The sequence below is a fragment of the Pseudomonas sp. NPDC089530 genome (genome assembly GCF_050280705.1).
GTDB lineage: Bacteria > Pseudomonadota > Gammaproteobacteria > Pseudomonadales > Pseudomonadaceae > Aquipseudomonas.
Genome location: NZ_JBNNVU010000008.1, coordinates 1 through 56,853, shown reverse-complemented (window position 1 = coordinate 56,853; position 56,853 = coordinate 1). Strand labels below are relative to the sequence as shown.

The 56,853-nt window shown below is 66.1% G+C and carries 47 protein-coding genes and 1 pseudogene (1 of these 48 only partly in view); 29 read left to right on the top strand and 19 right to left on the bottom strand.

Annotation, left to right across the window (positions count from 1 at the left end):
• Together ACQKQA_RS05145 and ACQKQA_RS05140 are read right to left on the bottom strand one after the other, a co-directional pair.
• Positions 1-108, bottom strand: partial view of an FUSC family protein gene (locus tag ACQKQA_RS05145; RefSeq protein WP_427554192.1) — the 5' portion only. It extends 933 nt beyond the left edge of the window; the window shows 108 of its 1,041 coding nt (coding positions 1-108); its start codon is at positions 106-108; its stop codon lies off the left edge, out of view.
• A 51-nt stretch (positions 109-159) separates the two neighbouring features.
• Positions 160-1,785, bottom strand: coding sequence for an NADP-dependent glyceraldehyde-3-phosphate dehydrogenase (locus ACQKQA_RS05140; RefSeq protein ID WP_427554190.1), 1,626 nt, complete (start codon positions 1,783-1,785; stop codon positions 160-162).
• 462 nt (positions 1,786-2,247) lie between these two features.
• Between ACQKQA_RS05140 and ACQKQA_RS05135 the strand changes: the two genes are divergently transcribed.
• The 3 genes from ACQKQA_RS05135 (at position 2,248) to ACQKQA_RS05125 (ending at position 5,352) form a co-directional block, all read left to right on the top strand.
• Positions 2,248-2,646 carry a c-type cytochrome gene (locus ACQKQA_RS05135; RefSeq protein ID WP_427554188.1) on the top strand — a complete coding sequence of 133 codons (399 nt, stop codon included), beginning with the start codon at positions 2,248-2,250 and terminating at the stop codon, positions 2,644-2,646.
• Positions 2,647-2,732: 86 nt separating this feature from the next.
• Complete coding sequence (locus ACQKQA_RS05130; protein WP_427554322.1) at positions 2,733-4,061, top strand: D-arabinono-1,4-lactone oxidase; 1,329 nt, start codon at positions 2,733-2,735, stop codon at positions 4,059-4,061.
• 82 nt (positions 4,062-4,143) lie between these two features.
• A complete protein-coding gene (locus ACQKQA_RS05125) occupies positions 4,144-5,352 on the top strand; it encodes a DSD1 family PLP-dependent enzyme (protein ID WP_427554320.1) in 1,209 nt (402 codons plus the stop codon).
• 120 nt (positions 5,353-5,472) lie between these two features.
• Here ACQKQA_RS05125 and ACQKQA_RS05120 read toward each other — a convergent pair whose 3' ends face one another.
• Positions 5,473-6,417, bottom strand: coding sequence for a SphA family protein (locus tag ACQKQA_RS05120; RefSeq protein WP_427554186.1), 945 nt, complete (start codon positions 6,415-6,417; stop codon positions 5,473-5,475).
• A 269-nt stretch (positions 6,418-6,686) separates the two neighbouring features.
• On the opposite strand from ACQKQA_RS05120, the gene ACQKQA_RS05115 reads away from it, so the two are divergent.
• The 3 genes from ACQKQA_RS05115 (at position 6,687) to ACQKQA_RS05105 (ending at position 9,717) form a co-directional block, all read left to right on the top strand.
• Positions 6,687-7,724, top strand: coding sequence for an AraC family transcriptional regulator (locus ACQKQA_RS05115; protein WP_427554184.1), 1,038 nt, complete (start codon positions 6,687-6,689; stop codon positions 7,722-7,724).
• A gap of 111 nt (positions 7,725-7,835) precedes the next feature.
• On the top strand, positions 7,836-8,720 hold the full coding sequence (locus tag ACQKQA_RS05110; protein WP_427554182.1) for a Dyp-type peroxidase: 885 nt from the start codon (positions 7,836-7,838) through the stop codon (positions 8,718-8,720).
• Positions 8,721-8,748: 28 nt separating this feature from the next.
• Positions 8,749-9,717 (top strand): Gfo/Idh/MocA family protein, encoded by a 969-nt coding sequence (locus ACQKQA_RS05105; protein WP_427554180.1) that lies wholly within the window; start codon positions 8,749-8,751, stop codon positions 9,715-9,717.
• Positions 9,718-9,854: 137 nt separating this feature from the next.
• On the opposite strand, the gene ACQKQA_RS05100 is transcribed toward ACQKQA_RS05105, so the two are convergent.
• Together ACQKQA_RS05100 and ACQKQA_RS05095 are read right to left on the bottom strand one after the other, a co-directional pair.
• Positions 9,855-10,592: a TorF family putative porin gene (locus ACQKQA_RS05100; RefSeq protein ID WP_427554178.1), complete on the bottom strand. Its 738-nt coding sequence runs from the start codon at positions 10,590-10,592 to the stop codon at positions 9,855-9,857.
• A 105-nt stretch (positions 10,593-10,697) separates the two neighbouring features.
• Complete coding sequence (locus tag ACQKQA_RS05095; protein ID WP_427554176.1) at positions 10,698-12,440, bottom strand: amidohydrolase; 1,743 nt, start codon at positions 12,438-12,440, stop codon at positions 10,698-10,700.
• Positions 12,441-12,544: 104 nt separating this feature from the next.
• Between ACQKQA_RS05095 and ACQKQA_RS05090 the strand changes: the two genes are divergently transcribed.
• The 10 genes from ACQKQA_RS05090 to ACQKQA_RS05045 all read left to right on the top strand — a co-directional run bounded on the left by ACQKQA_RS05090 (position 12,545) and on the right by ACQKQA_RS05045 (position 24,532).
• Positions 12,545-13,462, top strand: a complete 918-nt coding sequence (locus ACQKQA_RS05090; protein ID WP_427554174.1) for a LysR substrate-binding domain-containing protein — start codon at positions 12,545-12,547, stop codon at positions 13,460-13,462.
• 38 nt (positions 13,463-13,500) lie between these two features.
• Positions 13,501-14,118, top strand: a complete 618-nt coding sequence (lexA, locus tag ACQKQA_RS05085) for a transcriptional repressor LexA (RefSeq protein ID WP_427554172.1) — start codon at positions 13,501-13,503, stop codon at positions 14,116-14,118.
• On the top strand, positions 14,118-14,735 hold the full coding sequence (imuA, locus tag ACQKQA_RS05080; RefSeq protein WP_427554170.1) for a translesion DNA synthesis-associated protein ImuA: 618 nt from the start codon (positions 14,118-14,120) through the stop codon (positions 14,733-14,735). Before lexA ends, imuA begins: the two co-directional genes overlap by 1 nt.
• 7 nt (positions 14,736-14,742) lie before the next feature.
• A complete protein-coding gene (locus ACQKQA_RS05075; RefSeq protein WP_427554168.1) occupies positions 14,743-16,161 on the top strand; it encodes a Y-family DNA polymerase in 1,419 nt (472 codons plus the stop codon).
• Complete coding sequence (locus ACQKQA_RS05070) at positions 16,158-19,250, top strand: error-prone DNA polymerase (protein ID WP_427554166.1); 3,093 nt, start codon at positions 16,158-16,160, stop codon at positions 19,248-19,250. The genes ACQKQA_RS05075 and ACQKQA_RS05070 overlap by 4 nt, the downstream gene beginning before the upstream one ends.
• Positions 19,251-19,516: 266 nt before the next feature.
• On the top strand, positions 19,517-20,173 hold the full coding sequence (locus ACQKQA_RS05065) for a CsgG/HfaB family protein (RefSeq protein ID WP_427554318.1): 657 nt from the start codon (positions 19,517-19,519) through the stop codon (positions 20,171-20,173).
• A gap of 30 nt (positions 20,174-20,203) precedes the next feature.
• Entirely contained in the window at positions 20,204-20,575 is a 372-nt protein-coding gene (locus tag ACQKQA_RS05060; RefSeq protein ID WP_427554165.1) for a DUF4810 domain-containing protein, read from the top strand.
• Positions 20,572-21,231 (top strand): DUF799 domain-containing protein, encoded by a 660-nt coding sequence (locus ACQKQA_RS05055; protein WP_427554163.1) that lies wholly within the window; start codon positions 20,572-20,574, stop codon positions 21,229-21,231. Before ACQKQA_RS05060 ends, ACQKQA_RS05055 begins: the two co-directional genes overlap by 4 nt.
• A gap of 239 nt (positions 21,232-21,470) precedes the next feature.
• Positions 21,471-24,131 carry an excinuclease ABC subunit A gene (locus ACQKQA_RS05050; protein ID WP_427554161.1) on the top strand — a complete coding sequence of 887 codons (2,661 nt, stop codon included), beginning with the start codon at positions 21,471-21,473 and terminating at the stop codon, positions 24,129-24,131.
• Between the two features lie 167 nt (positions 24,132-24,298).
• The gene (locus ACQKQA_RS05045; protein WP_427554159.1) at positions 24,299-24,532 is read left to right on the top strand and encodes a DUF465 domain-containing protein; all 234 of its coding nucleotides are present in this window, start codon (positions 24,299-24,301) and stop codon (positions 24,530-24,532) included.
• Positions 24,533-24,701: 169 nt separating this feature from the next.
• Here the strand turns inward: ACQKQA_RS05045 and ACQKQA_RS05040 are convergent, their stop codons facing one another.
• From ACQKQA_RS05040 to ACQKQA_RS05030, 3 genes are all read right to left on the bottom strand, one after another.
• Positions 24,702-24,839, bottom strand: coding sequence for a PA0050 family protein (locus tag ACQKQA_RS05040; protein WP_427554157.1), 138 nt, complete (start codon positions 24,837-24,839; stop codon positions 24,702-24,704).
• 153 nt (positions 24,840-24,992) lie between these two features.
• Positions 24,993-26,102: an SMP-30/gluconolactonase/LRE family protein gene (locus tag ACQKQA_RS05035; protein WP_427554155.1), complete on the bottom strand. Its 1,110-nt coding sequence runs from the start codon at positions 26,100-26,102 to the stop codon at positions 24,993-24,995.
• Between the two features lie 36 nt (positions 26,103-26,138).
• The gene (locus tag ACQKQA_RS05030) at positions 26,139-27,296 is read right to left on the bottom strand and encodes an SRPBCC family protein (RefSeq protein ID WP_427554153.1); all 1,158 of its coding nucleotides are present in this window, start codon (positions 27,294-27,296) and stop codon (positions 26,139-26,141) included.
• A gap of 89 nt (positions 27,297-27,385) precedes the next feature.
• On the opposite strand from ACQKQA_RS05030, the gene ACQKQA_RS05025 reads away from it, so the two are divergent.
• The 3 genes from ACQKQA_RS05025 (at position 27,386) to ACQKQA_RS05015 (ending at position 29,602) form a co-directional block, all read left to right on the top strand.
• Positions 27,386-28,336 carry a LysR family transcriptional regulator gene (locus ACQKQA_RS05025; RefSeq protein WP_427554151.1) on the top strand — a complete coding sequence of 317 codons (951 nt, stop codon included), beginning with the start codon at positions 27,386-27,388 and terminating at the stop codon, positions 28,334-28,336.
• A gap of 121 nt (positions 28,337-28,457) precedes the next feature.
• Complete coding sequence (locus ACQKQA_RS05020; protein ID WP_427554149.1) at positions 28,458-29,084, top strand: thiol:disulfide interchange protein DsbA/DsbL; 627 nt, start codon at positions 28,458-28,460, stop codon at positions 29,082-29,084.
• 110 nt (positions 29,085-29,194) lie between these two features.
• Positions 29,195-29,602: a DUF488 domain-containing protein gene (locus tag ACQKQA_RS05015; protein WP_427554147.1), complete on the top strand. Its 408-nt coding sequence runs from the start codon at positions 29,195-29,197 to the stop codon at positions 29,600-29,602.
• A 7-nt stretch (positions 29,603-29,609) separates the two neighbouring features.
• On the opposite strand, the gene ACQKQA_RS05010 is transcribed toward ACQKQA_RS05015, so the two are convergent.
• The 3 genes from ACQKQA_RS05010 to ACQKQA_RS05000 all read right to left on the bottom strand — a co-directional run bounded on the left by ACQKQA_RS05010 (position 29,610) and on the right by ACQKQA_RS05000 (position 32,330).
• Positions 29,610-30,071, bottom strand: a complete 462-nt coding sequence (locus ACQKQA_RS05010; RefSeq protein ID WP_427554145.1) for a hypothetical protein — start codon at positions 30,069-30,071, stop codon at positions 29,610-29,612.
• A gap of 116 nt (positions 30,072-30,187) precedes the next feature.
• The gene (locus ACQKQA_RS05005) at positions 30,188-30,457 is read right to left on the bottom strand and encodes a hypothetical protein (protein WP_427554143.1); all 270 of its coding nucleotides are present in this window, start codon (positions 30,455-30,457) and stop codon (positions 30,188-30,190) included.
• A 154-nt stretch (positions 30,458-30,611) separates the two neighbouring features.
• Entirely contained in the window at positions 30,612-32,330 is a 1,719-nt protein-coding gene (locus ACQKQA_RS05000; RefSeq protein WP_427554141.1) for a hydrogenase maturation protein, read from the bottom strand.
• Between the two features lie 301 nt (positions 32,331-32,631).
• On the opposite strand from ACQKQA_RS05000, the gene ACQKQA_RS04995 reads away from it, so the two are divergent.
• From ACQKQA_RS04995 to ACQKQA_RS04960, 8 genes are all read left to right on the top strand, one after another.
• Positions 32,632-33,144, top strand: a complete 513-nt coding sequence (locus ACQKQA_RS04995; RefSeq protein ID WP_427554139.1) for a sigma-70 family RNA polymerase sigma factor — start codon at positions 32,632-32,634, stop codon at positions 33,142-33,144.
• Positions 33,141-34,094 carry a FecR domain-containing protein gene (locus tag ACQKQA_RS04990; protein WP_427554137.1) on the top strand — a complete coding sequence of 318 codons (954 nt, stop codon included), beginning with the start codon at positions 33,141-33,143 and terminating at the stop codon, positions 34,092-34,094. The genes ACQKQA_RS04995 and ACQKQA_RS04990 overlap by 4 nt, the downstream gene beginning before the upstream one ends.
• 105 nt (positions 34,095-34,199) lie before the next feature.
• A complete protein-coding gene (locus ACQKQA_RS04985) occupies positions 34,200-37,127 on the top strand; it encodes a TonB-dependent receptor domain-containing protein (RefSeq protein WP_427554135.1) in 2,928 nt (975 codons plus the stop codon).
• A 139-nt stretch (positions 37,128-37,266) separates the two neighbouring features.
• Positions 37,267-40,161 (top strand): TonB-dependent receptor, encoded by a 2,895-nt coding sequence (locus ACQKQA_RS04980; protein ID WP_427554133.1) that lies wholly within the window; start codon positions 37,267-37,269, stop codon positions 40,159-40,161.
• Positions 40,162-40,396: 235 nt separating this feature from the next.
• Positions 40,397-42,250, top strand: coding sequence for an extracellular solute-binding protein (locus ACQKQA_RS04975; RefSeq protein WP_427554131.1), 1,854 nt, complete (start codon positions 40,397-40,399; stop codon positions 42,248-42,250).
• Complete coding sequence (locus tag ACQKQA_RS04970) at positions 42,237-43,301, top strand: microcin C ABC transporter permease YejB (protein WP_427554129.1); 1,065 nt, start codon at positions 42,237-42,239, stop codon at positions 43,299-43,301. Before ACQKQA_RS04975 ends, ACQKQA_RS04970 begins: the two co-directional genes overlap by 14 nt.
• A complete protein-coding gene (locus tag ACQKQA_RS04965; protein ID WP_427554127.1) occupies positions 43,301-44,323 on the top strand; it encodes an ABC transporter permease in 1,023 nt (340 codons plus the stop codon). Before ACQKQA_RS04970 ends, ACQKQA_RS04965 begins: the two co-directional genes overlap by 1 nt.
• A gap of 1 nt (position 44,324) precedes the next feature.
• Complete coding sequence (locus ACQKQA_RS04960) at positions 44,325-45,935, top strand: ABC transporter ATP-binding protein (RefSeq protein ID WP_427554125.1); 1,611 nt, start codon at positions 44,325-44,327, stop codon at positions 45,933-45,935.
• A gap of 83 nt (positions 45,936-46,018) precedes the next feature.
• Here ACQKQA_RS04960 and ACQKQA_RS04955 read toward each other — a convergent pair whose 3' ends face one another.
• From ACQKQA_RS04955 to ACQKQA_RS04940, 4 genes and pseudogenes are all read right to left on the bottom strand, one after another.
• Complete coding sequence (locus ACQKQA_RS04955; RefSeq protein ID WP_007921837.1) at positions 46,019-46,333, bottom strand: SCP2 sterol-binding domain-containing protein; 315 nt, start codon at positions 46,331-46,333, stop codon at positions 46,019-46,021.
• A 51-nt stretch (positions 46,334-46,384) separates the two neighbouring features.
• A complete protein-coding gene (locus ACQKQA_RS04950) occupies positions 46,385-47,095 on the bottom strand; it encodes a histidine phosphatase family protein (RefSeq protein WP_427554122.1) in 711 nt (236 codons plus the stop codon).
• A 303-nt stretch (positions 47,096-47,398) separates the two neighbouring features.
• A complete protein-coding gene (locus ACQKQA_RS04945) occupies positions 47,399-47,818 on the bottom strand; it encodes a hypothetical protein (RefSeq protein WP_427554120.1) in 420 nt (139 codons plus the stop codon).
• Positions 47,799-48,931, bottom strand: a pseudogene (locus ACQKQA_RS04940) (polymorphic toxin type 44 domain-containing protein). Before ACQKQA_RS04940 ends, ACQKQA_RS04945 begins: the two are co-directional and overlap by 20 nt.
• Before the next feature lie 352 nt (positions 48,932-49,283).
• On the opposite strand from ACQKQA_RS04940, the gene sohB reads away from it, so the two are divergent.
• The gene (gene sohB, locus ACQKQA_RS04935) at positions 49,284-50,306 is read left to right on the top strand and encodes a protease SohB (protein WP_427554118.1); all 1,023 of its coding nucleotides are present in this window, start codon (positions 49,284-49,286) and stop codon (positions 50,304-50,306) included.
• Between the two features lie 89 nt (positions 50,307-50,395).
• Here sohB and ACQKQA_RS04930 read toward each other — a convergent pair whose 3' ends face one another.
• Positions 50,396-50,890 carry a DUF934 domain-containing protein gene (locus tag ACQKQA_RS04930; RefSeq protein ID WP_427554116.1) on the bottom strand — a complete coding sequence of 165 codons (495 nt, stop codon included), beginning with the start codon at positions 50,888-50,890 and terminating at the stop codon, positions 50,396-50,398.
• A complete protein-coding gene (locus ACQKQA_RS04925) occupies positions 50,874-52,532 on the bottom strand; it encodes a nitrite/sulfite reductase (protein WP_427554114.1) in 1,659 nt (552 codons plus the stop codon). The genes ACQKQA_RS04930 and ACQKQA_RS04925 overlap by 17 nt, the downstream gene beginning before the upstream one ends.
• A 498-nt stretch (positions 52,533-53,030) precedes the next feature.
• Between ACQKQA_RS04925 and ACQKQA_RS04920 the strand changes: the two genes are divergently transcribed.
• Positions 53,031-54,128 carry an ABC transporter substrate-binding protein gene (locus ACQKQA_RS04920; protein ID WP_427554113.1) on the top strand — a complete coding sequence of 366 codons (1,098 nt, stop codon included), beginning with the start codon at positions 53,031-53,033 and terminating at the stop codon, positions 54,126-54,128.
• Between the two features lie 9 nt (positions 54,129-54,137).
• Here the strand turns inward: ACQKQA_RS04920 and ACQKQA_RS04915 are convergent, their stop codons facing one another.
• Entirely contained in the window at positions 54,138-54,356 is a 219-nt protein-coding gene (locus ACQKQA_RS04915) for a DUF2970 domain-containing protein (RefSeq protein WP_427554111.1), read from the bottom strand.
• Positions 54,357-54,526: 170 nt separating this feature from the next.
• On the bottom strand, positions 54,527-56,853 hold a 2,327-nt coding region (locus tag ACQKQA_RS04910), incomplete at its 5' end, for a vitamin B12 dependent-methionine synthase activation domain-containing protein (protein ID WP_427554109.1).

The window sequence follows — 56,853 nt, the reverse complement described above, 5'->3', positions numbered from 1 at the left end:
CAGGGCGATGGTGGCGAGCAACCCCAGGGCCACCCGCACCGCATGGATCAGCCGGGCGTAGCGGTAGCGCCGATACGGATCCAGTACCGGAAGCAGGAAACGGCGCAACAGCGGTGGCAGGCGCCAGGTGTTCAGCAGGCCCAGAGGATTTCTCCCGGTCTAGAAAATGTAATCGGTGGTCAGGAAGCTCGACTCCCGGTTCCGGATGATGTCGCTGATCAACCCCTTGTTGCTCTCCTGGAACTTGGTGGCCACCAGGGTGCGGATCGAGAAGGTGCGCAACGCATCATGCACCGACAGCGTGCCTTCGGCGGAGTTTTTGCGACCGTTGAACGGGTAGGTGTCCGGGCCGCGCTGGCACTGGGCGTTGAGGTTGATCCGCCCGACCTGGTTGGCGAAGCTGTCCACCAGGCGTCCGACCTCGGCCGGCTGGGTGCCGAAGATGCTCAGTTGCTGGCCGAAGTCCGATTCCAGGACGTAGTCGATCACCGTTTCCAGGTCGCGGTAGGGCACGATCGGCACCACCGGCCCGAACTGTTCTTCCTGGTACACGCGCATCTGGCTGTTCACCGGGTACAGCACCGCCGGATAGAAGAACGACGCCCGGGTTTCGCCACCGCCGGGGTTGACCACCTTGGCGCCCTTGGCGACGGCGTCGGCCACCAGGGCGTGCAGGTAATCGACCTTGCCCGACTCCGGCAGCGGCGTCAGCGCCACCCCCGGCTCCCACGGCATCCCGGGCTTGAGGCCGAGCAGCTTGGCGTTGAATTTCTCGATGAAGCGCTCGACCACGGTTTCGTGGACGAAGAGGATTTTCAGCGCGGTGCAGCGTTGCCCGTTGAACGACAGCGAACCGGTGATGGCCTCGTTGACCGCGTTATCCAGGTCTACGTCCGGCAGGACGATGCCGGGGTTCTTCGCGTCCAGGCCCAGGGCGGCGCGCAGGCGGTGCGGCTTGGGGTGGAGTTTCTTCAGGTCGCTGGCGGCCTTGTTGGTGCCGATGAAGGCGAAGATATCGATCTTGCCGCTGGCCATCAGCGCGCTGACGGTTTCCCGGCCGCTGCCGTAGATCACGTTGATCACCCCGGCCGGGAAGCTGTCGCGGAAGGCTTCCAGCAGCGGGCGGATCAGCAGCACGCCGAATTTGGCCGGCTTGAACACCACGGTGTTGCCCATGATCAGCGCCGGGATCAGGGTGGTGAAGGTCTCGTTCAGCGGGTAGTTGTACGGCCCCATGCACAGCGCCACGCCCAGCGGCACGCGACGGATCTGGCCGAGGGTGTCCTGTTCCAGTTCGAAGCGGCTGGAACGGCGGTCCAGTTCCTTGAGGGCGTTGATGGTGTCGACGATGTAGTCGCAGGTGCGGTCGAACTCTTTTTCCGAGTCCTTGAGGTTCTTGCCGATTTCCCACATCAGTAGCTTGACCACCGCCGAGCGCTGTTCGCGCATGCGCCCGAGGAAGGCTTCGACGTGCTGGATGCGTTCGGCCACGCGCATGGTCGGCCAGGCGCCCTGGCCACGGTCATAGGCACGCACCGCGGCGTCCAGAGCGGTCAGCGCGGTGTCGGCGTCGAGCAACGGGGTGCTGCCGAGAATCACCTGTTCGTCGCCAGTGGCGGTGGCCAGGTACACCGGGCTGCGCACCAGGGCCAGGGGCCCGTTCCAGGTCCGCAGCTGGCCGTCGACCAGGTACTCGCGTTGCTCGACCTGGCCGTCCAGGCGGTAGTGCTCGGGGATGTCGGCGGCGACGGGGAACAGCGTGTTCAACAAAGGGGCTGTGGTCATGACTCTATTCCGTAATGGCGATGGGCAAGGCACCGACGGGTTGGAGGGCGCGTCGGCGCTGACGGGCGAGACCGGTCTCCAGGGGCTTGCTGCAAGGGGTAGACGCCCTGGTGTCTCGGGTCTTTAGCAAAGAGCTGGGCCAAAATGGCGGAAAGTCGTGTAGCAGAGCGGCGATGGTGTGGTTCTTTGGGCCAAGAGTAGCCGCTTTTTCCCCTGGAAAAACAGCCTTTGTTGCAACTGATATTGAGCCGCTGGCGGATCGGTTCCGGCGGCATTCACCGGCTTCTGTAGGAGCGCAGCTTGCGCGCGATAGCCGCGCAGCGGCGGTTCCGCCAACGCCTCGTATTCACGGGCCTGGCCGCAGATGCCCCCCTCGCTGACCCGCAATGCCCTCAGGTCCTGGCGGCGCCTGCCTTAGTGTGGGGGCTGTGCCGATCCCGGCCATCACCCGAGAGGAACACCATGCCGGCAACGACTGCCTCGCGGCGGCCTTTATCCATTCCCCTGTATCGCCTGGCACGCGCGGCGCTATGGCTGACGCTCGGCGGGCTGCTGGCTGCCTGCGGCGACCAGCCCGCGCCGCTGCCGGCCACTGCCGTGCAACAGCTGCCCGGCGACCCGGCGCTGGCGCGGATCTACGACAGCAGTTGCAAGCTATGCCATGCCAACCCGGCCTCCGGCGCGCCGCTGACCGGCGATGTCCCGGCCTGGCAACCACGGATCGCCCAGGGCGCCGACACGCTGCTGGACCACAGCATCAACGGCTACAACGGCATGCCGCCGATGGGCCTGTGCATGCAGTGTTCCGAGGAGCAGTTCCTCGCCCTGATCCGCTTCATGTCCGCACAAGACCTCCAATAATCCAGCACAGGGACATTTGCATGACCATGCACCTCACTCGACGTCAGTTGCTGCAACGGGCCGCGGTGGCCGGGACCTTCAGCGCCCTGGCCAGCAACCCGCTGCTGGCCGAGCTGGCGCGGGCACCGCGGCTGATTCCCTGGCGCAACTGGTCCGGCGCGCAAAGCTGCCTGCCCCTGGCGCGTCTGGCGCCCAAGGACCTGGACGAACTGGTGCAGGTGATTCGCCAGGCCCCGGGCAAGATCCGTCCAGTGGGCTCGGGGCATTCCTTCAGCGCCCTGGTGCCCACCGACGGCACGCTGCTGTCGCTGAGCTATTTCAGCGGCCTGCTCAGCCACGATGCCCAGAGCCTGCAAGCCGAGTTCGCCGCCGGCACGCCGATGTCGCGCATGGGCGCGCCGCTCAAGGCGGTCGGCCAGGCCCTGTTCAACATGGCCGATATCGACTACCAGACCCTGGCCGGGGCCATCTCCACCTCGACCCACGGCACCGGGGTCGGCTTCAAGTCCTATTCGGCCCAGGTCTGCGGCCTGCAACTGGTGACCGCCAGCGGCGAGGTGCTGGACTGCGATCGCCAGCGCCATGCCGACATCTTCAATGCCGCGCGGGTGTCCCTCGGCGCGCTGGGGGTGGCGACCCGGGTGCGGATGCAGAATCGTCCGGCCTATCGCCTGCGGGAAAAACAGTGGATCGCCAAGACCGAGGAACTGCTCGAAGACGTGGCGAAAAACACCCGGGAGAACCAGCACTGGGAAATGCTGGTGGTCACCCATTCCGACTACGCGCTGTCGATTGCCCTCAATGAAACCCAGGACCCGGCGACCCCGCCCGTGGACCCGGCCGAGGAGGGCGGCAACGAGTTCGTCAGCCTGATCGAGAACCTCGACAAATACGTCAGCGACTTCCCCGAGACCCGCCGCGCGCTGCTCAACAGCCTGCGGCACTTCGCCAGTTTCGATGATAGGGTCGGCGACTCCTACGAGATCTACGCCAACGTGCGCAGCGTGCGCTTCAACGAAATGGAGTACTCGGTGCCGGCCGAGCACGGCCCGGCGTGTTTGCGGGAAATCCTCAAGCTGATCCGCGACAAGGACCTGCGCACCTGGTTTCCCATCGAGTACCGCTACGTCCAGGCCGACGACATTCCCCTGAGCATGTTCGAGGGCCGCGACAGCTGTTCGATCTCGGTGCACCAGCACTACGCCATGGACCACCACAACTTCTTCGCCGCCATCGAGCCGATTTTCTGGAAGTACGCCGGCCGCCCGCACTGGGGCAAGGTGCACAGCCTCAATGCCCGGCAGTTGCAGGCGCTGTACCCGCGCTGGCGGGAATTCACCCGGGTGCGCGAGGCCCTGGACCCCACCGGCAAGTTTCTCAACGCACACCTGTCGTCCGTCCTGGGCGTGGCCTGAAAGGAGAAAAACCATGAATCGACGCAGCTTCCTGCTCGGCACCGCGGGCGTCGGCGCCTTGCTGGCGGGTGTGGGCGCCTGGCTGCGGCCCGCCGACCGGGGCGGGCCCTACAACGATTATTTCCGCGCGCTGAACCAGGAACTCAAGGCCCATGGCCCGATGCGCCCGGTGATGTTGATCGACCTCGACCGCCTCGATCACAACATCGATGTGGCGATGCAGTCGGTCAGGCGCGGCGGCAAGCAACTGCGGCTGGTGGAGAAGTCCCTGCCGTCGCCGGGGCTGCTGGCGTACATCGGCCAGCGCGCCGGCACCCAGCGCCTGATGTCGTTCCACCAGCCGTTCCTCAATCACGATGCCCAGCGCTTTCCCGAGGCCGACATCCTGCTGGGCAAGCCGCTGCCGGTGCGCTCCGCCGAGCTGTTCTACCAGGGCCACAAGGGCCCGTTCGACCCGGCCCGGCAGTTGCAGTGGCTGATCGACAGCCCCGAACGCCTGCAGCAATACCTGGCCCTGGCCCGCGGCCTGGGCACCCGGCTGCGGATCAATATTGAACTGGACGTCGGCCTGCATCGCGGCGGGGTGAAGGACAGCCTCGAACTGGGGCCGCTGCTGACCCTGATCGCCGCCCATCCCCAGCACCTGGAGTTCGCCGGGTTCATGGGCTACGACCCCTTCGTCGGCATGGGCGTGCCGGGCATCCTCGGCTCGCCCCAGGAGCTGTTCGCCCAGGTCATGCAGCGTTACCAGAGTGCGGTGGACTTCACCCGGCAGCAGCATGCGGCGCTCTGGCAGCCGGGCCTGACCCTCAACACCGCCGGCAGCCCCAGCTACCGCATGCACGAGCAGGAACAACTGAGCAGCGAAGTGTCGGTGGGCACGGCGCTGCTCAAGCCGACCCATTACGACCTGCCGTCCCTCAGCGAGCATGTGCCGGCGGCCTATATCGCCACGCCGGTGCTGAAAAACACCGGCCCGGTGCGCATCCCGGCGCTGGATGAAAAGTCCAAGTTGTTCTCTTGGTGGGACCCGAACCAGCGCGAGACGTTTTTCATCTACGGCGGCAACTGGCAGGCCGAATTCGAGTCGCCCCCGGGGCTGCAAGGCAACGGGCTGTTCGGCCGCAGTTCCAACCAGGAGATGGTCAACGGCTCGCCCGCCGTGGGCCTGGGGCCGGACGACCAGGTGTTCCTGCGGCCGATGCAGAGCGAAGCCGTGCTGCTGCAGTTCGGCGATCTGCTGGCGGTGCGCGGCGGGCGGATCGTCGAGAGCTGGCCGGTGTACAGCTAGGGATTCGCGGCGTTCTCAAGGTGTATCGCGGGCAAGCCTCGCTCCTACAGAAGAACGTAATCTGGTAGGAGCGAGGCTTGCCCGCGATGAACGATAACGCAATGCGTCAACCATGCCGCGTCACAGGGTGAACGGAATACTCAGCTTGGCCCACAGCATCTCGCCCTCGGGGCGGTTCTCCACGTCGAACTCCTTGGCCCAGCGGATCTCCGCGCTGGCGTACTTGAGGAAGGTCAGGTACAGCGCCGGGCCGATGGCGAATACCTGGCCGCGCACGCCGTCGTCCACGTCCTCGCCGAGAAACTGCACGGTGCGACCGTACTGTTTGTCATCGGTGGTCTGCTTCAGGTAATAGCCGTTGACCCCCAGGCTGAGGTTGTCGGTCACCTTGTAGCTGGCGGAATAGTCGAAGTGGAAAATCTGCCCGGACCTGTAGTCGGTGGCGTGGTTTTCCTCGTTGAAGCTGTAGGTGGTCTTCAGCGACAGCTCGGTCCGCGGGGTCGGCATCCAGGTTACCGACACCAGCGGCTTGTAGGTGTAGAAATTGTTGCTGGTGTTGGCCAGGCGCGCGGCGTCGTACTTGCCGGTGGGAATGGTGATCTCCACGGCGGCGCCCAGGGTCAGGTTCTTGCCCAGGTCCCACAGGATGATCGGCGCGACGGTGGTGTCGCCCATGCTTTCGCGCTGGTCCTCAAGGCCGAAGACCCCCACCTGCTGGCGCAGGTAGGGCTGCGCCACGTAGCCGCCCAGGCGGCCGCCGAACACCCGCAGCGGGCTCAGGTAGTCCAGGCGCGGGATGATCGCATCCGAGACGATCCGCACGTCCGGCACCTTGCCCCCGAGGGAGCTGATGTCCAGCTTCCGCGCCTCGTAATGGTTGTAATACAGGTTGAAGGCGAACATGTGGTCCGGCAGGCCGTTGACATCCAGCGGCAGCATGAAAAAACCGTCGGTGCCGGGGCCGATATTGTCGACCCCGGATTCGGTGGCCAGGGCGGGCAGGGCGGCGAGGCAGGCCAGGCTGGCGGCGAGGCCCCGGGGGAGAAGCGTGCGGGTCGAATTCATATTCGGGCTCATTATTATTGTCAGTGGGCGCACAGGCGGCCGGTTTGCGGCCGCCCCATAGGAATAAGCCTTCGACGCCTGGCCAGGCAGGGTATTGGCGGCCACCGAGGGGGACTTTCGCGGCCAGCCTGCAATGACTTGTTACATCCTTCCGTGGGCGAGCCCGGAAAACGCTATGCTGAGCGAGCGCTCGCCTCGCCCCGGCAAGGAGGGCGGGGCGCATAACCAGAATAAGAATTGCAGCCGAACCGGCTCGGGACCCGATGCCCATGCAGATGAAAACCGTCGATCCGCAGTACCAGCTGGCCCTGGTTTCCCCCTTTTTGTTGCAGACCCTGGCCGAAGTCGCTGGCAGCCATGGCGTCGACCCGCAGAGCCTGTGCCGCGGCCTGGGCTTTACCCTCGATGACCTGCAGGACCCCGCGCAACGCATCTCCTACCGCCAGGCCGTGGCGATGATCCAGCGCGCGCTCAAGGCCTTGCCCGGGCAGGGCCTGGGGTTGTGGGTCGGGCACCAGAACGTGCTCGGCACCCTGGGCCTGCTGGGGCATGTGCTGTCGTTGTGCAAGACCCTGCGCGACGCCTTCGACATCGGCATCCGCCACCAGCACACCTCGGGCGGCATCGTCACCTGCACGGTCCGCCAGCAGGGCGACGAATTTTTCGTCGAGGCCGAGTGCCGGCTGCCCTGGAGCGACGTGCAGATCTTTGCCGTCGAAGAGTTCTTCGCCAGCCTGCCGGTCTATGGCCGGGCCCTGGTCGGCGCAGACTTCAAGCCGCTGCGGGTCGAAGTCATGCATGCCGCGCCGGCCTACCGGGACGAGTACCTGCGCCTGCTGGGGCCCGAGGTGCATTTCGGCTGCCTGCACAACCGCATGGTCATCGCCGGCGAATGGCTCGATACGCGTTTGCCCAACCACCACGCCGTGGCCCTGCGTCAGGCGCTCCAGCTGCTGGAGCTGGAAAGCGCCCAGGTGCACCGCAAGCTGGACCTGATCGAGGCGGTCGAGCGGGCCATCTCCCGCGACCTGGCCCAGGGCAGCCACATCGACCAGGTCGCCGGCGACCTGAACATGAGCGGCCGCACCCTGCGCCGGCGCCTGAGCGAGCACGACCTGACCTTCGAGACGCTGCTGGAACAGGTACGCCGGGCCCGCACCCTGAACCTGCTGGCCAACCCGCAGCTGTCCATCGAGCGCATCACCGAGGCGGTCGGCTACAGCGATGTGCGCAGTTTCCGCCGGGCGTTCAAGCGCTGGACCGGCCTGAGCCCCAGCGCCTACCGGGAGGAGGGCGGCCAGCCCTAGCCGCGAGCGTTGCGACGGCGTGACGATCCATCGCGTCGGCCCGGCGTCATCGAAACCGCCACAAACCCCGGCGTGCCGGGTAAACTCCGGGCTTTCTTCAGAGGAGTCGTCATGAGTTACTACCAGCCGGGCATTCTTGCCACCCCTGTTCCGACCCAGGCCCGCCACCTGTTTTTCGCCCTCGAATCCGTCGAGGCACTGCCGGCGGCGATCGATCGCTTGCAGGCGCTGGTGGACGGGAAAACGGCGGTAGCAGGTTTTGGCGCGTCGCTGGTCAAGGCCCTGGGCGCTCGGGTGCAGGGGCTCAAGGCTTTTCCGGCACTGACCGGCGTCGGCGTCGACAACCCTTCGACCCAGCACGCGCTGTGGGTCTGGCTGCATGGTGCAGACCGCGGCGAGCTGCTGCACCGCAGCGATGCCCTGGAGGCCGCGCTGGCCCCGGCGCTGCGCCTGGTGCAGATGAACGAAGCCTTCCGCCACAAGACCGGCCACGACCTGACCGGTTACGAGGACGGCACCGAAAACCCTCACGATGACGAGGCGGTCGCCGCGGCCCTGGCCGAGGGCGCCGATGGCCTGCGCGGCGGCAGCTTCGCCGCGATCCAGCAGTGGCAGCACGACTTCAAGGGCTTCGCCGCGATGCATCAGGAGGAGCGCGACAACATCATCGGCCGCCGCCTGAGCGACAACGAAGAGCTGGACGACGCGCCGGAGTCGGCCCACGTCAAGCGCACCGCCCAGGAAAGCTTCACCCCCGAGGCCTTCATGGTGCGCCGCTCGATGCCGTGGATCGAAGGCGACAAGGGCGGCCTGATGTTCCTCGCCTTCGGCCACAGCCTGCAGGCCTTCGAAGTCCAGCTGCGGCGCATGAGCGGCCTGGAAGACGGCATCGTCGATGGCCTGTACCGCATGAGCCGGCCGATCACCGGCGGCTACTACTGGTGCCCGCCGCTGCTGGACGGTCGCCTCGACCTGCGCGCGCTGCAAGCGGTCTGACCGGCCAATGGGCCCAGGAGGAGAGAGCATGCAGCCAGTGCGTTGGGGCATGATCGGTTGCGGCAGCGTCACCGAACGCAAGAGCGGCCCGGCCTTCTGCAAGGCGCCGGGCTCGGCCCTGGTGGCGGTGATGGGCCGGCGCCTGGAAGCGGTGCGGGACTATGCGGCGCGCCACGGTATCGCACGTTTCTACACCGATGCCCAGGCGCTGATCGACGACCCCGAGGTGGACGCGGTGTACATCGCCACGCCGCCCGACAGCCATCACCACTACAGCCTGCTGGTGGCCGCCGCCGGCAAGCATTGCTGCGTGGAAAAGCCCATGGCCTTGAATGTCGCGCAAAGCCTGGAGATGCAGCAGGCATTCCAGCAGGCCGGATTGCATTTGTTCGTGTCTTATTACCGGCGTTCCCTGCCGCGTTTCCAGCAGGTGCGGCAGTGGCTGCGGGACAGACGCATCGGTGAGGTCCGGCACCTGAGCTGGACCCTGACCAAGGCGCCGGCCGAGGTCGACCGCAGCGGCGGCGCCAACTGGCGCACCGACCCTCAGGTGGCCGGCGGCGGTTACTTCGTCGACCTGGCCAGCCACGGTCTCGATCTGTTCCAGTACCTGCTGGGGGATATCACCGAGGTGGTCGGGCTCACCGCCCGACAGGCCGGGCTGTACCGCGCCGAAGACGCGGTGAGCGCCAGTTGGCGCTTCGCCAGCGGAGCCCTGGGGACGGGCGCCTGGAACTTCGTCGCGGACCGGCGGGTGGACCGGGTGGAGATCATCGGCAGCCAGGGCCGTATCGGGTTCTCGGTTTTCGACGAGCATCCGGTGCAATTGGAGGCCGATGAACAGTTGAGCCTCATCATCGGCAACCCTGAGCATATCCAGTGGCACCACGTGCTTGGCATGAACGCCCATATCCGTGGCGAAGCGCAGCACCCGGCGCTGGCCGCCGAGGCACTGAAGACCGACCGGATCATGGACCTGATTCTCAAGCGCGGTTAGGCCCAAACCTTCGCAGCGTCTGTAGGAGCAGCCGGTCGACGCTCGATTGCGTGCGATGAACGATAACGCGGTATGCCAGGCATTCCGCTCGCTCCTACAGGTTCTGTGGCGTCAGCCAGGTGGTAGCAAGGAACGCCTCAGAAGGCCTTGCGTGCGCTGACCACCCAGGTCGCGCCGCACAGGTCGTCGAACCCGTAATTGCTGGTGCACTGGCTTTTCGACAGGTCGGTATCGATATAGCTCAGGCCCAGCAGCACCCCGGCCACTTCCCGGGTCAGCCGGGCTTCCCATTCGTGGTAGCGGTCTTCGCCCTGGCCCGAGGCGGAGACCAGGCGCGGGTCCTTGAAGTCCATTTCGCCGTAGCGCAGCCTCAGCCCCAGGCCCAGAGGCAGTTCGGTCTCGTAGCCGAGGTAGCGGTACAGGGTGCTCTGTTCGCTGTCGACGCCCGGCGCATCGTTGGCGTAGTAAGCCCCCACCTGCACGCCATAGGCCGTGAGAATCCCGTAGACCTCGCTCTGGTTGAACTGGCTTTCCTTGGGGTAGCTGTACTTGAGGTAGCCCAGGTCGAGGCTCACCGCCTCGCTGGCGTGCCACAGCCAGCCGGCGTAGTAATCGACTTCCTGGCGGGTTTTCAGGCCGCCGCCGAAATCGACGTTGGAGCTCCAGGCCCCCAGGTACAGGCCGCTGCTGTGCACCAGGGTCATGGCGGCCTGCACGGCCGGATCGTTCCGGGTCTGGGAAATGCCGCGGGTGCGGTAGTCGCTGACCAGGGCCAGTTCCATGTCCAGGGAAACGTCGTCGTTCAAGGGCAGGGCCCGGCTGCTCAGGGGCAGCAGGCTCAAGGATCCGAGGGCGAGCAGGGTGAAGGCTTTCATGAAGGGCATCCCATTCTTGTTTTGATTGTTCTGGGCGGATGACAGGCAAGGCTGCGCCGTACCCCATGCTCGGCAAGCCATGGGGCGGCGGGGCGGTGGTGCGGGTCAGAGTGGGCGGTTGTAGACCTCGCGGCCGGCGAACCAGGTCTGCAGGACCTGGGTGTCATGCAGGGCTTTTTCGTCGACGCTGAACACGTCGCGGTCGACCACGATGAAGTCTGCCTGCTTGCCGGCGCTCAGCGAGCCGATCTGGCGTTCCAGGCCGAGGGCGCGGGCGGCGTTGAGGGTGTAGGCGTAGAACATGGTTTCGCGGTTCAGGCGCTCATCGGCGTTGAGCACCCCCAGCGGCCCCTGGCGGGTGATGGCCTGGGCGATGGCGTTGAACGGATTGGGCGAGGACACCGGCCAGTCGCTGGCGCCGGCGAGGGTCGCGCCCTGTTTGAGCAGCGAGTGCGCCGGGTACTGGTAGCGGAACGCCAGGGCGCTGACATAGGGTTTGATCATGTCGGTGGTGTAGTCGTCGGCGCTGGCCCACAGCAGCTGCATGGAAGCGATGACGCCCAGGGGCTGGAAGCGGGCGAACTCTTTCGGGTTGACCATCTGCAGGTGGGTGATGGAGTGGGCGATGCCGCTTTGGCGATCCTTGCGCGCCTGGGCGATGCCGTTGAGGGATTCGCGCACCGCGCGGTCGCCGATGGCGTGGATGTGCACCAGCCAGCCGCGCTGGTCGATGGCGCTGACCAGTTCGCCGAAATGCTGCGGGTCGATCAGCAGTTCACCCTGTTTGTGCGAATTGCGGTAGGGGTCGAGCATCGCCGCGCTCTGGGCCGGGTATTCGATCACCCCGTCGGCGAAGATCTTGACCCCGGGCAGGGTCAGGTTGGGGATGCCCTGGAACTGCTGGCGTACCTGTTCCAGGACGTCGAGGTCGGCGGGGACGCTTTTCGGGTTGGCCACCAGCAGGGCGGCGACGTGGGCGCTCATGCCGCCGCTCTCGGCCAGGGCCTTGTAGGCCGGCAGCACGCCGACGGTCTTGGCCGTGGGCTTGAGGGCGAAGACCGCCTCGCCGGGGGCGGCGTTGGCGGCCGGGTCCATCCAGGCGGTGATGCCCAGGCTGTTGTTGTAGCGCACCGCCGATTGCGCGGCGTTGAGCATGGCGGCGGGGCTGGGCACTGGCATTTTCGCGGCGACCCGGTCCCAGCCGGCGTCCACCAGGAAACCATTGGGGTTGCCGTTGGCGAGGGTGCCGATGGTGCCGCGCTCGGCTTCCGGCAGGCGCTTGAGTAGGGCGGCATCGATGCCGGCACGCTCGAGCATGACGTTGTTGGCCCAGGCGGTATGGTGATCGCTGCCGGTGAACACCACGGGCACGCTGGCCCATTCGCCGGCGTTGAAGCGCTGGCCCAGGGCTTCGGCCTGGGCCCAGTAGGCCGAACTCATGCCGGCCACACTCAGCACATCGCCATGTCTGGCCTTGCCGTCGTCGCGCCAGGCGCGGAGTTTTTTCTCCAGCGTAGCGAGGTCGACCACCTCGTCCTGCATATTGGCCGAGGTCATTTCCAGGCCGCCGAAGATCGCGTGGGAATGGCTGTCGATCAGGCCGGGCATCAGGGTCTTGCCGCCCAGGTCGATGACCTGGGTGCCGGTTTCGATCAGCGCCCTGATCTGCGCGTCGCTGCCCACCTGCAGCACCTTGCCGTCGGCCACCGCCAGGGCCTGGGCCTTGGGCTGGGTGCGATCGGCGGTGAACACCTTGCCGTTGAGCAGCACCAGGTCGGTGGCGGCCATGGCTTCCATCGAGGCAAAACTCATGGCAAGGACCAGCAGATTCGGGATGAATCTTTTCATTGAGTATTTCCTTGTTATTGGCGTTTGATAGCCAGATTAGTAGCTCGTCATCAGCAGCAGAACGCCTCGCCAGCGAAAAACGTTTTTGCCTGGATGGAAAAAGCATGGACAAGTTGAGTGCATTGAAAATGTTCGTCGCCACCGCGCAACTGGGCAGTTTCAGCCGGGCCGCCGAGCAGTTGGGCAAGACCCCCTCGGCCCTGACCAAGGCGGTCAACCACCTGGAATCCGAGCTCGGGGCGCGGCTGTTCGAGCGCAGTACCCGGCGGATCCTGCTGACGGAAGTGGGGCGTCTGTACCTGGACACCGCGCGCCAGGTGTTGCAGCGGCTGGAGGAGGCCGGCGAGGAAATCGAGCAGCTGCAGCATGGCTTGCGCGGCAGCCTGAAAATCACCGCGCCGCTGGCTTACGGACAGGCCTTTCTCGATCAGGTGTGCGGCGGTTTTCTCGAGCAGTACCCGCAGATCAACCTGCAGGTGGATTTGTGCGACGCGTTCGTCAACCTGCTGGAAAGCGGCTATGACCTGGCCCTGCGCGAAGGCCATGACGACCTGCCGGGGCTGATCGCCCGGGTGGTGGGGCGCAACCGGCTGGCGTTGTGCGCCAGCCCGGCCTACCTGGCGCGCAAGGGCGTGCCGGTCACCCCGCAGACCCTCGACCGGCACGAGTGGCTGTTCTATCGCCACCCCTTGCTCAGCCGCGAGTTCTGGTGGGTCGAACGGGACGGCCAGCGCCTGAGCCTGCCGCAACCCCATGCGCCGCGGTTGCGCAGTGACAATTACGACCTGTTGCTGGCCAATGCCCTGGCTGGCCGCGGGCTGTTGCACACGCCGCTGTGGAGCGCCGCGCCCTACCTGGCCGACGGGCGCCTGGTGCGGCTGATGGCGGACTACGAGATCGATCCGGACAGCTTCGGCCCGCACATCCTCGCGGTCTATCCCAGCCACCGGCGGGCGACGGCCAAGGTGCAGGCCTTCATCGATTACATCGCCGGTTTCCTGGCGAGCCGGGACCTCGGCTGACTGGCGGTTCTTGTCAGTAAAACCGCAAAAGAGTACAAATGTACTCCATGAGCCCTTTATCTCCCCGTCGTACCGCCATCCTGACCTTTATCCGCGAACGCATCGCCGAGCACGGTCAACCCCCGAGCCTCGCCGAAATCAGCGAGGCCTTCGGCTTCGCCTCGCGCAGCGTGGCGCGCAAGCATGTGGTGGCCCTGACCGAAGCCGGCTTCATCGAGGTCAACCCGAACCAGGCGCGGGGCATCCGCCTGCTCAACCAGCCGCCGCGCCCCGAACTGCTGGAGATCCCGGTGCTCGGCCGGGTGGCGGCGGGGGCGCCGATCGGCGTCGATGCCGAGGTGCACCAGCGTTTGCTGCTCGACCCGGGGCTGTTTTCCCGGACCCCCGATTACCTGTTGCGGGTCCGGGGCGACTCGATGATCGAGGACGGCATTCTCGACGGCGACCTGGTGGCGGTGCGCCGCGACAGCGAGGTGCGCAATGGCCAGATCGTGGTGGCGCGGCTGGACGGCGAAGTCACCATCAAGCGTTTCGAGCGCCGGGCCGATGGCGTGCGCCTGCTGCCGCGCAACCCGGCCTATGCGCCGATCCTGGTCGGCGAAGACCGCGACCTGGCCATCGAAGGGGTGTTCTGTGGCCTGGTGAGGCAAGGCTGATGGGCGCTGTCGTCGCACTGGAGACGCTGTTCAATGCCGGCCGCGTCTGGAAGGGCCGGCCGACGGCGCCCGCCGCCAGCCCGCAACCCACGGGGCACGCCATGCTGGACGCGGCCTTGCCCAGCGGCGGCTGGCCGGAAGCGGCGCTGACGGAAATCCTTGTGGCCGCCCAGGGTGTCGGCGAACTGCAACTGCTGTGGCCGACCCTGGCACGGCTGTCGGCCGCCGGCGAACGCATCGTGCTGGTGGCGCCGCCCCATGTGCCGTACCCCCAGGCCTGGCAGGACGCCGGGGTCGACCTGCGCCAGTTGTCGGTGATCCAGGCCGGCGAACGGGATGCCCTGTGGGCGGCCGAGCAATGCCTGCGTTCGGGCAGCTGCGGGGCGGTGCTGTGCTGGCCGCAACAGGCCGACGACCGCGCCTTGCGGCGTTTGCAGGTGGCGGCCGAAACCGGCCAGACCCTGGCCTTTGTCTATCGCTCCCTCAAGGAAGCCATCAACCCCTCGCCGGCGGCCCTGCGGATTGCCGTGGAGGCCCGGCCGGCGCAGCTGCGGGTGCTCAAGTGCCGTGGCGGCCTGGTCCAGGCGGCGCCGATCGCCTTCGCGCCGGGGCACTGAGGTTGCCATGCGCTGGGTCTGTATCCTGTTCCCGCAACTGGCGCTGGACGCGGCGCTGCGCCAGCGCCCCGAGCCCGAGGCCGCGCTGGCGCTGCTCAGCGGTACGCCGCAACGCCGGGTGATCCAGGCGGTGAATGCCGCGGCCCGCGAGCTGGGGCTGCGCCCCGGGCAATCGTTGACCGCCGCCCAGGCCCTGAGCAAGGCCTTCGCCAGCGCCGAGTACGACGTCGATGAAATCGCCTGTTGGCAGCAGTTCCTCGCGGCCTGGGCCTATCGCTTCAGTTCCCAGGTCAGCCTGTTTTACCCACGAGCCCTGGTGTTCGAGATCGAGTCGAGCCTGGGCCTGTTCGGCCCCTGGCCGCAGCTGGAGGCGCGCCTGCGCCGGGAGCTGGACGAGTTGGGCTTTCGCCATCGCATTGTCGCCGCGCCGAATCCGGCGGCGGCCCGGGTCTTGGCCAATGCCCACGACGGGCTGGCGGTCGCAGGCCAGGAGCAATTGCGCCAGGCCCTGGAGCGGATGCCCGTCGAGCGCCTGGGCCTGGCGCCAGGCACGGCCACGGCCTTGTCGCGCATGGGCTTGCGCACCTTCGGCCAGCTCCGGGAACTGCCCCGGGACACCCTGGCCCGGCGTTTCGACGCGGACCTGCTCCGGCACCTGGATACCTTGCTGGGCGAGCGCTCCCTGGCGCTGGCGTTCTACCAGCCGCCGGACCGTTTCGACGTGCGCATCGAGTTGAATTTCGATGTGCTGTCGCACCAGGCCCTGTTGTTTCCCCTGCGCCGCCTGAGCGGCGACCTGGCGGCCTTCCTCTGTGGCCGGGACAGTGGCGTGCAGCGTTTCGACCTGCACCTGGAGCATGTCGAGGCCCCCGACACCCTGATCAAGGTCGGCCTGCTCAGCGCCGAACGCGAGCCGGCGATGCTGTTCGAGCTGGCCCGCGGGCGCCTGGAGCAGGTCCAGGTGCCGGCGCCGGTCCGTGGCGTGCGCCTGGTGGCCGAGGATCTGCCGCGCTTCGTGCCGCAGCACCGCGAACTGTTCGACGACCGCCCGCAGCAATCCCTGCCCTGGGAGCAGTTGCGCGAACGCCTGCGCGCCCGCCTGGGGGACGAGGCGGTGCAGGGCCTGAGCTCGCACGCCGACCACCGCCCTGAGTGCAGTTGGCAGCCGCTGGGCGACAGCCAGGCCGGTGGCCCGTTGCTACCCGGCCCCCGGCGTCCGGGCTGGCTGTTGCGCGAACCGCAGGCGCTGCAGGAAGGGGCGGCGCGCATTCTGATGGGGCCGGAGCGCATCGAGTCCGGCTGGTGGGACGGCGGCGACGTGCGGCGCGACTACTACCTGATCGAAACCCGCGGCGGCCAGCAGGGCTGGGCCTATCGGCCGGTGGGCGAGGCGGGGCCCTTGCTGCTGCAGGGTTGGTTCGCATGAGCGGTTACGCCGAGCTGCACTGCCTGTCGAACTTCAGTTTCCAGCGCGGCGCCTCCAGCGCCCGCGAGCTGTTCGAACGGGCGGCGGCCCAGGGCTACCAGGCCCTGGCGATCACCGACGAGTGCAGCCTGGCCGGTATCGTCCGCGCCTGGCAGGCCGCGCAGGACAGCAAGCTGCCGCTGATCGTCGGCAGTGAGATGCGCCTCGACGACGGCCCGCAACTGGTGCTGCTGGTGGAGAGCCTGGAGGGTTACCAGGGCCTGTGCCGGCTGATCACCCGGGCCCGGCGCCGGGCGCAGAAGGGCAGTTACCAGCTGCTGCGCGAAGATTTCGCGCAGCCCTTGCCGGGGTTGCTGGCCCTGTGGCTGGCGGACAGGGCCGGGTCTCAGGAAGCCGGAGCGCAGCAGGAAACCGGGCGCTGGCTGCAACAGGTGTTCGCCGACCGGCTGTGGCTGGCCGTGGAGCTGCACTGCGGCCAGGACGACGACCGGCGCCTGGCCGGCTCGCTGGCGCTGGCGCGGGAGCTGGGGATTGCCGCCGTGGCCAGTGGCGATGTGCATATGCATGTCCGGGGGCGCCGGGCCTTGCAGGACACCATGACCGCGATCCGCCATCACCTGCGGGTGGCCGAGGCCGGCCAGCGCCTGTACCCCAATGGCGAACGCCATCTGCGCAGCCTCGAGGCCTTGCAGGGGCTGTACCCGCCGGCCTTGCTGGAGGAGTCGCTGAAGATCGCCCGGCGCTGCCGCTTCGACCTCGGGCAACTGAACTACCAGTACCCCCGTGAGCTGGTGCCGCACGGCCAGACGCCGACCCGCTGGCTGCGCGAGCTGACCGAGCGCGGCATGCGCACGCGCTGGCCCGAGGGGGCCACGCCCAAGGTGCGCCAGCAGATCGACGACGAGCTGGCGCTGATCGCCGAGCTGGGGTACGAGAGCTACTTCCTGACGGTGCACGACATCGTCAGTTTTGCCCGCGGCCAGCACATCCTCTGTCAGGGCCGGGGCTCGGCGGCCAACTCGGCGGTGTGCTTCGCCCTGGGCATCACCGAGATCGACCCGGACCGTTCGACCCTGCTGTTCGAGCGTTTTCTCTCCCGCGAGCGCAACGAGCCGCCGGATATCGACGTGGATTTCGAACACGAGCGTCGCGAGGAAGTCCTGCAGTATGTGTTTCGGCGCTACGGCCGTCAGCGGGCCGCACTGACCGCGGTGGTCAGCACCTACCACGGCGCCGGGGCGGTGCGCGACGTGGCCAAGGCCCTGGGCCTGCCACCGGACCAGGTCAATGCCCTGGCCGACTGCTGTGGCCACTGGAGCGATGCACCGCCCGCTGTGGAGCGCCTGCTGGAGGCCGGCTTCGACCCGGACAGCCAGGTTTTGCGCCGGGTCCTGGGCCTGACCGGGCAACTGATCGGCTTTCCCCGGCACCTGTCCCAGCACCCCGGCGGCTTCGTGATTTCCGAACAGCCGCTGGACAGCCTGGTGCCGGTGGAGAACGCGGCCATGGCCGAGCGCACCATCATCCAGTGGGACAAGGACGACCTGGACAAGGTCGGGCTGCTCAAGGTGGATGTACTGGCCCTGGGCATGCTCAGCGCGATCCGCCGCTGCTTCGACCTGGTGCGGGGCTATCGCGGGACGCAGTGGACCCTGGCGACCATTCCGCCCGATGACCGGGAAACCTACGAGATGATCGGCCGCGCCGACACCATCGGGGTGTTCCAGATCGAGTCGCGGGCACAGATGTCGATGTTGCCCAGGCTCAAGCCGCAGAACTTCTACGATCTGGTGATCGAGGTGGCCATCGTCCGCCCGGGGCCGATCCAGGGCGGCATGGTGCATCCGTATCTGCGCCGGCGGAACAAAAAAGAGGAGGTGACCTATCCCTCCCCAAAACTGGAAGCGGTTCTGAAGCGAACCCTGGGCGTGCCGCTGTTTCAGGAACAGGTGATGCAGATCGCCATTGTCGCCGCCGACTACACCCCCGGCGAAGCCGACCAGTTGCGCCGTTCCATGGCCGCCTGGAAGCGCCATGGCGGCCTGGAGCCCCATCGCCTGCGGCTGCGCGACGGCATGCGCGCCAATGGCTACAGCGACGAGTTCGCCGCGCAGATTTTCGAGCAGATCAAGGGTTTCGGCAGCTACGGTTTCCCCGAGTCCCACGCCTCCAGTTTCGCCTTGCTGACCTATGCCAGCTGCTGGCTCAAGTGCCACGAACCGGCGGCCTTCGCCTGCGCCCTGATCAACAGCTGGCCCATGGGCTTCTACAGCCCCGACCAGATCCTCCAGGACGCGCGCCGCCATCACCTGGCGATCCGCCCGGTGGACGTGCGCGCCAGTACCTGGGATTGCAGCCTGGAACCGATGGCCGGCGTGCAACCGGCGCTGCGCCTGGGGCTGCGGATGATCAAGGGCTTTCGCGAGGACGACGCGCGGCGGATCGAGGCGGCGCGCGGGTGCGCCCCCTTTGTCGATATCGCCGACCTGGTGCAGCGCGCCCGCCTCGATAGCCGCGCCCAGGAATTGCTGGCCGATGCCGGGGCCTTGCGCGGGCTGGCCGGGGACCGGCACCGGGCGCGCTGGGAAGTGGCGGGGGTGCAGCAACAGCTCGGCCTGTTCGCCGGCCTGCCGCGCCAGGAGGAAACGCCGGTGGCCTTGCCGCGGCCGACGGTGGGCGAAGACCTGCAGGCCGATTACCTGAGCGTCGGCACCACCCTGGGGCCCCATCCGCTGGCCCTGCTGCGGGGCGAGCTCAAGGCCCGGCGCTGCCGCAGTTCCCGCGAGTTGCTGGAGGTCGGGCACGGGCGGGCGGTCAGCATCGCCGGGCTGGTCACCGGGCGCCAGCGGCCGGGCACGGCCAGCGGCGTGACCTTCGTCACCCTGGAAGACGAGTTCGGCAACGTCAACGTGGTGGTCTGGCGCGACCTGGCCGAGCGCCAGCGCCGGGTCCTGGTGGGGGCGCAGTTGCTCAGGGTCGACGGCACCCTGGAAACCGAGGGTGAAGTGCGCCACCTGATCGCCGGACGGCTGAGCGATCTCAGCGAGTTGCTGAGCGGTATCACCGTGCGCAGCCGGGACTTTCGTTGACGGCGCAAGCGCTTGCCCAGCGGGCAGGAGCGCAATAGAGCCCCCGCAGTCAATCGACTGGCGCCAACTATTTTTATTTCTTTTCGCCATGATGGCGTTTTGGCATACTCGCCGCCGCCGACGCCCCCTGCGTCAGGTTTCAGCCTGCCCCGACTGCTCTTCCCGAACCCGCAAAGCCGTGTTCGGCAAAAGCTGTGGCGGGGCGAAGGCACTTTTCATGAAGACTCAAAAAGGAACCCAGAGTGAGACTGATCTCGAAGTCGCTGATGTCGGGCGTAGCCTTGGCCGTACTGGCGGGCCTGAGCGGTTGTGCCACCGAAAGCTCCCGGGCGTTGCCGGTGGAGAAGGTCCAGAGCGCCAGCCAGGTGTGGACCGGGGCCCGGGTCCCGATGGCAGTGGGCAAGTTCGACAACCGCTCCAGCTACATGCGCGGGATTTTCTCCGACGGCGTCGACCGCCTCGGCGGCCAGGCCAAGACCATCCTGATTACCCACCTGCAGCAGACCAACCGCTTCAACGTGCTGGACCGCGACAACATGGGCGAGATCCAGCAGGAAGCGCAGATCAAGGGTCAGGCACAGAAGCTCAAGGGCGCGGACTTCGTGGTGACCGGCGATGTCACCGAGTTCGGCCGCAAGGAAACCGGCGACCACCAGCTGTTCGGCATTCTCGGCCGCGGCAAGACCCAGGTGGCCTACGCCAAAGTAGCGTTGAACATCGTCAACATCAGCACTTCCGAGGTGGTGTATTCGACCCAGGGAGCAGGCGAGTACGCCTTGTCCAACCGTGAGGTGATCGGCTTCGGCGGCACCGCTTCCTACGACTCGACCCTCAACGGCAAGGTCCTGGACCTGGCCATGCGCGAGGCAGTCAACCGCATGGTCGAGGCGATCGACGCCGGCGCCTGGAAACCCAGCCACTGATCAACCCCGCCGACAGGGAGAAGGGCAAGCATGTTCAACACCAAGATGACCCGGCCGCTGATGGCCGCCGCTGTGCTGGGCAGCGTATTGCTGGCCGGTTGCAGCGGGCCGAAGACGCTGTACCAGTGGGAAACCTACCAGGCCCAGACCTACGAGTACTTCAAGGGCGAGCAGGCCAGTGAGGCCCAGGTCGAAGCACTGGAGCGCGACCTGCAGAAGATCAAGGCCACCGGCAAGGCGGTACCGCCGGGCTACCACGCACACCTGGGCATGCTCTATGCGGGCCTGGGCAAGGATGACCAGATGGTGCAGCAGTTCAATACCGAGAAGGCGCTGTTCCCCGAGTCGGCGTCGTACATGGACTTTCTGCTGAAAAACGCCAAAAAGGGAGCCACCCAATGAGCTTCAATACCCTGCGCAACCTGTTGGGCCTGTTGGTCGTCAGCCTGCTGGTGGGCTGCGCCACGCCCAAGACCGTGGATTACGCGGCCTACAAGCAGGCCCGGCCGAAGTCGATCCTGGTGCTGCCGCCGCTCAACGAGTCGCCGGACGTCAAGGCCACCTACAGCATGCTGTCCCAGGTGACCTTTCCCCTGGCCGAGGCCGGTTACTACGTGATGCCGATCGCGGTGGTGGATGAAACCTTCCGCCACAACGGCCTGACCCACCCGGCGGACATCCATGGCCTGTCGCCGGCCAAGCTCAACGAGATCTTCGGCGCCGACGCCGGCCTGTACATCACCGTCAAGGAATACGGCACCAGCTACATGCTGATCAGCAGCGCCACCGTGGTCACCGCCAGTGCCACCCTGGTCGACCTGAAGACCGGCACCACGCTGTGGACCGGCAGCGCCCGGGCCTCCAGCGAAGAGGGCAACAGCGGCAACAACGGCGGCCTGGTGGGCATGCTGATCACCGCCGCGGTGAAGCAGATCGTCAACACCTCCACCGACGCCGGCCACCCGATCGCCGGCATCACCAGCCAGCGCCTGCTGTCCGCCGGGCAACACGCGGGCCTGCTGTACGGTCCGCGCTCGCCGAAATACGGCACCGACTGAGGTCTTCGGGGCGGGCAATCCGCCCCATGCCAGGCGGCGCTTGCGAGCGTCCGCCTGGGCCTGGCACAAAAGCGCCATGCTGCTGGCTGTGCCCGACACCCGCTGTTGCTCAAAACCCCAAGCCCATGCACCCTGCAGGTCGGCCGGACGGCTGCCCGGCGCCAGGGTTGGCGCTCGCGTGCCCATCCGCCACCGACTTGGCACCGCTGTCCCGATCCCCCCCGATACAAGGCTGCCCCATGACTTCAGCGCGCAACACGCCTTTGCCCCAGGTTTCGTCTTCCCTGCCAGCGAACAGTTCGGGTTTCGTCAGGGTGCGCGGCGCCCGCGAACACAACCTGCGCAACGTCGACGTGGATATTCCCCGGGATGCCCTGGTGGTGTTCACCGGGGTTTCCGGCTCCGGCAAATCGTCCCTGGCGTTCTCGACCCTGTATGCCGAGGCTCAGCGCCGCTATTTCGAGTCGGTGGCGCCCTATGCCCGGCGCCTGATCGACCAGGTCGGGGTGCCGGACGTCGACGCCATCGACGGCCTGCCGCCGGCGGTGGCCCTGCAACAGCAGCGCGGCACGCCGAGCACCCGCTCTTCGGTAGGCAGCGTCACCACCTTGTCCAGCCTGATCCGCATGCTCTATTCCCGGGCCGGCAGCTACCCGCCGGGGCAGCCGATGCTCTACGCCGAGGATTTCTCGCCCAACACCCCGCAAGGGGCCTGCCCAGAGTGCCACGGCCTGGGCCGGGTCTACGAAGTCAGCGAAGCGTCCATGGTGCCCGACCCTGCGCTGACCATCCGCCAGCGCGCGGTGGCGTCCTGGCCGCTGGCCTGGCAGGGGCAGAACCAGCGCGACATCCTGGTGACCCTGGGCTACGACGTCGATATCCCCTGGCGCGACCTGCCGCAAGAACAGCGAGACTGGATCCTGTTCACCGAAGAAACCCCGACCGTGCCGGTGTACGCCGGGCTGACCCCGGCGCAGACCCGCGAAGCCCTCGCGCGCAAGCAGGAGCCGAGCTACATGGGCACCTTCAGCGGGGCCCGGCGCTATGTGCTGCACACCTTCACCCATTCCCAGAGCGCGCTGATGAAAAAGCGCGTGTCGCAGTTCATGCGCGGCAGCCCGTGCCCGCTGTGCGAAGGCAAGCGCCTCAAGCGCGAGGCGCTGTCGGTGACCTTCGCCGGTTTCGATATCGGCGAGCTGTCGCAGATGCCCCTGCTGCAACTGGCCGAGGTGCTCAAGCCGGTGGCGGCCCAGGCTTACCTGGAGCAGGCCGAGGAGGCCGGCGAGGTGTTGAGCCACGAGCAGACTCTGGCCGCCCGCCAGCAGCGGGTGGCCCAGGGCGCGCCCGGGCATGCCGGGGCACCGGATGTGCGGCATACGCCGAACCTGTCCCTGGAAAAACGCCTGGCCGCGCAGCGCATCGCCCAGGACCTGCTGGAGCGGGTCGCCACCCTGACCGGCCTGGGCCTGGGTTACCTGGCCCTGGAGCGCAGCACACCGACTCTGTCGTCCGGCGAGTTGCAGCGTTTGCGCCTGGCGACCCAGCTGGGGTCGCAGTTGTTCGGGGTGATCTATGTGCTGGACGAGCCTTCGGCCGGCCTGCACCCGGCGGACGCCGAGGCGCTGTTCGCGGCGTTGCAGCAGCTCAAGGCCGCGGGTAACTCGCTGTTCGTGGTGGAGCACGACCTGCAGACCATGCGCCGCGCCGACTGGCTGATCGACGTCGGCCCGGCGGCGGGCGAGCAGGGCGGCCAGGTGCTGTACAGCGGCCCGCCGGCGGGGCTGGCCCAGGTCGCGGCGTCGCAGACCCGCGCCTATCTGTTCGCCGAGCAGGCGCCGGCCCCGCGCAGTGCGCGCCCGGCCCAGGGCTGGCTGCGCCTGGCGGGCATCAGCCGCAACAACCTGAAGGACCTGAGCGCGGAATTTCCCCTGGGTTGCTTCACCGCGGTGACCGGGGTGTCCGGCTCGGGCAAGTCGAGCCTGGTCAGCCAGGCGCTGCTGGAGCTGGTGGGCGCGCACCTCGGGCGGCCGCCGAGCAACGAAGAACCGGAGGAACTGAACCTGGAAGACGAGGCGCCGCCAGCCAGCAGCGGTGAAGTCACCGCCGGCCTGGAACGGATCAAGCGCCTGGTGCAGGTGGACCAGAAACCCATCGGCCGCACCCCGCGCTCGAACCTGGCGACCTACACCGGGCTGTTCGACCACGTGCGCAAACTGTTCGCCGCCACCCCCGAGGCACGGGCCCTGGGCTACGACGCCGGGCAGTTCTCCTTCAACGTCGCCAAGGGCCGCTGCCCGGCCTGTGAAGGCGAAGGTTTCGTCAGCGTCGAGCTGTTGTTCATGCCCAGCGTCTATGCGCCGTGCCCGACCTGCCACGGCGCGCGCTACAACCCGCAGACCCTGGCCATCGCCTGGCAGGGCCTGAACATCGCCCAAGTCTTGCAACTGACGGTGCAGGAGGCGGTCGAGGTGTTCGCCGCTCAGGCGGCCATCCGCCGTTCCCTGGAGGTACTGCGGGATATCGGCCTGGGCTACCTGCGCCTCGGCCAGCCTGCCACCGAGCTGTCCGGCGGCGAAGCGCAGCGAATCAAGCTGGCCACCGAGCTGCAGCGCAACCCCCGTGGCGCCACCCTGTATGTGCTGGACGAACCCACCACCGGCCTGCACCCGCGGGATGTCGATCGCCTGCTGGAACAGTTGGACAACCTGGTCCGGGCCGGCCACAGCGTGGTGGTGGTCGAGCACGAAATGCGCGTGGTGGCCCAGGCCGACTGGGTGATCGATATCGGCCCCGGCGCCGGCGACCAGGGCGGTAAAGTGGTGGTCAGCGGTACGCCGCAGCAGGTGGCCGGGCACCGCCAGAGCCGCACCGCACCGTTTCTGGCCCAGGCGTTGGGATAAGGGATTTCATGGTGGTGGGCGACAGGTCGCGGACAGTGCGCCTGAAGGCGACGAACGGTGCCGCTGGTCTGATTAATGGTCGACAGGCGGTGGTCGTGGAGGCCATTCTGATAACTGGCAAGTGCGTGTGAGCGGGCTTGCTACCGATCAACCAACGGAGGTGTTCCATGCCGGTGCCCCATGACCTGTATCAGGATCTGAGCTACAGCAAAGAAGACATTCAACAGCGCCGGGCCAACGACCCGCACTTGAATGCCCTGTTCGACAAATACCACTCCATTGATGATCAGGTGCTCAAAGCGGAGGCCGCGGCGGCCGCTGACGACGAACTGAAGAAACTCAAGGAAAAACGGCTGCTGATCAAGGATGAAATCTCCGAGAAGCTGACTGCCAGCTCCTGACCCGGACCCCGTTCCAAGCGAGGCGTCCCGAGGCTTCGGGCGTCTCGCTGGGGTTGGCGCATCAGGGCCTCGCTCTTCCCGCTGTCCAGCCATTCACTTCCCTGTCCGCATCCACCTGCAGGGCGAGGCGCGCTCGGGAGCGGGCGCGCCTGTTCATGGCCGGTTCGGGTCAAGGGCACTCGCAGGTGCTGGGGCCGAACACCGGACCGGCGCAGGGATCCTCGGATGGCCCGAACACTGGGCATGAGGCCATGGCCGACAGGGATGAAGCGAGCAGCAGGGAAGCCAGCAGGATTTTGATTTTCATGGTGTGTCCACTATCGATGTGAGGGGAATCAATCGGACTCGATTGTTCGTCGTTCCTTGAGGCGGGCGCCGGATAGCGCCGCGCGGGGGAGCTTAGATCAGAATCGATGAACCGCCATGCCTGGCGGCCATGGCGGGGCGGGTCGCTGCGGCCTCAGGGCGATTTCGACAGTGCGCTGTCCAATGGCAGGCGCGCCATATGGCTGGCCGTGAGCGAGCCGAAATACAGGGCGTCGCCGTATTCGCGCACCGTGGTGATGGGGGCGTAGTCGCCGGCGCTGGCATCCTGCAGGTTGGCGATCACCTGGCCCTGGGGATCCAGGCCGATGACGAAGGCGCGTTTTTCCACCGGCTTGGGCAGCACGCTCATGGCGCGCACCAGCATCTTGCGCACCAGGGGATAGGGCGCGGTGCCGTCGAGCAGGGCATTGCGCGGGGCGTAGAGCGCCACCCAGAAACGCTCGCGACCGTTGAAACTGAGGTTGTCCGGCAGCCCCGGCAGGTTGTCGATGAACAGGTCGTGGGTCCCGGCCTTGGCGCCGCTGAGCCAGTAGCGGCTGATCCGGTAGGCCCCGGTTTCGTTGACCAGCACATAGGCTTCCTGGGGGCCGAGGGCGATGCCGTTGGCGAACTCCAGGCCGTCCAGCAACTGTTCGGTGCGGCCGCTCTGGAAGTCGTAGCGCAGCAGGCGGCCGTCGCCGCCGTGCTCGATCACCGCCTCGCCATCCTGGCCGTAGCCCCAGCGGCTGCTGGCGTCGCTGAAGTAGGCATAACGCCCGGCGGCGTCCACCGCTACATCGTCGGTAAAACCGAGCGGCAGGCCGTTGGCCGAGGTGGCCAGGGTGTTCAACTGGCCCTTGGCATCCAGCGCCAGCAGGCCCTTGATCGCGTCGGCGATGATCAGTCGGCCGTCCGGGTGGCGGGCCAGGCCCAGGGGGCGCCCGCCGGTGTTGGCCAATACCTGCAGGCTGCTGCCGTCCAGCGTGGTGCGTATCACCCGCCCGTCATGCAGGCCGCTGATCAGCCAGCCATCCTCCAGCAGCAGGGCCTCCGGCCCGTCGATGTCCGGCGCGCCGACCCGCTGCACGGCCTTGAGTTTCTGGTTCTCGGCGTACGGGCCGGTCTGCAGCGAAGGGGCGGCCGCCGGCGTCCAGGCCACCGGCTGGACCCGGGTGGGCATCAGCAGCAGGAAGGCGCCGATGGCGATGACCACGGCCAGCAGCAGGTGGCGAAACTTGATCCGACGCGGTGCGACTGGCTTCATTGAGAAAGGCTCCTGGGTGAGGGGGACGGCTCGCCCTTACAAGGCGATACCGGCGCCGGGGGGAATCGCCCGTTGCGCCGTTTCGCACAATGCCAGCAACGAGTCGGCGGATTCCCGTTCTATCCGCCGTCTGAATAACAGGCGATTGCCCAGGCGCATCAGCAGGCCGTCGAAGCGGTATTCCAGGGTGCGGACAAACCGCGTGCGCTGGGCGTCCAGCGGTTGGCATTCGTAGGTGACCACCAGCTCCAGGCCATGATCGCCCCGCGCCGTGGCGCTCCAGCGGAGCCCTGGCAGGTATTCGCTGACACGCCAGCTCAGGTGTCCGCTGCGCCCGCCGGCATGGATGTCTTCCTCGAACCGCGCGCCGGCGGGCAGGGCGCCGGCCGGGCCGAGAACCTTCAGCGACGAAGGGTGCCACTCCGGCCAGCGACTGGCGGCGCTGGCGTAGTCGAGCAGGGCCACCGGGTTGCGGGGGACATCGACCTGATGCCGCATGCGGGTCATGGACGAGGATCGGGTCGAGAGGGGAGTGGGAGCGGGTTGCGGCTCCCAGTACAGGGTGCCGAACAGGTAGTCCATCAGCGGCAGGACAATGTTGAAATTGCGTTCCTGCATCAGTTCGCGGCGGTGATGCAGCTCGTGCAGGCGGCGCATCTGGCGGATCCACGGCAGCCGCGCCAGCGGGTGGCCCTCAGGCAAGTGCTCGCAGGCATGGAACACCTCGTAGGCCAGGTAGCCGATCAGGGTGCAACTGGCGAACAGCGCCGCGACATTGGCATTCCAGAGCTTGAGCAGCCACCACAGCGGCAGGGCGAACAGCAGACTGTGAAATACGATCAGCCAGGCCGGGAACAGGATCACCCGCCAGTCGCGGGGGCCGTCGTAGGTCATGTGCCCGGGCACGAAAAAACTGTGGTGATCGCCGGAATGCCGGGCGTAGAACAACTGCGCCAGGGCCTGCTTGTGATGCCCCAGCCAGCGGTGCACGACGTAGATGCACAGGTTGAAGAACAGCAGCGCCAGCGGCACCGTCAGCCACTCCAGTGGCCGCACCCGCTCCAGGGTGCTCCACAGCAGGGCGATGCACAGCGTGCCGTAGGCCAGCACAAAACCGCCGTGCAGCCAGGGGTTGTAGCGCGGATGGACCGCGGCGCGGTAGCGCTCGCGAAAGGCCAGGGTGGTTTGCCTCAAGATCGCTCTCCTGTTTGTCGTTGTTATTGACAGAAGAGTAGTCCCGCTCGAATTATCCATCTAATGGATAGTCGGAATGGGCATTATTCATGAAGCTGAATTTGCGGCACCTGGACCTCAATCTGCTGCTGGTGTTCGATGCACTGATGCAGGAGCAGAACCTGTCCCGCGCGGCGGTGCGCCTGAACCTCAGCCAGCCGGCGGTGAGCAACGCCCTGGCGCGCCTGCGCAGCCAGCTCGACGAGCCGCTGTTCACCCGCACCGCCCGGGGCATGCAGCCGACGCCCCGGGCCCATGTGCTGCACGGCTCGGTGCGCCAGGCCCTGCGCTTGCTGCAGGAGGGCCTGGACCCGAGCAGCGAATTCGACCCGGCGGCATCCGACCAGGGCTTCACCTTGTCGATGAACGACTACGCCCAGGCGCGCCTGTTGCCGGCGCTGTCGCGGCGCCTGCAGGACGCGGCGCCCAAGCTGCGCCTGACGGTGCGCGGCGATGCCGCCGACTCGCTGCCGGCCTGGCTGACCACCGGCCTGCTCGACCTGGCGGTGGACTACCTGTACTTCGACGACCCCGACCTCTGCTACCAGCCGCTGCTGGACGAGCAACTGGTGGTGATCGGCCGTCTCGGGCATCCGGCCTTCGAGCCGCAACTGAGCCTTACGGCCTACGAACAGAGCCGGCACGTGGCGATTCCGGATCGCGGCGGGCGCGGTTCGCCCCTGGAAATCGTCCTCGGGTCGGCCAAGGTCCAGCGCCAGGTGCAGCTGTTCGTCCCGCATTACCTGAGCATCCCGTTGATCGTTGCCCAGTCGGACCTGCTGGGCACCGTGCCGCGGCGCCTGGCGGAACACTTCGGCGCGCTGTTGCCGATCCGTATTGCCGAGCTGCCGCTGCTGGCACCGCCGGTGCAGGTCAGCCTGATCTGGCATCGCCAGCAGGAGCGGGCCCCCGGGCATCGCTGGCTGCGGGAGCAGATCACCGCCCTGGCCGCCGGGTTCGATCAGCCGCCGGAGCTGTCCGGGCACCCTGGGAGCCGGTGACAAAAAAACAACAAAAGAATGGGACTTGTCCGATTGGTCCTGTGGACGCGGCCTGTATCCTTCGGGGCCCGCGCGATAAGCCGCACCGGCGGCCTGGATGCGCCAACCGATTGGAGATTGCATGCGTCACTCGATTCTGAAGATTGCCCTGGCAGCCAGCTGCCTCTTTGGTCTTGCCGGGCAGGCCGCCGTGGCAGCGGTGGATGCCAGCCAGTACGTGGAACTCAAGGATGCCGTGCCGCAAGTGGTGCCCGGCAAGATCGAAGTGGTGGAGCTGTTTTCCTACGGCTGCGGCCACTGCTACAACCTCGAAGCCTCGATCAACCCCTGGGCGGCCCAGCTCGCCGACGACGTGAACTTCGTCAAGCTGCCGGCCATGTTCGGCGGGATCTGGGATGTCTACGGCCAGCTGTACCTGACCCTGGCGACCCTGGACGCCAAGCCCGAAGTGCACCGCGCCGTGTTCGAGGCGATCCACGGCGGCAACCGCCTGAAGACCCCCGAGGCCATGGCCGAGCTGCTGCAAGGGCAGGGCATCGAGCCGGCGAAATTCCTCGCCACCTACAACTCCTTCGCCGTGCAAGCCAAGGTGGCGGATGCGAAAAAACGCACCGCTGCCTATCAGGTCACTGGCGTGCCATCGCTGGTAGTGGACGGCCGCTATCGCTTCGGCATGACCTCCGAGGGCGCCAAGGGCTTGTTCGCCGTGGCGGAGCAGTTGATCGCCCAGGTCCGCGCGACGAAGTAACCCCCGGCCGTTGCCGGGCCGGTGCGGCTCGGTAGCGGACACCACTCCCCGGGCGCTGGCCCAGCCACTAAGCTGATGGCAGCCCATGCCGCCGCCACGAGGGAGCCGTCATGATTCTGTGCAAACGCGCCTATGAGCCCGCGGGCCCCGACGACGGTTATCGGGTCCTGGTGGACCGCCTGTGGCCGCGCAACTGCCGCAAGGAGCAGTTGCCCCTGGACGAGTGGCGCAAAGAGCTGGCGCCGTCCACCGAATTACGCCGGGCCTTCAAGTCCGGCGAGCTGGATTTCGCCGTCTTTCGCAGCCGTTACCGCCAGGAACTGACCGCACGCCCCGAGCATTGGTGGGCGTTGCTTGCGCGTGCGCAACAGGGCCGCCTGACCCTGGTGTACGCCGCCCACGATGAGCTGCACAACAATGCCCGGGTGCTGGCCGAATGGCTGGAGGACGAGCTGGACCGGCGCGACGAAGGAAGCTCGCCGGTGTGTTATGCGCCGAGCTTCAAACCGTCGGAATGAGCGGGTTTCAGGGGTGTTTCAGCATCACATAGGCCTCGCCACCGCGCCGGTCGTGCATCAGCAGGTAGGTCTGCTTGTCGAGGGTGATTTTGAGCGGCAGGTTGTGCGCCACCGGGGTGCTGGAGAACTGCTCGGCCACCTTGATGAATTGCCGGGTCAGGGTCGGGTCCGACTGCGCTGGGGTGGTCACCGCGCATTGCTTGCCTTTCTGCACCTGGACCCCGAGGGTGTGGTCCGGGCGCAAGCCCATGCGGGCCCATCCGGCATCGTTCAAGCGGGTAATGCCATAACCCTTGGCCGCAGTGTCGGCGCCAGCGAAGGAAGGCGCGGATTTCAGGCAGATATCCCGGAAGGCCAGCACCCCTTCGGCAATGGCCGCCGGCGCTTCGTCGATGACCTCCGGTGGGCTGGCACAGCCGGCCAGCAAGGCCAGGGCCAGGCTCAGGCAGGGCAGGAGCGTGCGTTTCATCGAACTTCCCCGGTGCTCGCAGGTGGTTCTTATAGCCTAGCCAAGCTTGGGGTGGCGCGATGGGGCCGCTTGGTTCGAACAGGCGCGAGCCGGCTTTCGCAGCAACCCCAGGCTCGTCAGTTGAAGCCGATCGACGTTGTCCTCACCGTTTCCGGCTCGTGCCGCTGGCTCGGGTCGGTCTCGTAGTTGCACTGCGGGCCGCGGCAGGAGTGCTCGATAGTGATCGGTGCCTTGAACTCCAGGCGGAAACGGCTGGGCGCAGGCTCCGTGGCCGGCTTGGCCGGTGCCTCGGTCAGGTTGGGGGCCTGGTAACTCAGGTCCAGGCCTTCGGCGTGGGCCGACAGACCGAGCGCCAGGCCGGCGAGGAGGGGGGTGTAACTGAACATCGGCGGTACCGCGATTGGGCAAAAAAGGTTGCCCAGTATAACGAACGGCTCCCCTAAAATTTAGACCGAAGGCTCTAGGACGGGCCTTGTGCGGCAACCGGTCGCGGCCGGCGCCGTTGTTGCAACCGGGGTTGCGACAACGGCGGTCCCAACGTCAGGCCGTCAGGGTATCCGGCTGCGGTACGGCCCACTCCTCGATCAACCGCTGTGGCGTGCAGCAGGTCTTGCGCTTGTAGACGAAGCCGGCGCATTTTTCGGCAAAGCCGTGGCGGTTCTGCACCATGTCCTGGTGCATCTGCTCCAGCTCGGCGTTGCGGCAGTGCTGCGCCAGTTGCGGGTCGACGTTGGCCTTGCGTTCGCGCAGGGCCTGGTACTTCGGCTCGGTCAGCGCGGCGCTGGCCCGTTGCAGCAGCCACAGGTTGAACTCGTCGGGGCAGCGCGGGCCGATTTCCTGGACCATGCCCATCTGCAACGCCTGGAAGGCGTTGATCGGCAGGCACTCCTCGGTGAGTCGCTGCGCCATGGCCTGGCCGACGGCGCGGGGCAGGCTGTAGGTCCAGTACTCCGAGCCGTACAGGCCCATGCTCTTGTAGTGCGGGTTGTAGACGGTGTTGGCCCGGGCCAGGACCACGTCGGCCGCCAGGGCCAGCATCAGGCCGCCGGCCCCGGCATTGCCGGTCAGGCCGCTGACCACCAGCTGGCGGGCGCTGAGCAGTTCCTTGCAGACGTCGTCGATGGCCTGGATGTTGGCCCAGGCCTCCAGGCCAGGCACTGGCGCGGCCTGGATCACATTGAGGTGCACGCCGTTGCAGAACGCGCCGCGCCCGCCCTTGAACAGCAGCACCTTGGTGTCCCGGGCCTTGGCCCATTGCAGGGCGCTGACCAGGCGCTGGCAGTGTTCGGTGCTCATGGCGCCGTTGTAGAACTCGAAGGTCAGCTCGCCGACCTGCCCCGACTCGCGGTAGCGGATCGGCTGGTAAGGCTCGTCGCTGAACGGCGTACTGGCGACCGACCAGTCCAGGTGCGGCACCGCGTCCAGTTGCCCGGCCAGCACATGGCGCGCCGGCAGCTTGAAGGTTTCATCAAAGGGCGCGGGCTTGCGCTTGAGGGAGCCGATCCACAGGCTGCGGTCGCCGCAGGCCACCAGCACCGCGTCGTCATGCACCGCCAGCAGCTCGCCGGGGATGCCGCTGCGGGTGTCCAGGTGCGCGTCGTACAGGTAGTACTGGCCGCCGGCCACGCTGCCCAGGACCCCGGGCTGGCCGTCGGCGGCGTCGATGCAGCGCTTGATGAAGGCGGCGCTGTCGTGCCAGCTGAAGCTGCGGTCGCTCTGTTTCATGTTCGGTTGCAGGCGGCCCAGGACATTCGGCTGGCTGTAGTCCAGGGGCGTGGGGACGAAGCCGCCGGCGAACTTCTCCACCACGTCGCGGATGCAGTGGATCGCCGCATCGGCCACCGGGCCGTTGTACAGCTCGGATTTGCGCACCTGCGCCGGCATCTTGAATTCCCAGGTGGACCAGATCGGCCCGGCATCCATTTCTTCCACCGCCTGCAGGGCGGTGACGCCCCAGCGTTCCAGGTTGTTGCTGATGGCCCAGTCCAGGGCGCTGGCGCCGCGGTCGCCGACGATGCCCGGGTGGATGATGACCACCGGGCGGGTGGGGTGGCGCCACAGTTGCTCGGGCACCCGGTCCTTGAGGAAGGGGCAGATCACCAGGTCGGCGGCGGATGCTTCGATCTGCCGACAAACCTCGTCCGCGCTGGTGAACAGCACCACGCTGGGGCGGTGGCCGGACTGGCGCAGGTCCAGCCAGGCACGCTGGGTCAGGCCGTTAAACGCGGTGGACAGCAGAATGATCTTCAGCGATTGCATAGCGACTCTTCCTTGAGGGTGAGGCGGGCGGCCATTCCGAAAGCCGTCCCTGGCCGATGGAGGCGCAAGAGTAGTGGGGACCTTGGGGCGTGCTGCTGACCGAGATCAATCAAGCGCACGGTGCGCGGCGGCGAGGTGCCGGGCTACATATGCTCGTTAGTTCGCATTGGTTAATTTTTAATTACTTCCAAATGGATTCGGCCCTGTTGCACAGTCGCTCCCCTAAATCCTGAACCGGCAATGTCCCGGCTCAGCCAGAAGATTTCGGGACGAGGGGAGTTGTCTCGTGGGGGAGCAAGGCATGGGTGGGAAGCGGAACCCTCATTACCCGCTGATCGGGCAGATGTTCAAACGCGACTATCAGTGGCTGTGCGCCGCGGTGGGCCGTGCCCTGGGCTGTCACCACAGCGCCCAGGACATCGCCTCGGAAACCTTCGTGCGGGTGCTGGCGCTGCCGGACCCGACCCTGATTCGCGAACCGCGGGCGCTGCTCACCACCATCGCCCGGCGCCTGGTCTACGAAGGCTGGCGGCGCCAGGACCTGGAGCGCGCCTACCTGGAAAGCCTGGCCCTGGCGCCGACGCCCGTGCACCCGTCGCCCGAGGAGCGGGCGCTGGTGATCGAGGCGTTGCTGGCGGTGGATCGCCTGCTCAACGGCCTGTCGGCCAAGGCCAAGGCAGCTTTTCTCTACCATCAGCTCGACGGCCTGACCTACGCCGAAATCGGCCAGCAGTTGGGGGTTTCCACCAGCCGCGTCCAGCAGTACATGGCCGAGGCGTTCAAGCGTTGTTATCAGGCGATGGTCGACGTATGAGCCGCCCGCGCGGGAACGACGCGCTGGTCGACGAGGCGGCGCAATGGATGGCGCGCCTGCAATCCGGGCAGATGAATGCCCAGGAGCGCCAGGCGTTCCACGACTGGCGCGCCGCCGACCCGCAGCACGAGCAGATCATCGACATGATGGGCGGCGGCCTGGGGGCGTTGCGCAACCAGGCCTTGCGCAGCCTGCCCCGGGACAGCCTACTGCACAGCCTGAACGCACCCTCGAGCCGCCGGCGGTTCATCGGTGGCAGCCTGGGCCTGTTGACCCTGGCCTTGGCCGCGACCCTGCTCGGCCGGCGTTACGGCCTGGTGCCCGAGGCGGGTGCCCTGTACACCGGCACCGGCGAGCGCCGCGATTTCACCCTGGCCGACGGCAGCGCCCTGACCCTCAATGCCAGCAGCCAGGTGCTGCCGCGGTTCGATGCCGGGCAACGGCTGCTGCAACTGCGCAACGGCCAGTTGCTGGTGGACGTGGCCCGGGACCCGCAGCGGCCCTTTGTGGTGGAGACCGAACACGGGCGCATGCGGGCCCTGGGGACGAAATTCCTGGTGGAGCGCAGCGAGGACTGGACGCGCCTGGTGATGCTGCATTCCCAGGTCGAGGTGCTCACCGCCAGCGGTGCGCGGCAGGTGGTGGAGGCCGGCGAAAGCCTGCGTTTCGACGGTTGGCGGCTGTTGCAGCTGGAGGCCGCCAAGGGCCATGAAAGCGCCTGGACCTCCGGGGTGTTCGAGGCCCGCGACCGGCCGCTGCGGGAGGTGGTCGACAGCTTGCGCGGTTACCGGCGCGGCATCATTCGCCTCAGTCCCCAGGTGGCCGACCTGCGCCTGAGCGGCATCTACCCGCTGGACGACAGCGACCGCAGCCTGCGCTTGCTGGAGCGCTCGCTGCCGATCCGCGTCAGCTTCCACAGCCCGTATTGGGTCAGCATCGAACCGCGCTGAAGGGCGCGGTTATAACCCCATAACCCCTTGGCCTAATCGCCGCCCTATAAAAACCGCCCGGTCGCCGCTCATTCCCTGCAACCGCATTCAACAGGGAATCGCTGCATGAACTCATCGACCGTTTTCCACCCACCGCGCCGGCCGCTGGCACGCTTGGCGCTCGTCGTGGCGCTGACCTTCGGCACCCAGGGCGGCATCGCCTGGGCCCAGCAGGCCGCGGCGCCGCAAGTAGTCTTCGACATTGCCGCGGGCCCCCTGGACGAGGTGCTGCTGGACATCTCGCGGCAGAGCGGGGTGCCGATTTCCTTCAGTCAGAATCTGGTGCAGGGCAAGCGCAGCCCGGCCATCCGTGGCGCCTTGGGCAGCCAGCAGGCGGTGGACAAGGCCCTGCAAGGCACCGGCCTGGAGGCGCAGCACAGCGAGCAGGGGCTGACCATCCGCAGCGCTGCGGCCAGCGCCAAGGCCAGCCCTAAAGTCAGCGCCGCGACACCCGAACCGCAGCTGGAAAAAGTCACGGTGACCGGCTCGCGCATCGCCCGCGCCCAGTCCGATGGCGCCACCCCGGTGAATGTCATCACCCACGAGGAGATGGAGGCCCGCGGCTACCGCAACGTCTACGACGCCCTGGCGACCCAGACCCAGAACACCGGCATGACCCAGGGCGAGGACTACGGCAACACCTTCCAGCCCGCCGCCAGCGCCCTCAACCTGCGGGGGCTGGGACCCAACCACACCCTGGTGCTGATCAACGGCCGGCGGGTGGCGGACTACCCGACGGCCTATGGCGGCCAAGTCAACTTCACCAACCTGGCCAATATCCCTTCGGCGGTGATCGAGCGCATCGAAATTCTCAGCAGCGGCGCCTCGGCGATCTACGGCTCCGATGCGATCGCCGGGGTGGTCAATATCATCCTCAAGGAGCAGGCCAGCGGCATCGACGTCAACCTGCGCGGCGGCACCACCGAGCGCGGGGGCGGCGACAACCAGCGCCTGCAGCTCAGCGGCGGCGGCAGCTGGGGGGATTTCGACGGCCTGTTCGGCCTCGAGCTGACCCACCGCCAGCCGATCTGGGCCGACGACCGCGGTTTCATGGACAGCGGGCCGGCCATGGACGTGGGCTACCGGCGCAACCTCGACAGCGGCAAGTACCTGGGACCCGGTTGCGGCGCGTACCAGGGGGTGTTTGGCAATCACCTGGGCGGCAGCGGCGGGCGCTGTACCACCGACCAGGTCTACAACGATTACTGGACCCTGCAGACCCAGAAGGAAAACTACGACGGCTACACCCGTGGCACCTGGCATTTCAGCGACAGTGGCAAGCTGTTCGCCGACCTGATGTACGGCCTGGACCATATCCAGAACAACACCCGCGGCCCGAGCTTCACCTCGCCGGACTTCATCAACCAGGACACCGGCAACCTGGAGCGCTGGTACCGGCGTTTTTCCGCAGAAGAAATCGGCGGCCGCACCAGCAATAACACCAAGTGGCGCGACACCTCGTGGACCGGCACCCTGGGCCTGTCCGACCGGATCGCCGACAGCGCCTGGAACTATGAACTGGCGGCCAACCGCTCGGAGTACCGCAGCGTGCGCACTTCGCGCTACACGCCGCTGGCCGGTATCCGCGATTTCTACCTCGGGCCGCAGCTGGGCGAGCGGGGCGGCTACCCGGTGTTCGCTCCGGATGCCTCGCGCCTGGACCGGCCGCTGACCGAGGAGGAGTGGCGGCAGTTCCGCCGCAACCTGACCCAGAGCAGCAAGTCGGTGTCGCAGAGCTACAACGCTTCGCTCAACGGCGAGCTGTTCGACCTGCCGGCCGGGCCGGTGGGGTTCGCCGGGGTCCTGGAAATGGGCAAGCAGCAATACCGCATCGACCCGGACGACGGGCTCAACGACGGCACCTTCTACGGCACCACGCCGGTCCAGAGTTCCGGCGGCTCGCGCAAGCGCTACGCGGCCGGCGGCGAGTTCAGCGTGCCCGTCACCGACAGCCTGCTGGCGTCGCTGGCGGGACGCTGGGACCAGTACAAGTTCAGCGGCCGCACCGAGCAGCAGAAGACCTACAACCTGGGCCTGGAATGGCGCCCGCTGAACAGCCTGCTGCTGCGCGGCAGCTACGGCACCAGCTTCCGCGCCCCGGACCTGAACTACATCTACCAGGCCGACACCAACGGCTATGTGCCGGACCAGATCGACTACTACGGTTGCAGCCAGGGCGTGGAGGGCGCCTGCGATCGCGGGCGGGTGGACTACACCCAGAGCGGCACCGCGGACCTCAAGTCCGAGCGCGGCAAGTCCTGGACCTATGGCCTGGTCTGGTCGCCGTCGCGTAACTTCGATGTGTCGGTGGATTACTGGCGGGTGCAGATCGAGGACCTGCTGACTACCGTCGACCAGGACCGCCTGTTGCAGGAGGAGAACGCTTGTCGCAGCGGAGCCCTGGACATCAATTCGGCCAGTTGCCAGGCGACCCTGGCACGCATCCAGCGCAACCCGGGCACTGCCGCGGTGGACCCGAACCGTTTGCAGCGGGTGCAGATCAACGCGATCAACGCCGCCAGCGAACGGGTCAGCGGCCTGGACCTCAAGAGCAATATCCGTTGGGGCGCCGGCGAGTACGGCGCCTTCAGTTCGACCCTGGGCTACACCCTGGTGCTCTCCCATTACTACAAGGAGTCGGACAGCGCGCCGACCCAGGACTGGCGCGTGGACCGCAGCAATCACGACTGGCGCAGCAAGGCCAACGCCAGCCTGACCTGGGATTACCAGCACTACACGGCGACCCTGATGGGCATCCGCTACGGCAGCGTGACCAATGGCAACGCCGACGGGCGCCTGTCGCCTTGGACGGTGTTCAACGCCAGCGCCCGCTACAAGCTCAACGACCGCGCCAGCGTCGGCCTGACCGTCAACAACCTGCTGGACCAGGTCAAGCGCGACGACTCCGGCGGCTGGCCGTATTACCCCACCGGCAACTACGACCCCTACGGCCGGCAGTGGTGGCTGGACGTGAGCTATCACTTTGGCGGTTGATCGTGACGGTGGGCGGCCCGATCCACCGCGGCGCCTGCAGCCGGCATAAGCTCATTGCCCGATGGTCTAAATCACCCTCTATAAAAACCGCCGGGCCGTTGCACATCCCTGCATACACCTAATGCAGGGATGGTTGTCCATGAGTCTGTTCGTACCCCGTAGATCCCCGTTGTGCCTGGCCTTGCTGGGGGCGCTGAATGCGTTGCCGGCCTGGGCCGCGAATACCCCGTTCAACCTGCCCGCGGGGCCGCTGGACCAGACCCTGTTGCAGATCTCCCGGCAGACCGGCCTGCCGATTTCCTTCGAGCAGAAGCTGGTGAGCGGCCGTTATGCCCCGGCGATCCAGGGCGAGCTGGACCAGCACCAGGCGTTGACCCTGGCTTTGCAGGACACAGGCTTGAAGGAGCAGCAGGACAGCCAGGGGGTGACCATCACCGCCGATGCCAGCCCGGCCGCCCGCGCTTCAGTGCCCGCCGAACCCACCACCCAGTTGCAGCGGGTGGAGGTGACCGGCACCGCGATCCGCCGGGTGGATGCCGAAACCGCGGTCCCGGTCACGGTGCTGCGGGTGGAGAAACTGCGCGAGCAGGGCGTGACCACCACCGAAGAGCTGGTCAACCGGATTTCCGCCAACCAGTCCTCGGTCGGTTCGGGGCGTTCGGTGGGCTCCAGCAGCGGCGGCGCGGCCTATGCCGACCTGCGTGGCATCGGCCCGAACAAGACCCTGGTGCTGCTCAACGGCCGGCGCCTGAGCAACAACGCGACCAATGCGATCAACGGCTCCGGGGTGGACCTGAACACCATTCCCTTCGCCGCCATCGACCGGGTCGAAGTGCTGCGCGACGGCGCCTCTGCGCTGTACGGCACCGACGCCATCGGCGGGGTGATCAACTTCATCACCAAGCAGAGCCTGACCCGCGGTCAGGTCAGCACCAGCTACGACACCCCGACCCATTCCGGGGGCGGCGAGAGCAAGAACTTCAGCGGCAGCTGGGGTATCGGCGATCTGGAGGAAGACCGCTTCAACGTGTTCGGCGTGGTCAGCTACGACAAGCAGGAGCGCCTGGCCGCCAAGGACCGCGGCTACACCTACAACTACCAGCCCGGCCGGGGCCTGGACTACACCTCCGGCACCGCCTCGCCGGCCAACTGGAGCCAGGGCGCGAACGCCACCAACCCGCTGGCCGGTTCCGGCTGCAACGCGCCGGGGTTGCTGTCGCGCAACGGCGTCTGCCGGCAGAGCCTGTGGAGCTACCTGGACCTGGTGCCGGAAACCGAAAAGACCTCGGCCTTCGCCAAGGCCACCGGCAAGCTCAGCGACGATCACAAGGTCAGCCTCGAATACTTCTGGGCACGCAACGAGAACCGCACCCAGATCGGCCCCGGCACCCTGATGGGCAACCAGATCAACCCGGGCACGGCGTTCTATCCGGGCAACGGCATCACCCCGGGGCCGAGCGGTTTCGCCCTCGACCCGACGCAACCGGTGGCGGCCAACTGGCGGGAGAGCGACGTCGGCGCGCGGCGCCATGAGGACGACAACACCGGCCAGCGCCTGCTGCTGACGTTCGACGGCAACCTGGCCGGCTGGGATTACAACCTCGGCGCGTCGTACAACCAGAACAAGGTGGTCAACAGCATCCGCAGCGGCTACGTGAACGACGTGGCGGTGTCCGAGGGCATCGCCACGGGGGTGATCAACCCCTTCGGCCCCCAGACCGCGGCGGGCAGCGCGCTGTTGGCGGCCAACGCGGTGGACGGCGACTACGCCACGGCGGTCGGGCGGGTCAAGGCCATCGACGGCCGGGTCAGTCGCGAGATCGGCGACTGGTTCGGCGCCGGCCCCTCGGCCCTGGCCCTGGGCGGCGAGTACCGCAAGGAAGACTTCCACCAGGACTTCGCCCAGTTCGCCGGTAATGTGCAGAGCCTCGGCGTCGACCCCAATGGCAGCGTGTCGGGCGACCGCAGCGTGCAGGCGCAATACGCCGAACTCAACGTACCGGTGCTCGACAGTCTGGAGCTGACGGCGGCGATCCGGCACGACAAGTACAGCGACTTCGGCAGCACCACCAACCCCAAGTATTCGTTCCGTTTCCAGCCGTTCAGGGAGCTGGTGCTGCGCGGCGCCTACAGCGAAGGCTTCCGCGCGCCGTCGCTGTACGAGCTGTACAACCCGACCTTCACCACCTTCACCAACGCCAACTACAACGACCCGCGGCTGTGCCCCGGCGGCACCCCGGCCAATGGCGGGATCGGCAACCGCGACTGTGCCCAGCAGTTCAACCGCACCACGGGCGGCAACACCGAGCTGAAGCCGGAAACCGCGCGCAACGTGACCCTGGGGTTCGTCTACCAGCCGTTCGACCGGCTCAACGCCGGGCTGGATTTCTGGTGGATCAAGATCGCCAACCAGATTGCCGAGTTCCCCGAGTCGGCGCCGTTCGACAACCCCGACCTGTATGCCGAGCGCCTGGTGCGCAAGGCCGACGGCTCCATCGATCACGTGGTCACCGGCATGGCCAACCTGGGCAAGCTCAAGACCAGCGGGGTCGACGTCAGCCTCGACTACCGCCTGCCGGCCACGGCCTGGGGCGAGTTCGGCCTGGGGCTGCAGGGCACCTACGTCACCCGCTACGACTACCAGCAACAGCTCAAGGGCGAGTACATCGACAAGCTGGGGGATTTCCGCGGCGGCGACTTCGCCTCGGCCGGCGCGGTGGCGCGCTGGCGGCACAGCCTGACCGCGACCTGGAACCAGGGGCCGCTGGGCGCGACCCTGACCAACCGCTACACCAGCGGTTACCACGACTCCGACCGCGACAGCCACGACCGCGTCGGCTCCTACAACGTCTGGGACCTGGCCGGCACCTACACCTGGCGCCAGGCCCTGGGCGTGACCCTCGGGGTGAAGAACCTGTTCGACCGCGAGCCGCCGTTCAGCAACCAGACCTACACCTTCCAGAGCGGCTACGACCCACGTTACTCGGACCCGTTCGGGCGGACCTTGTATACGCGGCTCAGTTACAACTTCTGAGTCGAGGGCAATCAAGGGTCCGGACGCTTTTTAGTAACCAATGGTTCTAGAACCCGCTCTATAAAAATGCCCGGTCAGTTGCACATGTCAGGCAAGAGCGGGGTGTTCCGGGGGCAAGGGTAGGGGCGGGAGCCTGGGGTGAATGGGGCGCGATCCTTGTAGGCGCGAGGCTTGCCCGCGATAAGGCCGTTCATTCACCGCACATTCCTGCCTCTGTTCACAGAGGCGTCATTCCATGCTGTTGCAACGCACTTTCCCGTTCTGGCTCTGCCTGCTGCTGAGCCCCACGCTACTGGCCGCCGTGCAGCCGTCGCTGACGGTCTACGGCGAGGCACCGAAATACCCCGCCGGCTTCCAGCACTTCGACTACGTCAATCCGGACGCGCCCAAGGGCGGCAGCTTGCGCCGCTCCTCCCTGGAGAGCGGGCCGTTCGATCATCTGCTTCCGTACATCGACAAGGGCACCGGTGTGGCCGAGATCGACGGCTGGCTGTATGCGCCGCTGGCCTACCGCTCCCAGGACGAGCCCTACACCGTGTATGGCCTGGTGGCCCAGGGCATGGAGCTGGCCGCGGACCGCTCCTGGCTGCGCTTCTACCTCGACCCGCGGGCGCGCTTCGACGACGGTAGCCCGATCACCGCCGAGGACGTGCGTTACACCTTCGAGCTGCTGATGACCCAGGGCAGCTTCAAGTACCGCCAGCAGTTCGCCGAGGTGGCCGAGGTCCAGGTGGAATCGCCGACCCGGGTACGTTTTGTGTTCAAGAACAGCGACAGCCGTACCTTGCCCCTGGACCTGGCGTCGTTGCCGGTGCTGCCCGAACACTGGTGGCGCGGGCGCAATTTCGCCGACGGCGGCGGCTTCGAGGCGCCGCTGGGCAGTGGGCCGTATCGGGTGAGCGCGGTGGACGCCGGGCGCAGCGTGGAGTTCGAGCGGGTCAAGGACTGGTGGGGGCAGGACCTGCCGGCGGCGCGCGGGCGCTACAACTTCGACCGCCTGCGGGTGGAGTTCTTCGCCGATACCGATGTTTCGCGGCAGATCCTCAAGGCCGGCGGCTACGACTACAACCGCGAGTTCTCCGCCACCGGCTACACCATTGGTTATGCCGGGGCCGCCCTGGAGCAGGGGCGCCTGGTGCGCGAACACCTGGCGCCGGGTTCGGCCCTGGGCGCCCAGGGCTTTATCTTCAACCTGCGCAAACCGCAGTTCCAGGACCGCCGCGTACGCCAGGCGATCGCCATGCTCTGGGACTTCGAGTGGACCAACCGGCAGATGATGCGCGGCATGTACCTGCGCCAGCACAGCTTCTTTTCCCACAGCGAGCTGGCGGCCCGGGCGCTGCCGGATGCCGAGGAACTGCGGATCCTCGAACCCTGGCGCGGGCAGATTCCGCAGGAGGTGTTCACCCAGGTGTTCCAGGCCCCGCGCACCGACGGTAGCGGCATCGTCCGAGCGCAGCAGTTGCAGGCCCTGAAGTTGCTGGAGGCGGCGGGCTGGACGCCCCGGGGCGATCGGTTGGTGAACGCCGCCGGCGAGCCTTTGCATTTCACCTTTCTCAACGGCCAGAAAGGCCTGGAACGCCTGCTGCTGCCGTTCAAGCGCAATCTGGCGCAGATCGGCATCGGCTTCGATATCCGCCAGGTGGACACCGCGCAATACACCAACCGCGTGCGCGAGCGCGACTACGACATGATCATCGCCGCCTACCCGGTGTCCCAGGCGCCGGGGCGCGAGATGTTCAACTACTTCGGTTCCGCCGGGGCCGACGATCCGGGGTCGAACAACTACATGGCGTTGCGCGACCCGGCGGTGGACGGGCTGCTCACCGCCCTGGTGCAGGCCGACAGCCGCGCCAGCATGCTGGCCCATGCCCGGGCGCTGGATCGGGTGCTGCAGTGGGGCTACTACTGGATTCCCAACTATTACCCGCCGGGCATTTCCTCGGTGTGGTGGAACCGCTTCGGCCGGCCGGCCATCGCGCCCTTGTACGACGCCGGGCTCGACACCTGGTGGGAGCTCAGCCCCGAGGCGCTGACTCTGGTGCAGATGCGCCAACGCCACGGAGGGAATCGCCATGCTGGCCTATAGCGCGCGGCGTCTGCTGCTGATCGTGCCGACGTTGCTGTGCATCCTGCTGGTGAATTTCCTCATCGTCCAGGCGGCGCCCGGCGGCCCGGTGGAGCAGGCCATCGCCCGCCTGCAAGGCATCGGTGGCGTCGCGGCGGTGGGCGGCGGGCATGTGGAGACGGTGGGCGGCGAGTCCCGCGCCAGCCGTGGCCTGGACCCCAGGCTGCTGGCCGATATCGAGCGCCAGTACGGTTTCGACAAGCCGGCCGGCGAGCGCCTGTGGCTGCTGCTCAAGAGCTACGCGCGGCTGGACTTCGGCAAGAGTTTCTTCCGCGGGGCCACGGTCACCGAGCTGATTGCGCAGAAGCTGCCGGTGACCCTGTCGCTGGGCCTGTGGGCGACCCTGATCACCTACCTGGTGTCGATCCCCCTGGGGATTCGCAAGGCCCTCCATGACGGCTCGGCCTTCGATGTCTGGAGCAGCGCGGCTATCGTCGTCGGCTATGCCATGCCGGGCTTTCTGTTCGCCCTGTTGCTGATCGTGGTGTTCGGCGGCGGCACCTTGCTCGACTGGTTCCCGGTGCGCGGGCTGGTCTCGGAACACTTCGCCGAGCTTTCGGCCTGGGGCAAGGTCGCCGACTACTTCTGGCACCTGGTGCTGCCGGTCAGCGCCCTGGTGATCGGCGGTTTCGCCACCTTGACCCTGCTGACCAAGAACAGTTTTCTCAACGAGATCTCCCGCCTGTATGTGGTCACCGCGCGGGCCAAGGGCCTGAGCGAGCGCCAGGTGCTGTACGGCCATGTGTTGCGCAACGCCATGCTGCTGGTGGTCGCCGGCTTGCCCCAGGCCCTGGTCAACGTGTTCTTCGGCGGCTCGCTGCTGATCGAGGTGATCTTTTCCCTCGACGGCCTGGGGCGCCTGAGCTACGACGCGGCGGTGTCGCGGGATTACCCGGTGGTGTTCGGTTCGCTGTTCATCTTCACCCTGTGCGGGCTGCTGATAAAACTGGTGGGCGACCTGTGCTACACCCTGGTCGATCCGCGCATCGACTTCAGTGCGAGGAGCGCCTGATGCCAACCTTGTCTCCCATCGGCTTGCGGCGCTGGCAGCGTTTCAAGTCCCATCGGCGCGGCTGGTGGTCGCTGTGGCTGTTCCTCGCGCTGTTCGCCCTGACCCTGGGCGGCGAGCTGATCGCCAACGACAAGCCGCTGCTGGTGTCGTACCAGGGCCAGTGGTACTTCCCGGCGTTCAAGCGCTACACCGAGCAGGCGTTCGGCGGCGAGCTGCCGTTCCAGCCGGACTACCGCAGCGCCGCGGTGCGCCAGCTGATCGAAGGGCAGGGCGGCTGGTTGCTGTTCGCGCCCATTCCTTTTGCCTTCGATACGGTCAACTACGACCTGACGCAGCCGGCGCCCAGCCCGCCTTCGGCGCAGAACTGGCTGGGCACCGACGACCAGGCCCGGGACGTGCTGGCACGGGTGATCTTCGGCACCCGGGTGTCGCTGCTGTTCGCCCTGGCCCTGACCTTTATCAGCGCCCTGATCGGCATCGCCGCCGGCGCCCTACAGGGTTACTACGGTGGCTGGATCGACCTGCTGGGGCAGCGCTTGCAGGAGGTCTGGTCGGGGCTGCCGGTGCTCTACCTGCTGATCATTCTCTCGGGGTTCGTCGAGCCGAACTTCTGGTGGCTGCTGGGGATCATGGCGCTGTTTTCCTGGCTGGCCCTGGTGGATGTGGTGCGCGCCGAGTTCCTGCGCAGCCGCGGCCTGGAGTACGTCAAGGCGGCGCGGGCCCTGGGCGTCGGCGATGCCCAGGTGATGCTGCGGCACATCCTGCCCAACGCCATGAGCGCCACCTTGACCTACCTGCCGTTCATCCTCACCGGGGCCATCGCCACCCTGTCGGCCCTGGACTTCCTCGGCTTCGGCATGCCGGCCGGCAGTGCTTCCCTGGGCGAGCTGATCGGCCAGGGTAAAAGCAATCTGCAGGCGCCGTGGCTGGGGCTGACGGCGTTTTTTGCCCTGGCGCTGATCCTGTCGCTGCTGGTGTTTATCGGCGAAGCCTGCCGCGACGCCTTCGATCCGAGGCATTGAAATGAGTGAAAAACTGCTTGAACTGCGGGAGCTGCGGGTGGCGTTCAAGGCCGCCGAAGTGGTGCACGGCATCGACCTGGACATCCGCCGCGGCGAATGCCTGGCGCTGGTGGGGGAATCCGGCTCGGGCAAGTCGGTGACCGCCCACAGCATCCTGCAACTGCTCGACCCGGGCAGTACGCGCCTCGCCGGCAGCATCCGTTATCGCGGCGAAGAATTGCTGGGCAGCCGCCCCGCGCGTTTGCGCGAGCTGCGGGGCAACCGCATCGCGATGATCTTCCAGGAGCCCATGAGCTCGCTGAACCCGCTGCACACCGTCGAGCGGCAACTGGGGGAAAGCCTGCGCGTGCACAAGGGCCAGGCCGGGGCCCAGGCCCGGGAGCGGATCCTCGAACTGCTGCGCCTGGTGGGCATCACCCAGCCGGAGCAGCGCCTGCGGGCCTATCCCCATCAGCTGTCCGGCGGCCAGCGGCAGCGGGTGATGATCGCCATGGCCCTGGCCTGCGAGCCGGAACTGCTGATCGCCGACGAGCCGACCACGGCCCTGGATGTCACGGTGCAGCGCAAGATCCTGCTGTTGCTCAAGGCGTTGCAACAGCGCCTGGGCATGGCCTTGCTGCTGATCAGCCACGACCTCAACCTGGTGCGCAGCATCGCCCAGCGGGTGGCGGTGATGCGCGCCGGGGAAATCGTCGAGACGGCTGGCTGCGAGCAGCTGTTCGCCGCTCCCCGGCATCCCTACAGCGTCCAGCTGCTGAATGCCGAGCCCGGCGGCCAGGCGCTGCGACGTGGCTCGGACGAGACCTTGCTGGCGGTGGAGGGGTTGAAGGTCTGGTTCCGCCAGGGCGGTGGCTGGCTGCGGCCCAAGCGCTACCTGCGGGCGGTGGATGGCATCGACCTGCACCTGCAGCGGGGCAAGACCCTGGGCATTGTCGGCGAGTCCGGCTCGGGCAAGTCGACCCTGGGCCAGGCGATCCTGCGGTTGATCGCGTCCGAAGGGCACATCCGCTTCAAGGGCCAGGCCCTGGAACACCTCGACGGCAAGCAGCTGCGGCCTTTAAGGCGGCAGTTGCAGGTGGTGTTCCAGGACCCGTTCGGCAGCCTCAGCCCACGGCTCAGCGTGCAGCAGATCATTGCCGAGGGCCTGCTGGTGCACAGCGACCTGGATGCGCGGCAACGGGAGCAGGCGGTGATCGAAGCCTTGCAGGAGGTGGGCCTGGATCCGGCCAGCCGCCATCGTTATCCCCACGAGTTCTCCGGCGGCCAGCGCCAGCGCATCGCCATTGCCCGCGCCCTGGTGGTCAAGCCGGAACTGATCCTGCTCGACGAGCCGACTTCGGCCCTGGACCGCACGGTGCAGAAACAAGTGGTGGCGCTGCTGCGCCGGCTGCAGCAGGAACATGGCCTGACCTACCTGTTCATCAGCCATGACCTGGCGGTGGTCCGCGCCCTGGCCCACGACCTGATCGTGATGAAGGACGGCGTCGTGGTAGAACGCGGCGAGACCGAGCAGCTGTTCGCCGCGGCGCGGCATCCCTATACCCGGGAGTTGCTGGAGGCGTCCCGGGGTCTGGGGGCGCCGGCCAGCATCGAGCCGCTGGAGGCTGGCTGAACGCAGTGGCCTGAAACGACGAATCCCGCCAGAGGGCGGGATTCGTGGGGCAGCGAAGGGGCTTCCCTGGGGAAGCGCCGATCTTAGGCCGGGAACAGTTCGCTCAGCTTCATCGCCAGCATCATGTCGCCTTCGGCGCGCAGCTTGCCGCCCATGAAGGCCTGCATGCCGTCGGTTTCGCCGCTGACGATGCCTTGCAGGGTTTCGCCGTCCATTACCAGAGTGACCTGGGCGTCCGGGTTCTCGCCTTCCTTGAGCTCGCAGGTGCTGTCTTTGACGATCAGCGAGAAGTTCTTGGTGTCATCGATACGGAAACCGAAAACCAGGTCCAGGCCAGCAGCGGCAGCTGGGTTGAACTTGGCTTTCATGGCTTGTACGGCATCGGCTACGGAGGTCATGGTTCGATCCTTTTGTCAGTGGTTTACAGCAAGGGTCACAGTGATCCGGACTCAGCGCAAAGTGATGAGTTCGGGGGCCTTCAGCAGCTGCAGGTGGGCATGGCTGTTGAAGGACGCCAGAGCGACCTCGCGACCGCGGAACTTCAGCAGGTTGAGCGAGGTATTGACGATTTGCCAATTCAGTTCGAAGGCCTGGGCGGCAGGCATCCGGGTAATCAGGTGGAGCAGGGCGGTGATGGTGCCGCCGGAGGTGAACACGGCGATTTTCTGGGTGTTGTCGGCCAGCTCCAGGATGCGTTGCAGGCCGGCCTGCACACGCTCGACGAACCCCAGCCAGCTTTCCAGGCCCGGTGGATCGTAGGTGCCGGCCAGCCAGCGCTCGATGATCAGGGCGAAGATGCGCTGGAACTCGGCGCGTTTTTGCGCAGCGTTGCGCAGGATGTCCAGGGCTTCGGGTTCCTGGGGTAGCAGGTCGGGCAGCAGGGCGCGGATCACCGCGTCGGCATCGAATTCGTTGAACGCCGAATCGGTTTCCAGGATCGGCGTGGGCAGGCCCGCGGCGCTGAACTGTGCCAGGGCGGCGTTGGCGGTGTGTTGCTGGCGACGCAGGTCACCGGCGAGGCAGCGGTCGAAGTTCACCCCCAGTTCGACCAGGTGTCGACCGAGCACTTCGGCCTGGCGAATACCGGTGGTCGACAGGACATCGTAGTCGTCCGCACCGAAGGAGGCCTGGCCATGTCGAATCAGATAGATGCTGCCCACGTCCGCGTCATCCCGGCACGTTGAAAGTTTTGCGAGGTTATGAGGATGCCGGTGAGCTGTCAATGAAAAAACATACGCTTGTTTGAAATGCCCGTTAGAGCTGGGTAGCAGGAGGTTTCGCGACTGGCCGACGCTTGGCTGTACCGGGATGCGGGAGCTCGTTCTGCCATGTGTCGGCAGTGATTTCTTGGTCTACTCCTTGTCAGTCTTGGCGTTTTTGGGGCGAAGGCTTTGGGGGGATGTTGTATGAGTTCTACTTGGTGGCTGTGCTGAGTGACCTTATTGTGGCACCGGTAGAGAACTTTAGGACTGGAAAGGGTCAGACTCGCCCGGGCATCTCTTCAAACGAGCAATAACGTCAGGGGGCGTTTTAGCGGTGTCGACTCTACCTGTTGCATCAAGGTAGATGTCTATCGCTGCCCAGCGCTTAGGTGTGATGTCGATACACTGTTGAAAGCCTCTGTCCGTCCACCAAAAGAACATCATGAAGAAGTTCTCGCCAGGGAATATGTAGCCGGACTCAATGGCAGAGCCCCCATGCTTAATGTCACCTCTATGGATTCTGTCCTGAGTGTTCCAAACATATCGGAACTCTTCCTTGCTATCTGAGGAAAAGTCTACCGATACAACCGGGGAGGCAAAATGCCAAAGTGCTATAGGGAGAATGATGAGAATCAGAAATAGCCAGCGACCATATCGGACCTTATGTCTCTTTGCAGACATGTACCCTGACTCCCTTTCTCCATTCTTCCGGTGTGACTGCAAGAACTTCGCCCATGATCATCTTGGCCGTGATGCCTCCGTTGGGCTGTTGTCGATAGAGCTTCACGCCAATACTAATGGATATTCGGTCAGGTGCATCATCCCATGCCCGCATACCCTCGATATCTGCTGAACGATGTGGGCCGGGAAGTTCCCATTCTTCTTTAGGCTTGTTGTACATCTCTTCAGTCTTCCGATAAGCATCGGACCCTATTTGTTCTATACCTGCACCATCCAAGAGGACGCTTTCAGAAAGGCCCCCAGCCATTCCTACATAGCCATAGTGGACGTTCGACCAGATGTCGTAGAAGTAATCATATTTGCCTTGTTTGTGCCAAATTCCCCGATGGTCCTGCGAATTATGGGCTTGTGGTCCCATGGGCGGTCCTGAGCCACGCGCTCAGCCTTCTTCCCCAGCGCCAAGCTGTAGAAGTCTGGACCGGGACCGAGCCGCATGTAGAACGGAAGCTCAGCGTATTTCCTTGTTTCCGCAGAAGGACTAAAACTATTCAAATCCTTCATCTGTCGCACGGACGGGCTGTTGATGTTGGTATTCATCTCACCCGCAATATAGGCCGCCAGTTCTTCCATCTGGTCAGGGTCATTACAGACCCTTTCCTCAGGCTTCTCTTCAGGCGCCTTGGAGTCCCCATTGGGATCGACCAGAGCATTTGCAGCGCTGGCCTTCTCGGTCAGCTTTGGATCAGCCAGCAAGGTCGCCATCTTTTCATCATCGACAGAACCATCAGGCCGAAACGCCCCAAGCATTGCGAAGTTGATAATCGCTGCACCCGGAGCAGGTCCCACTACGAACCCGCCGAAGGTATCGCTTGAGCCGCTGATGATGATCCCGCCGTGGCTGGTGGGGCTGCCCAGGTGAGCCATCGGGCGACCGTTCAGGAGAATGGAAGGAAACCCCGTGGTGATGACCGCGCCGCAGCTGCAAGTGTCTCCGACTCGGGCCGCGCCCATGGAGTTGATGTTGATGTCACCAGAGGCGGAAGCAATCGGGGTGGTGCCATGACCGGGAAGAGGGCAGACATGTTTGTCGCCCAGGCGAGCAGAAGAAAGCATCGAACATCATCCTTGCGTATAGGGTCCTTATGGAGCCTTGCGAAGCTAGCAAGCATCGATGGGCGAGGGCTTTAGGAAGAGTCTGAACTTTCGGAAGGGGGAGTCGCCTTTTGAGGCTCAGGTAGAGAAGTTTGAATGACTGTCTCGATTCGCAGGTGCCAGCGGGTTCCTCCATAGGACCTCGTCCCCGAGTGTTGGCGCGTGCCCGCATGGGGGCTTTATCGCGTCCGCGCAGGCCTCTGGAAACTGGTCTTCGCGCTGTCACAAAGTGTTGGAACTCTGTTGGAACAGTGTTAGACATGCTCTGCGAGATGCCCATAGAATGGGCCTTTCAAGCCTTATTGGATGCCTTATGGAGTTTCTCTCCGAGTACGCCAGTTTCCTGGCCAAAACCGTCACCCTGGTCATCGCCATCCTGGTGGTGCTGGTCACCGCGGCTTCGCTGCGCAGCAAAGGCCGGCGCAAGGGTGCCGGGCAGTTGCATGTGAGCAAGCTCAACGATTTCTACAAGGACCTGCGCGAGCGCCTGGAACAGAGCCTGCTCGACAAGGACCAGCTCAAGGCGTTGCGCAAGTCCCAGGCCAAGGCCGAGAAAAAACACAAGAAGCAGGCCGAGGACAAGTCCCGGGTGTTCGTGCTGGATTTCAGCGGCGACATCAAGGCGTCGGCCACCGAGGGGCTGCGTAACGAAATCACCGCGCTGCTGAGCCTGGCCACGCCGAAGGACGAAGTGGTGCTGCGCCTGGAAAGCGCCGGCGGCATGGTCCACAGCTACGGGCTGGCGGCGTCGCAACTGGCGCGGATCCGCCAGGCGGGGGTGCCGCTGACGGTGTGCATCGACAAGGTCGCGGCCAGCGGCGGCTACATGATGGCGTGCCTCGGCGACAGGATCATCAGCGCGCCGTTCGCCATCCTCGGCTCGATCGGCGTGGTGGCGCAGTTGCCCAACGTCAATCGCCTGCTGAAGAAGCACGACATCGACTTTGAAGTGCTGACCGCCGGCGAATACAAGCGCACCTTGACCGTGTTCGGCGAAAACACCGAGAAGGGCCGGGAGAAGTTCCAGGAAGACCTGGACATCACCCATCAACTGTTCAAGAACTTCGTGTCCCGCTACCGGCCGCAGCTGGTCATCGACGAAGTGGCCACCGGCGAAGTCTGGCTGGGTGTCGCGGCCCAGGAAAAACAGCTGGTCGACGAGCTCAAGACCAGCGACGAATACCTGGCCGAGCGCGCCAAGGGCGCCGAGCTGTTCCATCTGCACTATGCCGAGCGCAAAAGCCTGCAGGAGCGGGTCGGGCTGGCGGCCAGCGGTTCCATCGACCGTGTGCTGCTGACCTGGTGGAGCCGTTTGACCCAGCAGCGTTTCTGGTAAGGCCGCGCGCGATGACGGTCTAGAAGACGACAGATACAAAAAAGCCCTGGACCGGGAAACCGGTCCAGGGCTTTTTGTTGGCGCGGCGCTTAGCGGCGACGGAACAACGGCAGCGGTTCGTCGGTAGCGGCCTGATAGCTCACGGAGAAGTCCTTGAGGCTTTCCAGGGCTTCGTACGGGTCCTTGTCGGCGCGCAGGGCGTAGGCGTCGAAACCGCAGCGGTGCAGGTAGTACAGCTGGTCGCGCAACACATCGCCGATGGCCCGCAGTTCGCCTTTGAAACCGTAGCGGTCGCGCAGCAGGCGGGCATTGGAGTAGTTGCGGCCGTCGGTGAAGGCCGGGAAGTTCAGGGCGATGACCTGGAAGTGCTGCACGTCATCGCCGATCTCTTCGGCTTCTTCATCGCTGTCCAGCCACACGCCCAGGCCGCCGTCGCGGGCCTTGAGCGCGTGACCGTGGTCGCGCCACAGGGTCAGCGGCACGATCAGGTCGTCGCAGTTGGAGATGCCGTCGAGGGTCGCGTCCTTGGGCAGCAGGTGCCAGGTTTCGTCGATGACCTCGTTGTTCTTAATGATTCGCTGCATAGACGCGCTCCTTGAAGAGGTCGATGCCAATACGTTGGTAGGTGTCGATGAAGCGCTCGTCTTCGGTACGTTGCTCCACGTACACGTCGATCAGCTTCGAGATCACGTCGGGCATGTCGTCCTGGGCGAACGACGGGCCGAGGATCTTGCCCAGGCTGGCGTCGCGGCTGGCGCTGCCCCCCAGGGAAACCTGATAGAACTCTTCGCCTTTCTTGTCCACGCCGAGGATGCCGATGTGGCCCACGTGGTGGTGGCCGCAGGCATTCATGCAACCGGAGATGTTCAGGTCCAGCTCGCCGATGTCGAACAGGTAGTCCAGGTCATCGAAACGGCGCTGGATGGATTCGGCGATCGGGATCGACTTGGCGTTGGCCAGGGAGCAGAAGTCGCCGCCCGGGCAGCAGATGATGTCGGTCAGCAGGCCGATGTTCGGCGTGGCGAAACCTTGTTCGCGCAGCTCGCCCCACAGGGTGAACAGCTGGCTCTGCTCGACGTCGGCGAGAATCACGTTCTGCTCGTGGGAGGTGCGCAACTGGCCGAAGCTGTAGCGCTCGGCCAGGTCGGCGATGCCGTCCAGCTGCTTGTCGGTGACGTCGCCCGGCGCTACGCCGGTGGGTTTGAGCGACAGGGTCACGGCGACATAACCCGGCTTCTTGTGGGCCAGGGTGTTGCGCGCGCGCCAGCGGGAGAAGCCTGGGTGCTGCTGGTCGAGTTCGGCCAGCTCGGCGTCCTGGTTGCCCAGGGCCTTGTAGTCCGGATCGACGAAATGCTTGGCCACGCGATGCACTTCGGCTTCGGTCAGGGTGGTCTGGCCGCCGCGCAGGTGGGTCATCTCCGCCTCGACCTTCTCGGCGAACACCTCGGGGGTGAGGGCCTTGACCAGGATCTTGATCCGCGCCTTGTACTTGTTGTCGCGCCGGCCGTAGCGGTTGTAGACCCGCAGGATGGCGTCGAGGTAGCTCAACAGGTCCTGCCACGGCAGGAACTCGTTGATGAAGGCGCCGACCACCGGGGTCCGGCCCAGGCCGCCACCGACCAGGACCCGGAAGCCCAGCTCGCCGGCAGCGTTGTGCACCGGCTCAAGGCCAATGTCATGGACTTCGATGGCCGCGCGGTCCGAGGTCGAGCCGTTGATGGCGATCTTGAACTTGCGCGGCAGGTAGGCGAATTCAGGGTGGAAGGTGGTCCACTGGCGAACGATCTCGCACCAGGGGCGCGGGTCGATCAGTTCATCGGCGGCGACACCGGCGAACTGGTCGGTGGTGACGTTGCGCAGGCAGTTGCCGCTGGTCTGGATGGCGTGCATCTGCACGGTCGCCAGTTCCGCCAGGATGTCCGGGACGTCTTCCAGCGCCGGCCAGTTGAACTGGACGTTCTGCCGGGTGCTGATGTGGGCGTAGCCCTTGTCGTAGTCGCGAGCGATCTTGGCCAGCATCCGTACCTGACGCGAAGTCAGTTGGCCATAAGGCACCGCTACCCGCAGCATCGGGGCAAAACGTTGGATATAGAGGCCATTCTGCAGACGCAGAGGGCGGAATTCTTCTTCGCTCAGCTCGCCTGCCAGATAGCGTCGGGTCTGATCACGGAACTGCTTGACGCGGTCCTCGATGATCCGCTGATCGTACTCGTCGTATACGTACATATAGATCCTGTTCTCAGGCTTATCAGGTGACGCAGAGGCGGATGTCACCCAAGAAATTCTGCGCGCACGGCCGCGCACTCCCAACGGAGCCGAGGGAAGATACCAGTTTGCATTTATGCGCAAAAGTGATGTTTGAGTATATGCAAAGAACCAAAACGACTAACGGTATCCAACCCCGACAAACCCACATTTGTGGTGAGGGCAATCCTCGACTTAACTGTGCTCGTGTCTTTGTGCAGTCTCCGATAAAACCGACAAGAGGCGATGCTATGGGCAATCCAACCAAAGCAAGGAAAAGTGACAGCAGTGTCGATGCTTGGGCCATTCTCTTCCTGATCATTCTGGTTGTAGGAACGGCGGTGTTCTGGGTCAGTCATCAGTAGTTGTCGTCAAGCGATGAACAGAGTCCGAATTGTCTGCGGGAAGTGACGATTTGCCGACGTTGGCCAGTATTTTGCCAGTTATACTGCTGGGCAAAATTCCGGGACTCTGGTCGCAATGTCGAAGGCGTTAAATAGGTGTCTGCTGGTACTGCTGCTGGTACTGAGTGCACCCTTCTGGGCCGCTGCCCATGCCACCTCGGTGGTGTTCCTGAACCCGGGCAAGTCGACCGAAGCCTTCTGGATCGGTTATTCGCAATTCATGCAGACCGCGGCCAGCGACCTTGGCCTGGATCTGCGGGTGCGCTATTCCCAGCGTGACTCGCAAACCACCATCCGCCAGGCCCGGGAAGCCCTCCAGGGCCCGCACCGGCCGGATTACCTGGTGGTGGCCAACGAACAATATGTCGCGCCCGAGATCCTGCGCCTGTCCCGGGGCAGCGGGGTGAAGCTGTTCATTGTCAACAATGCGCTGACCGCCGATCAGCAGCGCCTGCTGGGCGAGCGCCAGAGCCGTTATCCCGACTGGATCGGCAGTATGGTGGCCAACGACGAAGAAGCCGGCTACCGGATGCTCAAGGAGCTGATCCGTCAACGCGGCCCGCTGGCCGAAGGGCAGTTCATCGACCTGCTGGCGTTCTCGGGGGTGAAGAACACTCCGGTGGCGCAACTGCGCGAGCAAGGCCTGCAGCGGGCGCTGGCCGAGCACCCGCAAGTGCGGCTACGGCAGATGGTGTACGGCGAATGGAGCCGCCAGCGCGCCTTCGAGCAGGCTCAGCAACTGCTCAAGCGTTATCCGCAGACGCAACTGATCTGGTCGGCGAACGACGAGATGGCCCTGGGGGCGATGGCGGCGGTGGAGCAACGCGGACGGCAGCCAGGCAAGGATGTGCTGTTCAGCGCCCTGAACAGCTCATCACAAGCCCTGAAGGCTCTGATCGACGGGCGCCTGACGACGCTGATCGCCGGGCATTTCACCCTCGGTGGCTGGGCGATGGTGGTACTCAACGATGACGCCCGGGGACTGACCCCCACAGCCCTGGGCGGCCCGGACTGGCAGTTGGACGTGTTCCAGGTCCTGGACAAGGCGCAGGCGCAGCGCCTGCTGGAACTGCAGGACACGCAGCACTACGGCGTGGATTTCCGCGCGCTGTCGGCCGAGGGCAAGCCGGCCGGCTACCGTTACCCCTTCTCGCTGGACCTGTTGCTGCACTGAAAGCGCGGTTCAGATCCCGGCCAGATGCAGCACCAGCTTGACGATGCCGAACAGGGTCAAGGCGAACACGGTCGTGAACAGAATGCCCAGGATCACGAAGTGGCTGGGTTTGCCATGGGTGAAGTCGCGCTTGCGATTCTTGCCGCTCTGCACGCCGAACGCAGCGGCGGCAACGCTCTGCAGCATCTGCCAGAAGGTGGGTGGCTTGTCGTTGATGGGGTCGTCCATAAATCCCTCGACACAGGTGGGTGTGAGGAAAGCATAGACAACCAGGCATCCTGCAGGAGCGAAGCGTGCTCGCGATCAGAACGTCAAAACGATGCGGTTCTACAGATTTACCGCGTTATCGTTGACGTCCATCGCGAGCACGCTTCGCGCCTGCAGGAAAGGCCGCTGGCTTAGCTGTCGTAGCCCAGGTTCGGTGCCAGCCAGCGTTCGGTCACGGCCAGGTCCTGGCCTTTGCGCGCGGTGTAGCTGTCGACCTGGTCCTTGTCGATCTTGCCCACGGCGAAGTACTGCGCCTGCGGATGGGCGAAGTACCAGCCGCTGACCGCCGCTGCCGGGAACATCGCGAAGTGTTCGGTGAGGAACACGCCGCTGCGCCCGGCCTTGCCTTCGCTGGCCTCGGGGTCGAGCAGGGCGAACAGGGTGCTCTTCTCGGTGTGGTCCGGGCAGGCCGGGTAACCCGGGGCAGGGCGGATGCCGCTGTACTGCTCCTTGATCAGCGCCTCGTTGTCCAGCGCCTCGTCCTTGGCGTAGCCCCAGTACTCCTTGCGCACCTGCTGGTGCAACCACTCGGCGCAGGCCTCGGCCAGGCGGTCGGCCAGGGCCTTGACCATGATCGAGTTGTAATCGTCGCCCTTGTCCTGATAGGCCTTGGCCACTTCTTCGGCGCCGATGCCGGCGGTGGTGATGAAGCCGCCCACGTAGTCGGTCACGCCGCTGTCCTTGGGTGCGACGAAGTCGGCCAGGGAGAAGTTCGGCTTGCCGTCGGTCTTGATGGTCTGCTGGCGCAGGTGATGCAGGCGGGCCAGGGGCTGGCCATCGTCGCCATAGACTTCCAGGTCGTCGTCCTGCACCTGGCTGGCCGGCCAGAAGCCGAACACCGCGCGGGCGCTGATCAGCTGCTCGTCGATCAGCTTGTCGAGCATTTCCCGGGCGTCCTTGTACAGCGCGGTGGCGGCTTCGCCCACCACCTCGTCTTCGAGGATGCGCGGAAACTTGCCGGCCAGGTCCCAGGAGATGAAGAACGGCGTCCAGTCGATGTATTCGGCCAGGACCTTGAGGTCGATATTGTCCAGCACTCGGGCGCCGGTGAAGGTCGGCTTGACCGGCTGGTAGTCGGCCCAGTCGAACTGCGGCTTCTTGGCGATGGCCGCGGCGTAGCTCAGGCGCTCGGTGCGGGCGCTGCGGTTGGCGGTGCGCTCGCGGACTTCGATGTATTCCTCGCGGGTCTTCTCGACGAAGCCGGCCTTGAGCTCCTCGGACAGCAGCTGGGTGGCCACGCCCACGGCGCGGGAGGCGTCGGTGACGTAGACCACCGCGTCGTTGCTGTACTTGGGCTCGATCTTCACCGCCGTGTGCGCCTTGGAGGTGGTGGCGCCACCAATCATCAGCGGCAGGTGGAAGTCCTGGCGCTGCATTTCCCGGGCGACGTGGACCATCTCGTCCAGCGACGGGGTGATCAGGCCGGACAGGCCGATGATGTCGCACTTCTGTTCCCTGGCCACCTGCAGGATCTTCTCCGCCGGCACCATCACCCCGAGGTCGACGATGTCGTAGCCGTTGCAGCCCAGGACCACGCCGACGATGTTCTTGCCGATGTCGTGTACGTCACCCTTGACCGTGGCCATGAGGATCTTGCCCTTGGCTTGCGGCTTGTCGCCCTTTTCCAGCTCGATGAACGGGATCAGGTGGGCCACGGCCTGCTTCATCACCCGGGCGGATTTCACCACCTGGGGCAGGAACATTTTGCCGGCGCCGAACAGGTCGCCGACGATGTTCATGCCGGCCATCAGCGGGCCTTCGATCACTTCGATCGGGCGGGCGAAGGACAGCCGCGACTCTTCGGTGTCTTCGACAATGTGCGTAGTGATGCCTTTGACCAGGGCGTGCTCCAGGCGCTTGTTGACGTCCCAGCTGCGCCATTCTTCGGTCTCGGCTTCCTTGACGCTGCCGTCGCCCTTGTAGTGGTCGGCGATGGCGAGCAGGGCTTCGGTGCCTTCCGGGGTACGGTTGAGGACCACGTCCTCCACGGCGTCGCGCAGTTCCACCGGGATCTGGTCGTAGATCTCCAGCTGGCCGGCGTTGACGATGCCCATGGTCAGGCCGTTGCGGATCGCATGCAGCAGGAACACCGAGTGGATCGCCTCGCGCACCGGGTTGTTGCCGCGGAAGGAGAACGACACGTTGGACACGCCGCCGGAACTCAGGGCGTAGGGCAGCTCGTCGCGGATGTAGGCGCAGGCGTTGATGAAGTCCACCGCGTAGTTGTTGTGTTCCTCGATGCCGGTGGCCACGGCGAAGATGTTCGGGTCGAAGATGATGTCTTCCGGCGGGAAGCCGACTTCGTTGACCAGGATGTCGTAGGAGCGCTTGCAGATTTCCTTCTTGCGCGCCTCGGTGTCGGCCTGGCCGGCTTCGTCGCGTCCACCACGCTCAACTCGCGGCCGGCGTAGCGCTGCTTGAGGGCAGCGACATCCTGCACGGGCCGGGCCTTGGCCGC

Coding starts and splice junctions, on each gene's coding strand:
- ACQKQA_RS04965 (WP_427554127.1), top strand. CDS start 43,301: ATGCCAACCTTGTCTCCCATCGGCTTGCGGCGCTGGCAGCGTTTCAAG.
- ACQKQA_RS04955 (WP_007921837.1), bottom strand. CDS start 46,333: ATGACCTCCGTAGCCGATGCCGTACAAGCCATGAAAGCCAAGTTCAAC.
- ACQKQA_RS05100 (WP_427554178.1), bottom strand. CDS start 10,592: ATGAAAGCCTTCACCCTGCTCGCCCTCGGATCCTTGAGCCTGCTGCCC.
- ACQKQA_RS05140 (WP_427554190.1), bottom strand. CDS start 1,785: ATGACCACAGCCCCTTTGTTGAACACGCTGTTCCCCGTCGCCGCCGAC.
- ACQKQA_RS05050 (WP_427554161.1), top strand. CDS start 21,471: ATGACTTCAGCGCGCAACACGCCTTTGCCCCAGGTTTCGTCTTCCCTG.
- ACQKQA_RS05095 (WP_427554176.1), bottom strand. CDS start 12,440: ATGAAAAGATTCATCCCGAATCTGCTGGTCCTTGCCATGAGTTTTGCC.
- ACQKQA_RS04925 (WP_427554114.1), bottom strand. CDS start 52,532: ATGTACGTATACGACGAGTACGATCAGCGGATCATCGAGGACCGCGTC.
- sohB (WP_427554118.1), top strand. CDS start 49,284: ATGGAGTTTCTCTCCGAGTACGCCAGTTTCCTGGCCAAAACCGTCACC.
- ACQKQA_RS05060 (WP_427554165.1), top strand. CDS start 20,204: ATGTTCAACACCAAGATGACCCGGCCGCTGATGGCCGCCGCTGTGCTG.
- ACQKQA_RS04995 (WP_427554139.1), top strand. CDS start 32,632: ATGGGTGGGAAGCGGAACCCTCATTACCCGCTGATCGGGCAGATGTTC.
- ACQKQA_RS05020 (WP_427554149.1), top strand. CDS start 28,458: ATGCGTCACTCGATTCTGAAGATTGCCCTGGCAGCCAGCTGCCTCTTT.
- imuA (WP_427554170.1), top strand. CDS start 14,118: ATGGGCGCTGTCGTCGCACTGGAGACGCTGTTCAATGCCGGCCGCGTC.
- ACQKQA_RS05110 (WP_427554182.1), top strand. CDS start 7,836: ATGAGTTACTACCAGCCGGGCATTCTTGCCACCCCTGTTCCGACCCAG.
- ACQKQA_RS05035 (WP_427554155.1), bottom strand. CDS start 26,102: ATGAAGCCAGTCGCACCGCGTCGGATCAAGTTTCGCCACCTGCTGCTG.
- ACQKQA_RS05045 (WP_427554159.1), top strand. CDS start 24,299: ATGCCGGTGCCCCATGACCTGTATCAGGATCTGAGCTACAGCAAAGAA.
- ACQKQA_RS05040 (WP_427554157.1), bottom strand. CDS start 24,839: ATGAAAATCAAAATCCTGCTGGCTTCCCTGCTGCTCGCTTCATCCCTG.
- ACQKQA_RS05075 (WP_427554168.1), top strand. CDS start 14,743: ATGCGCTGGGTCTGTATCCTGTTCCCGCAACTGGCGCTGGACGCGGCG.
- ACQKQA_RS05055 (WP_427554163.1), top strand. CDS start 20,572: ATGAGCTTCAATACCCTGCGCAACCTGTTGGGCCTGTTGGTCGTCAGC.
- ACQKQA_RS05070 (WP_427554166.1), top strand. CDS start 16,158: ATGAGCGGTTACGCCGAGCTGCACTGCCTGTCGAACTTCAGTTTCCAG.
- lexA (WP_427554172.1), top strand. CDS start 13,501: ATGTACTCCATGAGCCCTTTATCTCCCCGTCGTACCGCCATCCTGACC.
- ACQKQA_RS04980 (WP_427554133.1), top strand. CDS start 37,267: ATGAGTCTGTTCGTACCCCGTAGATCCCCGTTGTGCCTGGCCTTGCTG.
- ACQKQA_RS05105 (WP_427554180.1), top strand. CDS start 8,749: ATGCAGCCAGTGCGTTGGGGCATGATCGGTTGCGGCAGCGTCACCGAA.
- ACQKQA_RS04970 (WP_427554129.1), top strand. CDS start 42,237: ATGCTGGCCTATAGCGCGCGGCGTCTGCTGCTGATCGTGCCGACGTTG.
- ACQKQA_RS05000 (WP_427554141.1), bottom strand. CDS start 32,330: ATGCAATCGCTGAAGATCATTCTGCTGTCCACCGCGTTTAACGGCCTG.
- ACQKQA_RS04985 (WP_427554135.1), top strand. CDS start 34,200: ATGAACTCATCGACCGTTTTCCACCCACCGCGCCGGCCGCTGGCACGC.
- ACQKQA_RS04990 (WP_427554137.1), top strand. CDS start 33,141: ATGAGCCGCCCGCGCGGGAACGACGCGCTGGTCGACGAGGCGGCGCAA.
- ACQKQA_RS05005 (WP_427554143.1), bottom strand. CDS start 30,457: ATGTTCAGTTACACCCCCCTCCTCGCCGGCCTGGCGCTCGGTCTGTCG.
- ACQKQA_RS04960 (WP_427554125.1), top strand. CDS start 44,325: ATGAGTGAAAAACTGCTTGAACTGCGGGAGCTGCGGGTGGCGTTCAAG.
- ACQKQA_RS05010 (WP_427554145.1), bottom strand. CDS start 30,071: ATGAAACGCACGCTCCTGCCCTGCCTGAGCCTGGCCCTGGCCTTGCTG.
- ACQKQA_RS05090 (WP_427554174.1), top strand. CDS start 12,545: ATGGACAAGTTGAGTGCATTGAAAATGTTCGTCGCCACCGCGCAACTG.
- ACQKQA_RS05135 (WP_427554188.1), top strand. CDS start 2,248: ATGCCGGCAACGACTGCCTCGCGGCGGCCTTTATCCATTCCCCTGTAT.
- ACQKQA_RS05025 (WP_427554151.1), top strand. CDS start 27,386: ATGAAGCTGAATTTGCGGCACCTGGACCTCAATCTGCTGCTGGTGTTC.
- ACQKQA_RS04920 (WP_427554113.1), top strand. CDS start 53,031: ATGTCGAAGGCGTTAAATAGGTGTCTGCTGGTACTGCTGCTGGTACTG.
- ACQKQA_RS04930 (WP_427554116.1), bottom strand. CDS start 50,890: ATGCAGCGAATCATTAAGAACAACGAGGTCATCGACGAAACCTGGCAC.
- ACQKQA_RS04915 (WP_427554111.1), bottom strand. CDS start 54,356: ATGGACGACCCCATCAACGACAAGCCACCCACCTTCTGGCAGATGCTG.
- ACQKQA_RS05120 (WP_427554186.1), bottom strand. CDS start 6,417: ATGAATTCGACCCGCACGCTTCTCCCCCGGGGCCTCGCCGCCAGCCTG.
- ACQKQA_RS05115 (WP_427554184.1), top strand. CDS start 6,687: ATGCAGATGAAAACCGTCGATCCGCAGTACCAGCTGGCCCTGGTTTCC.
- ACQKQA_RS04975 (WP_427554131.1), top strand. CDS start 40,397: ATGCTGTTGCAACGCACTTTCCCGTTCTGGCTCTGCCTGCTGCTGAGC.
- ACQKQA_RS05065 (WP_427554318.1), top strand. CDS start 19,517: ATGTCGGGCGTAGCCTTGGCCGTACTGGCGGGCCTGAGCGGTTGTGCC.
- ACQKQA_RS04945 (WP_427554120.1), bottom strand. CDS start 47,818: ATGTCTGCAAAGAGACATAAGGTCCGATATGGTCGCTGGCTATTTCTG.
- ACQKQA_RS05015 (WP_427554147.1), top strand. CDS start 29,195: ATGATTCTGTGCAAACGCGCCTATGAGCCCGCGGGCCCCGACGACGGT.